The organism is Sphingobium sp. L-44 (genome assembly GCF_056859495.1).
Window position 1 is genome coordinate 1 of the sequence record NZ_JBSXOQ010000056.1, and the last position, 53,874, is coordinate 53,874.

The window sequence follows — 53,874 nt, forward strand, 5'->3', positions numbered from 1 at the left end:
AGATCGAAAACATGTTCTGCAAGCTCAAGGACTGGCGGCGCATCCACACCCGATACGACCGTTGCGCCCACACCTTCATGTCCGCCATCTGTATCGCCGCCGCCGTCATCTTCTGGCTCAATCAATGAGTCCTGAGCCTAGTTATCGCAAATGCAGACTGGCAGCAATTCAGACGCCAATAGCGAGGGTGGGCTTGCGGTCGTGGGGCGATGGGCTGCATTGCCCTTTGTGATTGTTGGCGGCATAGCTGCGATTATCACCGGCCAATTCAGTTCACTTTCTGTCGCCGAAGGCGTTGGCCTGACTGTTGTGATGACGCTCTACAGTGCTACGCTTTGGTGGCCATTGCGTCGATTTCCTATTGCTTGGATCGTTACAATATCAGTGTTGATCGTCCACCTGATCTTCGTTTTCACGATCCCTTGGCCACACCAAGAGCGGGCAAGCAAGGTCATCATTCCCATTTTCGTGATCGATATTTTTGCCCTCATCATCGTGTCTGATTGGCTAGAAAAGCGCACCCGAGCGAGCCGCATAACTGACTTTTGACTGGCAGCAACGGCTTGCATTACGACGACAGCCGTCATTCCGCTCCCCACCCATCCTATACCACCGGCGTCAGCAGCGCCTTGCCGGCAAACCAGGCGTCCAGATTGGCGACCACCAGGTCCGCCATCGCCTTGCGGGTATGGACGGTGGCGCTGCCCTGATGCGGTTGCAGCACGACATGGTCCATCGCGATCAGCGCTTCGGGCACATGCGGTTCGTGCGCGAACACATCCAGCCCCGCGCCGGCGATGCGCCGGTCGGCCAGCCGCTCGACCATCGCAACCTCGTCGATCACGCCGCCCCGGCTGATATTGACGATGACGCCGTCCGGCCCGAGCGCGTCGAGCATCGCGCCGTCGACCAGCTTGGCCGCTTCCGGCCCGCCCGACGTGGCAACGATGATGACGTCGCTCTGGCGCGCAAAGTCGATCGCGTCGGCGACATAGCGATAGGCCGTATCAGCCGCCGGCTTGCGGTTATGATAGAGAATCTCGCCCGCCACCGGCTCCATCCGCTTTGCGATCGCCCGGCCGATCCGGCCCAGCCCCAATATGCCGATGGTCGCGCCGGTCACCCGGCCGGACAGCGCCGGCTTCTCGCCCCGCGCCCAGCCGCCCGACCGCACCAGCCGGTCATTCGCCGCGATGTTGCGCACCGTCGCATAGAGAAGGCCGACGGCCAGGTCCGCGACATCGTCGGTCAGCACATCGGGCGTGTTGGTGACGCGGATGCCCTTGGCGCAGGCATGGTCGATATCGACCTTGTCATAGCCGACCGAGAATAGCCCGATCATCTCCAGCTTCGGCAGCGCGTCCATGATGGCGGCGGGCGCCCCGACCGATCCGAAGCTGACCAGCGCGCGCGCCTCCAGCACCTCGGCCGGCAGCGCGGACAGATCCGCGTCCGCCGCCACATTATGGACGGTGAAGCGCTGCTCCAGCTGGTCGGTCAGATAGGGGTAGAGCGGGCCATAGGCGACGATGGTCGGGCGGGTCTGATCGGTCATGCCCTCCATCTAGGCATGGCGCAGGCCGATCGCCACCCCGCCCGCCAATTGACAGCCTCTTTCCCTCGTCTTAGCCCGATGTCATGGCCAGCGTTTCCCCTGACACACGTTTCGGCCTGCGCCGCCAGGCCCGCCTTCCTGGTCCGCTGCCGCTGTCGAGCGGCGCCAGCCTGTCCCCGGTCGACATCGCCTATGAGACCTATGGGCAGATGAACACGGACAAATCCAACGTCATCCTGATCTGCCACGCGCTGACCGGCGACCAATATGTCGCATCGGACCATCCCGTCACCGGCAAGCCCGGCTGGTGGTGGCGCATGGTGGGCGAGGGCAGGCCGGTCGATCCGGCACGCCATTTCATCATCTGCTCCAACGTCATCGGCAGCTGCATGGGATCGTCCGGCCCCGCCAGCATCGACCCCGCGCTGGGCGATCCTTACGCCATGCGCTTCCCGGTGCTGACCATCGCCGACATGGTGCGGGCGCAGGCGATGCTGCTCGACCATCTGGGCGTCGATCGGCTGGCGGCGGTGATCGGCGGGTCGATGGGCGGCATGCAGGCGCTGACCTGGCCCACCCTCTTCCCCGACCGGGTCGAACGCTGCGTCGTCATCGCCTCGACCGCGCGGCACAGCGCGCAGAATATCGCCTTTCACGAAGTCGGGCGCCAGGCGATCATGGCCGATCCGCTCTGGCGCGGCGGCGACTATTATGCCGATGGCAAGGTGCCGAGCGCAGGCCTCGCCGTCGCCCGCATGGCGGCACATATCACCTATCTTTCCGAAGCGGGCCTGACCGAGAAATTCGGGCGGCGGCTGCAGGGCCGTGACGCCAAGACCTTCGGCTTCGATGCGGACTTCCAGGTGGAGAGTTATCTGCGCCATCAGGGCTTGAGTTTCGTCGAGCGGTTCGACGCCAACTCCTATCTCTACATCACCCGCGCCATGGACTATTATGACATAGCCGAGGATCATGGCGGATCGCTGGCGCGCGCCTTCACCGCGACGCGGGCGCGCTTCTGCCTGGTCAGCTTCGACACCGACTGGCTCTATCCCACCGCCGAATCCCGCGCGATCGTCCATGCGCTCAACGCCTCGGGCGCGCAGGCGAGCTTCGTCGAACTGTCCAGTCCCTTCGGCCATGACGCCTTCCTGCTCGAAAGCCCGGAATTGAACCGCGTGGTCGACGGCTTCCTGCGCGGTGGCCGGGCATGAGCGATCTCCTCCGCCCCGATCTCGCGCTGATCGCCCGCACCGTTCGGCCGGGCACGCGGGTGCTGGATGTCGGCTGCGGCGACGGCGCGCTGATGGCGGCGCTGCGCGACACCAGCCAGGTCGATGCGCGCGGGCTGGAGATTAACGGCTCCAATGTCGCCGCCGCGGTCGGCCGTGGCCTGTCTGTGGTGCAGGGCGACGCCGACACCGACCTTGCCTATTATCCCGACGCCAGTTTCGACTATGCGATCCTCAGCCAGACGCTGCAAACGACCAGGCGCCCCGACCTGGTGGTGGAGGAATTGCTGCGCATCGGTCGCCAGGCCTTCGTCTCCTTCCCCAATTTCGCCCATTGGCGCGGCCGCCTGTCGCTGCTGTGGGGCGGTCGCATGCCGGTGACGCGGCTATTGCCCGACACCTGGTATGACACGCTCAACATCCATCATGTGACGGTGGATGATTTCCGCGCGCTGGTGAAGGATCGCGGCTGGACCATCGATGGCCAGTGGTTCCTCAAAGGCGACCGGGAAACCACCCATGCGAACGCCAATCTGTTCGCCGAACATGCGGTGTTCCTGCTGCGCAGATAGCAGATAGCAGATCGTCAGGCCGGCACCGCTTCCACGAATGGCGCGATCACCGCCCGTGCCCGCGCGACATAGTCCGCCTTCTCGCCCACCGGCGCGACATAATGGAGCGCCGCTTCTGCATCCGCCATAGATCCGCCCCGCGCGATCATCCAGGCGGCGAGATAGGGCGCCGACAGGCATCCGCCGGCCGTCGCGACATTGCCATGGGCGATGAAGGGCGCATCGATCACCCGCACCCCCGCCTCCACCACCCAGGGCTTGGTGGTCAGGTCGGTGCAGGCCGGCAGGTCGCCGACCAGGCCCAGCTTCGCCAGCAGCAGCGTCCCCGAACATTGCGCCCCGATCAGCTGGCGCGCCGGGTCGAGCGCGATCCGCCCCAGCATCGCGGCATCGGCCGCAATTTCGCGCGTGCGGATGCCGCTGCCGATCAGCACCGCGTCCGCTTGCGCCGCAAAGTCCAGCGGCCGCTGCCGCTGCACCGTCACCCCGTTCATCGACGTCACCGTCTCGTCGGGCGCGGTGATATAGGCGGCCCAGCCCTGCGGTTTCATCCGGTTGAGGATGGCGGCGGCGATGAAACTGTCCAGTTCGTTGAACCCCTCGAACGTCAGTATCGCAATCTGCATGGCCATCCTCCTGCGCCGTCACTCGCCTGCCATAACCCCTTGCCCGCCCGCGCCCATGGCCAGTTTGCAGGCCATGGCCCGGCCAGATATCGCCACCGCGCCCGCCCCGCCCCTTTACGCCGCCGTCCCCGCCGGGCCATGCTTCGCGCACAAGAGGAGAGGCGATGGACCGGGATTTTGGCCGCTGGGATTATATCATCCTGGGCGCGGGCAGCGCGGGATGCGTGCTGGCCAACCGGCTGAGTGCCGATCCGCGCAACCGCGTGCTGCTGCTGGAGGCGGGCGGCAAGGATGACTGGCTGTGGATAAAGATCCCGGTCGGCTATCTTTATTGCATGGGCAATCCGCGCACCGACTGGTGCCTGAAGACCGAGGCGGCGGCCGGCCTTGGCGCCCGCGCCATCGCCTATCCGCGCGGCCGGGTGATCGGCGGCAGCAGCTCGATCAACGGCATGATCTACATGCGCGGCCAGGCCGCCGATTATGATGGCTGGCGGCAGGCCGGCAATGTCGGCTGGGGCTGGGACGATGTCCTGCCCTATTTCGTGCGGGCGGAGGATCATCAGGATGGGGCGAGCGCCACCCATGGCGCAGGCGGCGAGATACGGGTCGAGCGGCAAAGGCTGCGCTGGGATCTGCTCGACCGTTTCCGCCTGGCCGCCAGCCAATATGGCGTGCCCGAAACCGCCGACTTCAACGGCGGCGACAATCTGGGGTCGGGCTATTTTCAGGTGACGCAGCGGCGCGGCCGGCGCTGGAGCGCGGCCGACGCCTTCCTGCGCCCGGCGATGAACCGCCCCAATCTGCGCATCGTCACCGGCGCCACGATCGACCGGGTGACGATCGCGCAGGGCCGCGCCACCGGCGTGCGCTTCCTGCTGGACGGCGACGCCTGCACCGCCCAGGCCGATGGCGAAGTCATCCTGTCGGCCGGGTCGATCGGCAGCCCCGCCATCCTCCAGCGATCGGGCATCGGCGACGGCGCCCGGCTGGCCGCACTCGGCATCGACGTGCTGGCCGACCGGCCGGGCGTCGGCGAAAATCTGCAGGATCATCTCCAGATACGCTGCGCCTATCGGGTGACCGGAATCGCCACCCTCAACGGCCGGGCCGGATCATGGCTGGGCAAGGCGTGGATGGGCCTGCACTATCTCGCCAGCCGCTCCGGGCCGCTGTCGATGGCGCCCAGCCAGCTTGGCATGTTCGTCAAATCCGATCCGCGCCATGCTACCGCCAATCTCGAATATCATGTCCAGCCCTTGAGCCTGGCCGCGTTCGGTGGCGCGCTCGACGCCTTTCCCGCTTTCACCGCCAGCGTCTGCAACCTGCGCCCGCACAGCCGCGGCGATGTGTGGATCCATTCCGCCGATCCGCTCGCCCCGCCCGCCATCCGCCCCAATTATCTCTCCGCCGCCGAGGACCGTCAGGTCGCGATCGAGGCGGTGCGCGTCACCCGCGCGATCGTCGGCCAGCCGGCCCTCGCCCCCTATGCGCCGCAGGAGTTCCGGCCCGGCCCGGAGCGACAGGATGACGCCGCCCTGCTCGAAGGAATCGGCGCGATCGCCAGCAGCATCTTCCATCCGGTCGGCACCGCCGCCATGGGCAGCGGCCCGCGCGCGGTGGTCGACCCGCAATTGCGCGTCCATGGCCTTGCCGGGCTGCGCGTCATCGACGCATCGGTGATGCCGACGATCACGTCCGGCAACACCAATGCGCCGACCATGATGATCGCGGAAAAGGGGGCGGAGATGATCCTCGCCGCCGCCCGATCTTGAGTCAGCGCCCGGTTGCCGACGCTCCCGTGCGATAGCCCGGCTGGGCCGGTTCGCCGAACGCCGCCAGGATCGTATCGAACCGGCGGGCCAGGTCGTCGCGATATTCGGGATGGGTGATGATATAGGGCTGGTCCTGCTCGACCGCGCGCACCACCGCCCGGCCCAGCCAGATCGGCTCCATCATGTTGGCGCGAATCTGCGCCAGCCGCGCCGGGTCCATCGCGCCCGGCCCGACCGTGTCGGATTCCGACATGCGGCTGCGGGTCAGGCCGGGAAACAAAGTAGACACGCCGACGCCATGGGGCGCGAGTTCCTGCCGCAGCGAATCCGACAGGCCCAGCACGCCGAACTTGCTTGCCGAATAGGCGGCGAACAGGCCGAAGGGGTTGAGCCCGTTCATCGACGATGTGTTGACGATATGCCCCGCGCCCCGGTCGACCATCGCCCGCGCGAAGCAGGCGATGCCATTATAGACGCCGGTCAGGTTGACCGCGACCAGCCGGTCGAAATCGGCCGGGTCCATGTCGATCAGCGGCACAAAGCCCGACGCGATCCCGGCATTGTTGCAGAGAATATCCACAGGCCCGAAGCGCGCTTCCGCCGCTGCCCTGGCCTGCGCCCAGCTATCGCGCCGGGTGACGTCGATCGGCAGCGCCATCGCGTCCGTCCCCGCCGGCAGCTTCGCCGCCTCCGCCTCGGCAAAACCCGCGTCGATATCGGCCAGGATGATGCGCCCGCCCTGCTCGGCAAAGGCCTGCGCCATCCCCCCGCCGATACCGCCGCCGCCCCCGGTGATGAATATCGTCCTGCCCGCGATCTGCATCCTGCTCTCCTTTTATATTTACGACAGTATTGTCGCAAATTAAGGCGAGCAGGGAAAGGGGCTATTGGCCCCGGCTGTAACTGCGCGTTTCCCCTTCCGCCGCCAGCTTCTTGTCCAGCATCCCGGCGGCGCGTTCGGCATAGCGGCGGCAGGCGGTCGGATCGATGAAGGCATTGGGCATGCGCTTCGCCCGCAGGCGCGCCAGCTTGGCCGGATCGGCCGGATCGGGATGGGCGGTGATCAACAGGTCGCAATCCATTGCCCCCACCTTGGCAAAGGTCGCGCGAAAGGCATCGACCACCGGCCGGTGCGCGGGATCGGAAAACGCATAGCCATCGGCCGCGATCGGATTTAGGCTGGAGCCGAAGACCATGGTCGCGCATTGCCGCCCCTCGCAGCTTTTCCAGCGCCAGCTCATGCTGCCCATCGTATGACCCGACGTCGCGACGGCGGTGATGACCGTGTCGCCCAGCCGGATCTCCTCGCCATCCTTGACCGTGCGCAGCCGGCGGACGGCGGGGAAACGCTCCAGCCAGGCCGCCTGCGGATCGGCCGGATCGATGCCGCCGGTGCGCAGCACGGCCGCCGCCGGCGCGCTCGCCACCACCGTCGCGCCACTGTCGCGGGCCAGCGCGGCCAGCCCGCCGGCATGATCGAAATGCGGCTCCGTGCTCAGGATCAGCTTCACGTCGCGGATCGAAAAGCCCAGCGCCCTGATGTTCGCCTCCACGTCGCGCACCGCCTGCGGCACCGCGCCGTCGATCAGGATCAGCCCGGCACTCGTCTTGATGAGCGCGACATTGAGGCCACCGAACCCGACCAGATAGGTCTGGCCATGCAGCCGGATCGGCGCCTGCGGCGCCAGCCAGCGTTTGGACGAGGCGAGCGCGATCGGCCGCAGCAACGGATCGTCCGCCGCCTTCGTCCAGGCCGGGCCACCCAGAAACATCGCAGCCATGCTGATACCTACGCCCATCCAGTTGCGCATCGCCCTACCCCTATATACTTGGTGATGGGCAGAGATTGCGGGAGATACGGGCTTGCGACAAAGCATCAATTCTCGACACAGCCATTAGTTGATCTTATGCCTGGACCATGGATCGCGCCCAACTGCCGCTCAATGCCCTGCGCGCCTTCGAGGCGGCGGCCCGGCATCTCAGCTTCACCCGCGCCGGCCTCGAACTCTGCGTCAGCCAGGGTGCGGTCAGCCAGCAGGTCGCGCAGCTTGAGGCGCGGATCGGCGCGCCACTGTTCCGCCGCCTGCCGCGCGGCCTCGCTCTGACCGACGAGGGGCTGGCGCTACTCCCGGTGCTGGCCGATGCGTTCGACCGGGTCGGCGGTACGCTGGAGCGGATCGAGGGCGGGCGGCTGCATGAAGTGCTGACGCTGGGCGTGGTCGGCACCTTTGCCGGCGGCTGGCTATTGCCGCGTCTTGCCGATTTCGCCCGCGCCTGTCCCCATGTCGACCTGCGGCTGATGACCAACAATAACCGGGTCGACCTGGCCGGCGAGGGGCTGGACCTGGCGATCCGCTTTGGCGAGGGCGCCTGGCACGGCACCCATGCCCAGCCGATCCTGCGCGCGCCGCTCGCCCCGCTCTGCACGCCCGCCCTCGCCGCCCGCCTGGCCGATCCCGCCGCGCTCGCGCGCGAGCCGCTGCTGCGCTCCTACCGCGCCGACGAATGGCCGCGCTGGTTCGCCGCCGCCGGTGCGCCCTGCCCGCCGCTGCGCGGGCCGATGTTCGACACCTCACTGCTGATGGTGGAGGCGGCGCGGGCCGGCCTTGGCGTCGCGCTCGCCCCGGTCGCGATGTTCGCCACCGATCTGCAGGCCGGGCGGCTGGTCCAGCCTTTTCATGAGAGCGTCGATGTCGGCGGCTATTGGCTCACCCGCCTGCTGTCCCGCCCCGACAGCCCCGCCATGGCCGCCTTTCGCGCCTGGCTGGCGGAAGCTGTCCTACAGGGCTGATCGCCCCTATAATGGGGGTGGCCCGCGCAAGGATATTATGGGGGTTGGAAATTCTATATCGAAATGTGCGGGAAATATGGGAAGTTAAGCGATCGAAATCCTATTGCGGATAGCTGATCGCCATCACCTCATATTCCTTTTCCCCGGCGGGCAGATGCACCCGGCGCAGGTCACCGATGGCCGCCCCGCGCAGCGCACGGGCGATCGGTGATCCCCAGCCGATCCGGCCGGCGTCCACATCGGTCTCGTCATTGCCGACGATCGTCACGGTGCGATGATGATCATCCTCGTCGGCGATGGTGACGGTCGCGCCGAAATAGACCCGGCCCTTGTCGGGCTGCTGGCGCGGGTCGACGACCTTGGCGTCCTTCATCTTCTTCGACAGGCGCTTCAATTGCCCGTCGATCTCGCGCATCCGCTTGCGGCCATAAAGATAGTCGCCATTTTCGCTGCGGTCGCCATTACCCGCGGCCCAGCTCACCACCTCGACGATGCGCGGCCGCTCGACACCGAGCAGATGGTCATATTCCGCGCGCAGCTTCGCAAAGCCCTCGGGGCTGATATAATTGGGATAGGGACCGCTCATGCCGCCCCTTATCCACAGCCTTGGCCAACGCGCAAACCGGAAAGATCAGCCCGGCGTCTGCTTGCCCAGATAGCGGCTGAGCACCGCATTGCTGCCCTTGAACTTGGCCCGCTCCGGGTTCATCGCCTCATAGACGACGGCATTTTCCAGCACCCGCTGCACATAGTTGCGCGTCTCGAAGATCGGGATCTGCTCGATCCAGCGCAGCATGTCGGCGCCCGGCAGGCGCGGGTCGCCATTGGCCTTGACCCAGCGATTCACATTGCCCGGCCCGGCATTATAGGCGGCCACGGCCAACGGATAGCTGCCGCCATAATAGTCCAGCATGCGCTGGAAATAGCCCGACCCCAGCATGATGTTGTAACTGGGATCATTGAGCGAACCGGCGTCATAGCTCAGGCCCAGCTTGCCCGCCTGCTCCCGCGCCGTGCCCGGCATCAGCTGCATCAGGCCGCGCGCGCCGGCATGGCTGACGATCTGCTTGTCGAACTGGCTTTCCTGCCGCGCGATCGCATGGACCATGGTCCAGTTATATTGCGCCGTCGGCGGCACCGGCACGCGCGGAAAGGCGCTGGCGCCATAGCCGGTTAGGCCGTTGGATACGGCGCGACGTCCGACCATCACGCCCATGTCGGGGCGGCCCAGATTCTGCGCCAGCTCGGCGGCCAGGAAATGATCGCCATCGCTGTCGGCACCATTGGCGATGGCGCGGACAAATTTGCTCTGGTCTTCCCAATAGCCCATCTGGCCCAGCGCCCTGGCGGCACGCACCACCGACCGGTTGTTGAACTCGCTGCGTTCTGCGGCCGAAATCGACACCGCCCGTTCGGGCGGCGGCGGCACCGGCCGGCCCAGCCGCTCCAGCGCCAACTGGCCATAATATTGATCGGGGAATTGCGCCGACTGGTTGAAATAGCTGTTGGCGCTGGCGGCATCGCCCGCCTGCAGCGCCGCGCGCCCGGCCCAATAATAGCCCTTGGCCTGGACCTGGGGAGACTTGCCGCCGGTCGCATAGCGGCGGAACATCGCCACCGCATCGGTCGGCCGGTTGAGATTGTAGAAGGCGGTCGTGCCCGCCAGCCATGCAAGGCTGGTATAATCGTCGCGCTCGCCGATCGGCCGGGTCGATACGTCCGTGCCCGGCGCATAGGCGTCGTCCAGCTGGCTGGCGATGCCATAGGCAAAGCTCCACTGGCTGTCGTTCGCCGACGACCGCGCCTGGGCCAGCAGCGTCTCATACCATTTTTCGGCATTGCCGGGGCGGAAGGTCAGCGGTTGGCGATTGGCCAGATATTGGCGCCCGGCGATCCAGTTGCCGCTGTTGAGCAGCCAGGTCGCCTTGTCGGCGATGAAGCCCGCATCGCTCGCCCCGCCGGCCGGCTCGGCCGTCTGCATCTTGATCGCGGCGTCCGGCGACTTCTGGCGAAAGGCGATGCGCGCATCATAGATCGCCCGCCGCGCCGGGCTGACATAGGCCAGCATCCGCATCGCGCCGATCGTGTCATTGCTCCACAGCAGCACGTCGGCGCGCTGGTCATGGTCGGCCACGGTAAAGCCCGATCCGAACAGCGACAGCAGCCGCGCCTCGTCGGTCGGGCTCAGCGTGCCGGTGATCCAGGCGGTGCGCGCGGCCACCCGCGCCTCGTCCATCCGGCCGGTCTGCATCAGCGCCACGGCATTGCGGGCATGGCCGGTCGCGGTGCGCGCCGGGAAGCGGGCGAAGAAGGCGATCACCTGGCGCGGATCAAAGCTGTCGGGATTGATCCCGGTCTCGGCCAGCCGCCGCATCCGGTCCTCGCCCGGCCAGCCGGGATTGGCCATGATGAAGCTGGCATAGGTGGAAAAGCCCAGCCCATCGCTCTGCTGCAAGGCGCGCCACTGGCTGATCGTGCCGGCGATCGAGGGATCGGACGGCATGCCGACGCGGCTGGCCGCCTGGTTCCAGGCGCTGGGCTGAGTCGAGCCCGGCTGGCCCGGCAAAGGCTGCACCATCGCCTGGGCATAGACGGTGGGGGTTTCGGTCTGGGCGCCGGCACCGGCGGTTGCGAGCAATAAAGCAATGACAGGCATGCGGATCAGGTAACTTTCGACAGTTCCGGGCTTCGGCATGCTGGACATAATCGCTATTGCATCCTTATCAGGCCCTGAATGACGCGCTATAGCGCGCCGCTTGCCCGATCATGCCCCGGTCGCCCGGAGAATTGAAGGAGTTTAATGATGTTTTCCGGGTCGATTCCAGCCCTGGTGACCACTTTCCGCGATGGAGCGGTGGATGAGGCCGCCTTCCGCGCCCTGGTCGACTGGCAGATCGAGGAAGGGTCGAGCGCGCTGGTCCCCTGCGGCACCACCGGCGAAAGCGCGACCATGACGGTCGAGGAGCATAATCGCGTCATCGCCATCTGCGTCGACCAGGCGGCCGGCCGCGTGCCGGTGATCGCCGGTTGCGGATCGAACGACACCCGCATCGCGCTGGAACATATGTATGCGGCGCAGGCCGCCGGTGCCGACGCGGCGCTGGTCGTCGCGCCCTATTACAACAAGCCGAATCAGGACGGCGTCTACCAGCATTTCGCCTATCTGGCGCAGCGCTGCGACCTTCCGATCGTCCTCTACAACGTCCCCACCCGCACCATCACCGACATCGGCGTGCCGGTGATGCACCGGCTGAGCCAGGAATATCAGTCGATCGTCGGGGTGAAGGACGCCACCGGGAATCTGGGGCGGGTCACCGCGCAGCGCCTCGCCTGTGGCCCGGACTTCTGCCAGCTTTCGGGGAATGACGAAACCGCACTCGGCTTCAACGCGATGGGCGGCCGGGGCTGTATTTCGGTCACCGCCAATGTCGCCCCGCGCCTGGTCGCCGATTTCCAGGCAGCCTGCGCCGCGCAGGATTGGGATGGTGCCCTGGCGCTGCAGGATCGTCTCTATCCCCTGCATGATGCCCTGTTCAGCGATTCTTCACCCGGCCCTGTCAAATATGCGCTTACCCGCGTGCGGCCCGACATGCCCGGCGAGCTTCGGCTGCCGATTACCTGGCCGTCGGAATCGAGCCGCGCCGCGGTCGATCGCGCGCTGGAGATCGCCGGTCTGGTTTGACGCGCCGGCGTCCCTATATGATGAATTGAGTTAAGTAGCAGACTATGGCCCGCCCCCGCCCCGCAACCTTCGACAAGAAGAAGATCGTCGCCGAGAACCGGCGCGCCCGTTTCGATTATTTCATCGAGGACGTGTTCGAGGCCGGCATCGCGCTGCAGGGCACCGAGGTGAAGGCCCTGCGCGGCGGCGAGGGCAATATCGCCGAAAGCTATGCCGAGGTGAAGGGCAACCAGGTGTTCCTGGTGAACAGCAACATCCCCGAATATAGCCATGGCAACCGCGAAAATCACGAGCCCAAGCGGGTGCGCAAGCTGCTGCTGCACGAGCGTGAGATCGAGAAGATGCACAGCGCGGTGTCGCGCAAGGGCATGACGCTGGTGCCGCTGATGGTCTATTTCAACAGCCAGGGCCGGGCCAAGGTCGAACTGGCGCTGGCCAAGGGCAAGCAGAATCACGACAAGCGCGACACGATCAAGGAGCGCGACTGGAAGCGCGATCAGCAGCGCATCATGAAGGCGCATAGCTGATCCATGGACAATCGCTTCTCCCGCTGGTGGCACGCCAACGCGCCAACCCGTGAATCGCTGGAGAAGAGCCGCGTCCTTGCCCCCGTCGCCCATCGCGTGCTGGAACCATCGCTGTGGCGCTTCACCCGCCGGTCGGTGCCGCGCGGCGTCGCGCTCGGCCTGTTCGTCGGCATCTTCCTGCTGATCCCCGGCGTCCAGATCGCCGGCGCCGCGATCTTCGCCCTGCCCTTCCGCGCCAATATTCCGGTCGCGGCGGCAATGACCTTCCTGTCCAACCCGGCCACCACGCCGCTGATCCTGATGGCATCGGTATGGCTCGGCAACTGGATGCTCGGCCGCAGCGCCGACGCCTCGGGCTTCATGGCGCTGGTCGATGACCATGCCTCGATCGGCCAATGGTGCGCCTGGCTCTTTTCCGAAGCCGCCCCGGCCATGCTGCTCGGCCTGTTCCTCATCTCGCTCGCCAGCGCAGTGCTCGGCTATGTCGGCGCCGACTGGTTCTGGCGCCGCCGCATGGGGCGCAAGTGGCAGGCGCGCAAATTGAGGATTGGCAAGCGCACCGAAAGCAGCGCATTGGAAGAGATCGCTCGGGTCTGATCCGTGGCGTCATGGTTCCATTGTAAGGGCTTAAGGGGACGGCGCCGATGGTCGCGCGGGTAAACAGGGATGATGAGGCGTGGATGGGGCAGGCCCCGTCGCGCAGCTTCGTGCCCCTGCTCGCGCTCGCCGCAGCCGCCTCCGCCGCGATCGTCCTCTATGCCATTGGCGACTGGGCGCTGGCCGCCGGATTTGCCGCCACGGTCATCACCATCGCCGCGCTGCTCGCCTGGTATCGCCGCCTCTATCCCCCGCCGCTGTCCGCCAGTGATGCCGTGCCCGACTGGACCGTGGCGCGCGCCGCCGCCGACGCCTCCAGCATGGCGATCGCCGTCACCGACCGCGCCGGCCGGCTGGTCTGCGCCAGCGACCTGTTCGGCGAATGGTTCCCCGGCTACCCGTCGCCCCCGGCCGTCAATGCCGATGCCTCGCTGATCGAGAGCCTGACCGCCGCCGCCCGCGCCGCTTGGCGCGATGGCGAGGCCAAGGTGGAGGCGATCGCCCATGCGACCCTGCGCCTCGACGTGGACATCACCCGCACCGGTCGCTCGGAAGATTATCTGCTCTGGCGCTTCACCCCGATGCGCCAGCCCAGCGCGCTCGACGATGTCCACCGCGTCCTGACGGGCGAGGCCGGACGGCAACTGGGCGAAGCCGGCATCATGGCCGTGATGATCGGCGGCGAAGGCCGCATCCGTGCCGCCAACGGTGCCTTCCTGCTGCGCGCCGCCGGACGGATCGACGCCAACATCACCGGCCGCGATTTCGCCGCCCATATGCGGGTCGATGACAAGGGCCGGCTGTTCCTGGCGCGGGAGGAAAGCGGCGGCCTGCCGCTGCGCCTGCTGCAGGTGCCGCTGCGCCGTGCGTCGCAGCCGGGCGGCGTCCAGAATGGGGCGCAGGACGGCCCGATGCTGCTGCTGCTGATCGACGAGCCGGCCGGCGGCGGCGGCACATCGGCCCTTTCCTATATCGAAACCCTGCTCTCGCTGCTGCCCTTCGGCCTCGCCATGGCCGATCGCGACGGCCGGGTGCTGTTCGTCAACAAGGCGTTCGCCCGCGCCGCCGGCATCAAGGATGCCGAAACGCCCAGCTATCCCGGCGACCTTGTCGTGCGCGAGGATCAGGCGGCGGTGGCCGACGCGGTGCGCCGCTTTGCCGTCGGCCCGCAAATGTCGGGCGACATCGCCGTGCGCATGCGCGAACAGCCCGAAGAACCGATCGCGCTCAGCCTTGCCGGCGTGCGCGGCCTGGGCGAGGCCGCTGTGCTGCTCAGCCTCAAGGACAATAGCGAAGAATCAAAGCTCAAGCGCCAGGTCGCACAGGCGACCAAGATGCAGGCGATCGGCCAGCTGGCCGGCGGCGTCGCCCATGACTTCAACAATATCCTGACCGCCATCATCGGCCATTGCGACCTGATGCTGATGCGCCATACGCCGGGCGACAGCGATTATGACGACATCACCCAGATCAAGTCGAACAGCAATCGCGCGGCCGGCCTTACCCGCCAGCTGCTCGCCTTTTCGCGCCAGCAGACGTTGCGCCCGCAGATATTGCAGCTGCCCGACATCGTCGCCGACGTCTCCAACCTGCTGAAGCGGCTGCTCGGCGAGAATGTGAAACTCGACGTCAGCCATGGCCGCAACCTCGGCGCGGTGCGCGCCGACCCCGGCCAGCTGGAACAGGTCATCATCAACCTGGCGGTCAATGCCCGCGACGCCATGCCCGAAGGCGGCACGCTCAATATCCAGACCTATGGCGTACCCGCGAACCGCGTGCGCGAGATGCGGCAGCAAATTCTGCCGATCAGCGACTATACCGCGCTGCGCGTATCCGACACGGGCCTGGGCATCCCGCCGGACATCTTGTCCAAGATCTTCGAACCCTTCTTCACCACCAAGGAACTGGGCAAGGGCACGGGCCTTGGCCTTTCCACCGTCTATGGCATCGTCAAGCAGTCGGGCGGCTATATCTTCGCCGAATCCGAACTGGGCCGGGGCGCCAGCTTCGTCATCTATCTGCCGGTCTATGCCGGCGGCGACATCGAGCAGGCCAAGCCCAAGACGCCGATCAAGCGCAGCGAGACCTGGGGCACCGGCACGGTGCTGCTGGTCGAGGATGAGGATATGGTCCGCGCCGTGGCCGAACGCGCCCTCACCCGTCAGGGCTATAAGGTGCTGACCGCCAGCGACGGCGAACAGGGGCTGGAAGTGCTGGGCGGCAGCGAGAAGATCGACCTGCTGATCTCTGACGTGGTGATGCCCAATATGGACGGCCCGGCGATGGTAGCGCAGGCGCGGCGCAACTTCCCGGACCTCCCCGTACTGTTCATGTCCGGCTATGCCGAGGAGCAGCTGCGCAAGTCGATCGACATCGCCAATGTCGCCTTCCTGCCCAAGCCCTTTTCCGTCAACCAGTTGGCTGAAGCGGCGCGCGACGCGCTGGCGATGCGACCGGCGGCGGAATGAACTTGCCCGCCGGCAAACGATTATGCTGGGCATCGCCTGCCCCTTTGGCTAGCGATGGGAAGCAAGAACAAGGGACAAGGGCGCATGGCTGACGGCAAGTCCATCCTCATCGTCGAGGATGAAGCGATGATCGGCATGATGCTGGAAGATTATCTCGACGCGCTCGGCTATCGCCTTCACGCGACCGCCGCGTCGGTGGACGAGGCGTGCGCCCTGGCGCGCGAGGGCGGGTTCGACGCCGCCCTGCTCGACTGCAATCTCCAGGGTGAAAAAAGCTGGCCGGTCGCCGACATATTGGCGCAGCAGTCGATCCCCTTCCTGTTCGCCACCGGCGGCATGGCGGATGATCTGCCGCAGGGCCATGCCGATCGGCCGACGCTCGCCAAGCCCTTCACCATCGGCGCCGTGGAGCGCGCGCTGGAGAAGATTCTCGCCGACTGAATAGGCAGGATAGGAAATTTCCGTTCCCCTCTTGTTCCACAGGAACAAACAGGATACATCATTGGCAGGCGCCGAGTGACTCGACGCGATCCGCTTGACAGGGGATAGGCCGATGACCGCTATGCTCTCACTCATCGATTCCAAGAAGACAGGCACAATGGACAGACAGAAAGCATTGGAGGCGGCGCTCGCCCAGATTGATCGCGCCTTCGGCAAGGGCAGCGCGATGAAGCTCGGCAGCCGTGAGAAGATCGAGATTGAATCGATCTCGACCGGCTCGCTCGGCCTCGACATCGCGCTCGGCATCGGCGGCCTGCCCAAGGGCCGCATCATCGAGATTTACGGCCCCGAAAGCTCGGGCAAGACCACGCTGACGCTGCATGCGATCGCCGAAGCCCAGAAGGCGGGCGGCACCGCCGCCTTCGTCGACGCGGAACATGCGCTCGACCCCATCTATGCCAAGAAGTTGGGCGTCGACATCGACGAACTGATCGTGTCGCAGCCCGACACCGGCGAACAGGCGCTGGAAATCGTCGACACGCTGGTCCGCTCCAACGCCATCGACATCCTCGTCGTCGACTCGGTCGCCGCGCTGGTGCCACGCGCCGAGATCGAGGGCGAGATGGGCGACAGCCATGTCGGCCTGCAGGCGCGCCTCATGTCCCAGGCCCTGCGCAAGCTGACCGGGTCGATCGCCCGCTCCAAGTGCATGGTGATCTTCATCAACCAGGTGCGCATGAAGATCGGCGTGATGTACGGCAATCCGGAAACCACCACCGGCGGCAATGCGCTCAAATTCTACGCCTCGGTCCGTCTCGACATTCGTCGCACCGGCCAGATCAAGGATCGCGACGATATCGTCGGCAACGCGACCCGCGTGAAGGTGGTGAAGAACAAGGTCGCCCCGCCCTTCAAGCAGGTCGAATTCGACATCATGTATGGCGAGGGCATTTCCAAGATCGGCGAGATGCTCGACATCGGCGTCAAGGCCGGGCTGGTGGAGAAGTCGGGCTCCTGGTTCTCCTATGACTCGGTCCGCATCGGCCAGGGTCGCGAAAACGCCAAGACCTTCCTCAAGGAAAATCCCGAAATGGCAGACCGCCTGGAAAAGGCGATCCGCGGCAAGACCGAGGAAGTCGCCGAAGGGATGATGGCCGGACCCGAAGCGGAGGATGACGACTAAGCAGGACGACCGCGCCCGACCGGATCAGCCGGGCGCCTGATCCTGCCTTTCGTCCACCTCTGGCTTCACGCTCTGAAAAGGCCCGTTGCGCGATGGCGCGGCGGGCCTTTTACCTGCCGGGCGCGCGACAGGGCTGTCGCCATGCAGGCGCAACGGAGGGGAAGAGGGAAAAGACCGCTATTCGTGCGGCCGCAGGGCGCGGTTGAGCGAATCCAGCACCTCGGCGATCGGTTCGGTCACGGTGACGCTGCGGCCTTCGCCAAAGCGGATGCGGGTGCCGTCGGTCACGGATGAGACGAAGGTCACCTGGGTAGGGTTGACCGCGGTTTCGGTGCGATCGACGCCGACGAACATGACGAGCATGATCTTCTCTCCCATTTTCGGCCCGTGCCGGACCCATTGGGTGCAAGACTAGCTGCTTTTTGCGCCGTTACCAGAGGCTTTGTGCGGTTCAGCCTGCCTGGATCGCCTGCAGGAACCGGCTCGCCCGATCATCCAGCCGGTGCGCGACCGTCGCCAGTTGCCCCGCCGCAACGCCGATATCATGGGCGCCTGCCGCCGCTGCGCTCGCATTGTCGCTGATCTGGCGCGCGCTCTGACGGATATGGTCGCTCGACGATCCGGCTTCCGACAGGCTGGCGGCGATCGACCGGCTGAAGGCGCCATGGCGCGCCACCGCCGAAAAGACCGATGCCGACACCTCGTTCGCGGTCGCCATCGCCGCGTCCATGTGCAGATGCCCCTGCGCCACCGTCTCCACCGCCAGCCGGACATGGCCGATGCGCTGGCCGATCTCGGCCGCCGCCTCACGCGTCTGGCTCGCCAGCAGCTTGACCTCGCGCGCCACCACGGCAAAGCCCTGCCCCGCCTCGCCGGCCCGTGCCGCCTCGATGCTGGCATTGAGCGCCAGCATGCTGGTCGCCCGCGCAATATCGTCGATCAGGGTGATGACCGCGCCGATCCCGTCCGCCTCGACCCGCAGCGCCGCCGTCTGTTCGGCACCGACCTGCGTCTGTGCCACCGCCGCGCGGATCGCCTCGCCCGCCGCGCGCACCTGGCTTTCCATCGCCTGGAACAGCCCGCCCAGTTCCTGCCCGCCGCTGGCAATGCCGTGCAGGCTGTCGGCCGTCTGCTCCGCTGCGACCGCCATGCCGGCCGCCGCCTCGCCATTGCCCGACGCCCGCTCCACCGCCTGTTCAGCGCGCGCCGACAGCATGTCGGCCATGCCGACCAGATCCGCGATCAGCGCCTCGACATCCGCGCGAAATGCGCCGCTCTCGCGCGTCACATGTTCCAGCCGCCGGGTGCGGGCCAGCGCATCGCGCGTATCCCGCTCCGCCGCCAGCCGCAGCAGCAGCGGGCCGCCGACCACGCCGGCATAATGGCCGCCCTGCGTCACGATCAGCCCCTCGCAATCACTCCCCTGCGCCGCATAAAGATCGATCAGCCGCTCGACGCTGGCACTCTGCTCCACCATCGCACACGGCCGCACATGCTCATCCAGCCGCCCGCCGAAACTGGGATTGCGCAGCAGCGCATGACCGAAGGGGTTGAAAAGGATGCGCCGCATGTCGCGTTCATAAATGGCCCCCACCGGCCGATCGGCGGCGTCCACCACCGGCAGCAGCCGCAGCGCCGCATCGTCCTGGAAGCGGTCGACCGCCTGGCTGAGCGGCTGGCCCAGCCGGACCGCAGCGCAGCCCTGCGCAAAGGGCAAGGCTGTGCCGGCGGCAACATGCGGCTCCGGGTCGGGCCGATCGAGCATCTGGGGCGCGTACATGGCGCCCGGCCTAGAAGAAAAGGGTAAATGACCGCTTAGTATTTGATGACGCTTTTGTTACAGATCGTTGTTTTTACGGAATTATTTGGCCGGTTTATAGCCAAATGCCTCGCGCGCCAGCTTGATCACCTCGGGATCGGGCGCCGGGAAATCCATCGGCACCAGTTTCTCCAGCCGCTCCGCCACATAGGTTAGCGCCGCGATTCGTCCGGCCTTGCGATTATTATTGTCGATCACCTTCCAGGGCGCCTGCTTGGTGTCGGTCTTCTCGAACATGTCGTGCATCGCATCCCAATATTCGGCCCGCCTGGCCCGGTTGCGATAATCGTCGGTGCCGGTCTTCCACCGCTTCCACGGCGTATCCAGCCGCTGCGCCAGTTGCTCGTCCTGCGTCTCCTGGGTGATGTGGACGAACAGCTTGATGATGTTGGTGCCGGTCTCGACCTGCTGCGCCTCGAACGCGTTGATATCCTTGTATCCGCGCTTCCATTCCGCCTTGGTGGCATATTTCTCCACCCGCTCGACCAACACCCGGCCATACCAGCTGCGGTCGAACAGGCCGATATTCTGGCTGGCGGGCAGCCGGGTCCAGAAGCGCCAGAGGAAATGATGGTCCAATTCCTCGCGCGTCGGCGCGGCGATCGGATGGACCTGATAGTAACGCGGATCCCAGTCCGCCGTCATCCGCTTAATGATGCCGCCCTTGCCCGCGCCATCCCAGCCTTCCAGCATGATGACGGTCCGGCGGCGATGCAGGATATGGGCGACCTGGATCTTCGACAGGCGATGCTGCAGCGCCAGCAGCGCCGCATCATAATCGCCTTTATACTTCGCCCCGGTCTCATAGTCCGACAGATTGATCGTCATGCGCCGCTCTCCTGCAAGGGGACGCCCGATTAGATCGAACCCTGCCGCCAAGAGCAAGCGCGGCCTCAGTGCAGTATGGCGTCGGTATCGACCAGCCGCACATCGTGCATCATGTCGAGATAGGCCTGGAGATAGAATTTGTGCGAGGCGCCGACGATCACCAGCATCCGCTGGCCCGGCGCGGCGGCGAAGACGTCGCGAATATTGGCCGCCATGCGCAGGTTGCGCACCTCCCAATAGCCGGCATAGCCGCGCCCATAGCGCTCAGGCGAAGGCTCCTTGAGCGCCGCGCCGAAATCGCTGTCATAGATGGTCTGCGCCTGTTCCGGTGCATTATAGGCGCGATAGAGCGCCAGCACGCCCGCGCCCGTTTTGATGCCGGATTGCAACGCGGCGTCGGCCGCCTTGCGGCGCGCCGTCGCCGCGTTGTCCCACGCCTTCATGATTGCGGCGCCCGCCGCCTTTTCCTCCTCGGCATTGCGGTAGGGCCGGTCGGCGCTGTGGTCGTCCATCGGTTCCAGCCGCTCCAGCCCCAGCCGGGCAGCGAGCGGCGCGGCGATCAGAAATTCCTCATTGCGGCGCTGGCGCAGCGTTTCGAGGCGCGCCACCAGCACAGTATCCAGCTCGTCCCCGACATGCCGGTCGGCCGCGTCCAGTCGCAGCCATTGCACCAGCGCCGATCCCTGATCCGCCGCCGCCAGGAACAAGGCCGCCATATGGCGCCGGTCCGATGCCGTCGGCCGCTCCGGCCAGGCGGCCAGACGCCGCTCGACCTCGGCCGTGGCGGCCGGCACGTCCAACCCGGTCGCCTGGCGCGCCGGCGTCGCGTCCCAGCAATAGGTTTCCACCGTCTCCGCATAGCGGAACGGCGCGCGGCGCAACGCATCGCATTGCAGACCAGACAGGGACTCGACCGCGATCGATTGCGGCTTCCACGCCGCCAGCCGGTCGATCAGCGGCCCCAGCGCCTTTGCATCGAAATCCTTTGGCCAGCCCGACAGATGGGGCGTGCCCAGCACCATCACTTCATTGGGCGCCCCGGCAATCGCCTTCAAAGCGCGCGGATCGAAACCGGGACCAGTCGCCTGCACCGACACCGCCGCAAGCCCCGCTGCCACTATCGCCATGATCGTCCGCATCATCCGCCCTGCTCCCTTGCCGCCACGTGTGTCATCATAACAATACAGCAAGGCAAGACGGCAAAGAAAAAGGCCCCCGCCAGATGGCGGAAGCCCTGTTCTTCCCAGCCGATGGAAAGGCTTATGCCTTCGCCTGCGGCTCCACCACGCGGACATGCAGTTCGCGCAGCTGCTTGAACTCGGCGGCGCTGGGCGCCCCCATCAGCAGGTCTTCGGCGCGCTGGTTCATCGGGAACAGCGTGATCTCGCGCAAATTCTGCGCGCCGCACAGCAGCATCACGATGCGGTCGACACCGGCGGCCATGCCACCATGGGGCGGCGCGCCGTACTGGAACGCGCGATAGAGACCACCGAACCGCTCTTCCACATCCGCCTGGCTCAGGCCCACCAGTTCGAACGCCTTCACCATCGCCTCGGGCGACTGGTTACGGATCGAGCCCGACGCGATCTCATAGCCGTTACAGACCATGTCATACTGATAGGCCTTCAGGCTCAGCGGATCCTGGCTGTTGAGCGCATCGAGCCCGCCCTGCGGCATCGAGAAGGGGTTGTGGGCGAAGTCGACCTTCTTCTCGTCTTCATCATATTCATAGAAGGGGAAGTCGACGATCCAGCACAGGTCGAACCGGTCCTTGTCAATGAGGTCGAGCGTGTCGCCGACGCGGATGCGCGCCAGGCCCGCCAGCTTCGCTGCCTGCGACTCCTTGCCCGCGGCGAAGAACACGCCGTCATTCGGGCCAAGGCCCAGCGCTGCGATCAGCTTGGCGGTCGCTTCCTCGCCATGATTCTTGGCGATCGGGCCGCCGGGCACGCCATCCTTGATGTTGATATAGCCAAGGCCCGAATAGCCTTCGCCGCGCGCCCAATTGTTCATGTCGTCAAAGAATTTGCGGCTGCCCGCGCCCGCGCCCGGCGCCGGGATCGCGCGGATGACATTGCCGCTGTCGACCAGGCTGGCGAAGATGCCGAAGCCCGAGCCGTGGAAATGCTCGGTCACGTCCTGGATGATGATCGGGTTGCGCAGGTCCGGCTTGTCGCTGCCATATTTCAGCATGGCTTCGGCATGCGGGATGCGCGGGAAGCTGCCGGCCGGGGTGACCGGCTTGCCCTGGGCAAATTCCTCGAACACCGATGCGATGACCGGCTCCATCGTGTTCCAGACATCTTCCTGGGTGACGAAGCTCATTTCCAGGTCGAGCTGGTAGAATTCGCCCGGCAGACGGTCGGCGCGCGGATCTTCGTCGCGGAAGCAGGGCGCGATCTGGAAATAGCGGTCGAAACCGGCGACCATCAGCAGCTGCTTATATTGCTGCGGCGCCTGCGGCAGGGCGTAGAACTTGCCCGCATGGATGCGGCTGGGCACCAGGAAGTCGCGCGCGCCTTCCGGGCTGGACGCGGTCAGGATCGGCGTCGAATATTCGGTGAAGCCGGCATCTTCCATGCGGCGACGCATGTCGCGGATGATCTTGGTGCGGGTGACGATATTGGCGTGCAGCGTTTCGCGGCGCAGGTCCAGGAAGCGATAGCGCAGGCGGATATCCTCGGGATATTCCTGCTCGCCCGCCACCGGCAGCGGCAGTTCGGCCGCGGTCGACAGCACGGTCACCTTGTCGGCCACGACCTCGATCGTGCCGGTCGCCATCTTCGGGTTGGTCGCTTCCGGGCCGCGCGCGACGACGGTGCCGTCGATCGTCACGACCGATTCCGCACGCAGGCCGTCCAGGATGCGCAGTGGCTCGCTGTCCGCCTTGGCGACGATCTGGGTCAGGCCATAATGGTCGCGCAGATCGATGAAGAGAACGCCGCCATGATCGCGCTTGCGATGCACCCAGCCGGACAGGCGCACATTCGCGCCGACATCGGCTTCACGAAGGGCGCCGCAATTGTGGGTGCGATAGGCGTGCATGGCGTTTCGATCTTTCAAATTCGTTTTACGGAAATGACAAATTGTTGCGGCCCGGCTATGGGCTTGCCTTGTCGACTATCGACCAGCCCGCAGGACGCGGGCCAGCCCATAATAAGATCGAAGACCATATGCAAATTCATCCGCTGATTACCGACAGCAAGACGCTTTCCGATTTCTGCGCCCGCATGGCCAAATCCCCCTATGTCGCGGTGGATACCGAGTTCATGCGCGAGAATAGCTACTGGCCCGAACTCTGCCTGGTCCAGGTTGCCGACTCCAGCGAAGCCGCAGCGATCGATCCCAAGGCGCCGGGCATCGACCTTACGCCCCTGCTCGACCTGCTGGTCAATAATGAGGACGTGCTCAAGGTCTTCCATGCCGGCGGCCAGGACATCGAGATCGTCCATAATCTGACCGGCAAGACGCCGCATCCGATGTTCGACACCCAGATCGCCGCCATGGCGCTCGGCCTTGGCGAACAGATCGGCTATGGCAATCTCGTCGACGCCTGGCTCGGCGTCCAGCTCGACAAGGGCGCGCGTTTCACCGACTGGGCGCGCCGCCCGCTCGACAAGCGCCAGATCGACTATGCCATTGGCGACGTCACCTATCTGATCGAAATCTTCCCCAAGATGCTGGAGGAACTGCGCAAGACCGGGCGCGGCGACTGGCTCGACCAGGAAATGGAGCGGATCAGCGATCCGTCCAATTACGAGAATGATCCGTCCGAAGCCTGGAAGCGCGTCCGCATCGCCAGCCGCAAGGCCGATGTCCTGGGTCGCCTCAAGGCGCTGGCCGCCTGGCGCGAAAAGGAAGCGCAAGACAAGAATTTGCCGCGCGGCCGCATCGTCAAGGACGAGACGCTGGCCGACATCGCCAGCCACCCGCCGCGCGCGCAGGAGGATCTGGGCAAGGTGCGCGGCCTGTCCGCCACCTGGAAGAGCAACGACATTGGCGGCCGGCTGATGGCCGCGCTCGGCGCGCACAAGCCGCTCGGCAAGGACGAGATGCCCGAACGCGATCCCAAGCGTCCGGGCCTGGGCAAGGATGGAGCACTAGTCGCCGACCTGTTGAAGCTGCTGCTCAAGATCCGTTCGCGCGACATCAATGTCGCCCCGCGCCTGCTCGCCCGCACCGATGATATCGAGGCGCTGGCCGCCGGCGTGCGCGACGATCTCGCGATCCTGGAAGGCTGGCGCTATGACCAGTTCGGCCGGGACGCGGTGGACCTGGTCGAAGGGCGCCTGGCCTTCGCAGTCAAGAATGGCCGGCTCAAGATGACGCGTACCGAGTGAATGGCGGAATAAGGAGACGGACGATGCGGATGCCGATGCCTATGCCTATGCCGATGGTGGCGATCATGCTTCTGCCTCTGGCCGCCTGTGCCGGGACCGGCAGCGAAGGCCCCGACTCCGCATCGCCGCCTGCCATGGCGCAGGGGCCGTGCAGCCATGACGGGCTCGACCGCTTCACCGGCCAGAAGGCGTCAGCCGATCTGGGCGTGGAACTGCTCAAGGCATCGGGCGCCAAGATGCTGCGCTGGGGCGGCCCCAATATGGCCATGACCATGGACTTCCGCCCCGACCGGCTGACCGTCAGCTATGACGATCAGATGGTCGTCACCAGCGCCCGCTGCGGCTGACCCGCGCCAGCCTCATTCGGCGGCGCGCGGCAGTTCCACCACCGTGCTACCATCGAGTGCGGTGATCAGCACCACCGCCCCCTCGGCGCCATAGGCGCCGTGCAGGGCGACGATAGAGGCCTTCACCGCCACCGCCTCGCCGCGATTGCTCAGCAGCATGGTCTGCACGCATAGCGCGCCCTGCCCCTGCATCGCCCGCTCCAGCGCCTGGCGGAACGCCGCGCGGCCATGGGTGAGGACCAGATCGGTCAGTTGCACGCCCATCACCCGCTCGCGCGGCAGGCTCAGCATGTCGGTGAAGGGCACATCGACCGCGTCGATCGTGCCGCGCACCGACAGGCGGACATAGCCGACATCGCCATGGGCGGTCATCGCCTCGATGATCGCGGCCTTGGCATCGGCCAGCCGATGGCGGCGCACATCCTCGGTAATGTCGCGGAACATGATGACGGTTGACCTTCCAAGGGGAAAACTCTGCAGCCGCAGCCAGGCGCCGTCGGCAAAGGGAGAGGGAATATCGGCTGCGCTCGGCTCGCCGCCGCTCACGGTGCGGCGCACATGCACCTCCATCAGACTGCCGCTGATGGACGGCAGGACGACGTCCAGCTTGGGGCCGACCATCTGTCCCACCGGCTTGCGACAGATGGCGCTGGCGACCCGGTTGACGAAGTCGACCTGCATGTCCTGGTCGCAGATGATCACCGCCTGATCGACCCAGTCGGCCAGCGCGAACAATTTCTCCTCGGCGCTTTCCTGACCGGCGTTGCCCGACTGGGCTTTGAGCGCACGGAACTCGTTGACGCCCAGCAGCACATGGGTCGCCCGGCCATGATGGGTGATGTAAAGCGGCGTGCGTGTCGCCATGTCGCGACATTCGGAAAAACCGCGGACCAGGTCGGCCGCGGTAACGACCGGACTTTCGGCCGGATAACCACCCTCTCCCTCCATTCCATCACTCCCTACTGGGTTCAGATGGCGCGTTACGCGCTGGGTCATGTCCCTTGATGCCATAATTATCGGCCCTCCATCAATCGGACAAAAACAGAAGCAACATGCCTTCCTCGGGACGGGACGGCTTCAAGAGGGAATGACGGGCATTTCCGCATCCTGTTTCCTTTGCTCAGGCCGGAAACGCGTGTTTCCGGTCCATCTGCGTGCCCATGGCCATCACGACCAGCACCGGCACCGCCCAGATTGTCGACATGGCGTAGAAGAATTTGGTGAGGTAGGCGGGTGACACGATCACCGCGACCTGAACCGCCGCCACATTCAGCTGGAAGGCGGCGACGATGATCGGCCAGCGCCGGCTGCTCAGCATCGAAATGATGATCTTGAACAGCAGCGAGGCGCATTCGATCGCCAGGATCGTGCGGATCAGCACCGCCTCCGGCCGGATGGTCAGGACCGCCGTCTGGGCCAGGATGAACCCTGCCCAGACGCCGACGATGCTCCAGCGCCCGGTCGCGCCGCCATAGCGCACCACGAAGATCGAGGTCGCGATCAGCGCGATCGTATAGGCGAGGAAGATCTGCACGATCCTGCCTTCCGGTCCGGTCGCGTCAGGCGACCAGGCGCAGGGCGTCGGCCTGCTTTTCTTCCAGCGCGCTCCACGGGCTGTAGCAGCCGTCGGCGCGTTCGGCCTGGTTGGTCTTCATGCGGATCTTGGTCGCCTCCAGATGGGCGCCCAGCAGTTGCTCGCGGCTCTGCATCATCGTGTCGATGCAGCCATGGAAGCGCTTGAACAGCTTCTGTCCCTGTTCGGGGGCCAGGCCGATGGTCCGGGCGGTATCGATCATGTCGGCGCTCATCCGCAGCGTATGGGCCAGGACATCGTCCAGCTTCACATAGGCATCGCGGACCTGGCCGCTCAGGTTGAAGAAGGTGTCGTCCGACATGTGCATTTCGCTCTTGGCGGCGCGCTCGGCGCGGCGGGCATTGGACATGGCAAGGCTCCCTTTTCAGGCCAGCGCTCGCTGGCCCATCAGATGGTTGGATTGTTGGAGACCGTCAGCCGAACAGATGATTGAGCCAATATCCCATCGTGATCAGCGCGGCCAGGGACCCCCCTGCCCATAACGCGACCCGGAAGATGGTCGTCAGGATCTGCCATCGATTCAGCCCATGCGGCTCCCCTCCCATGGTTGCCAGAATCCGGTTACCCAATTGGCGCAAACGACCCTTTTCCTGCCGCTCTGCACCAGCCGGGATTTCGCCGGTCCGGGTCGGCCTGCTTGGTGCCGACGCCTCCTTCTCACCCGCCATCGCCGGTTCAACAAGCGGCTCCGGCTTTAATTCAAATTGCTTGAATTGCGCGTTTTTCTCGGCCTCTACCAATATCCGGGCGGCTTCGCGTCGATCCTTGGCGCCCAGCGCCACGGTCGCGCGATAGACATATTGGTCGACCGTGCCAGGGGTCAGCGATGTGCGCTGCGCGATCTGCTTGGAGGTATAGCCCTGTGCCACCAGCCGCAGGCATGCCCGCTGATTATCGTCCAGACTGGCAACCGCATTCGACATTCCAACCCCTCTGATCGCCCACAGGGAATCATGCCCCGGAACGGATGTAAACTTCTTCTATGATCAATTTTTTATGATGACGGCCAAGCCGTTGATTTATATCAGATACACTTCATCCATATCGGTGAGACGAAAAAGGCGACGCCTGCGGGCATCGCCTGTTTCCGTTACGGAATCCAGTCATGACATGACTCGATCCGCAATAGCTGCAATCGGGAACCCGGATAGCGCCCCGAAAGGCGCCGTCTACAGTTCCAGGCCGATCAGCGTGCCGCTGCCGATCCGGTCGACATAGCGCTTGCCATCGACCTCCAGCCAGTCCGGCGTCACTTCCAGCCGGCGCCCGTTGATCGTGGTCCGCAGATGCTCGACCGCAAGCCGGTTGCGCGCAACGATACGCAAAACGCACAATCCGTCGCCCCGCGCCGCCATCATCGAATAGCGGTCGCCACGCAACAGGAAATGCCAGCTGCCGTCATGCGGCTTCCATTCATTGCCATCGATCACCTGCATCGGCGTGCCGTCGGCCGCGCCCAGTCTGACGCTGATCCGCGTCGCCCCCATGGATCGGCGCGGCGGCGCGAAGATCAGGATCGGCTCGCCATCCAGGGTGATGGGAATCGGCGTATCGCGCAGCATCCGCGATCCACCGACGATCAATTGCGGCAATTCGTTGGAGAAGGGCAGGCGATCGCGCGCGAAGTGGCGCTGGCGTACCACCGGATTGGCATGGAAGCTGTGGACCTGATTCGCGGTCAGCCGCCCTTCCTCCACCAGCCCGTGACAGGTCGGGCAGAGCAGCGTCGCCCCCGGCCCGTCTGGCAGCCCCAGATAACGATAGATGGTGACCCCGCAGCGCACGCAGGCAAAGCCGCAGGACTGCCGAATCTCGGCCCGCTGATCGGCCGTCAGTTCCGGCAACAGCGGCATTACGCGCAAACCCACCATCAAGGCGCCCCCTTTTTCCCGCCGTCCGCCTGATGCAGATCGACGTTGCTTGTTCCTGGCGTCCTCGTGCGGGTGGAAAGCTCTGCCGGCCCCTGGGCTCCTATTGGTTAAAATAAATGCGCCCAAGTCAAGGGCCTAGACATTATGTTCGACAAGAAAATGGCGGATTTCGTGCGCTTTCCGTGCGCGCCGCCCCTGCCCGACCGCTCAGCGCTGGGGCAGAAGGTCCAGGTTGCGGGCCGCCGCAATCGCCCGAATCCGGCCCGGTCGTGGCATGTTGCGGATCGCGATTTCCGCTACGTCACCGGCGCTGAACAGCTCGACATTGCCGACGTCGAACAGCCGTTGGCCGAAGGTCTGCGTGATCCGCACGCTACGGATACTGGACAGCGCGATCTCGGTCCGCTGCTTGGCCAGCAAGCCACGCTCCAGCAGCACTTCGCGCTCGCTCAGCGCCAGCCGCTCGCCCTTGTGCATCACCCACCACACGCCGATCGCCAATATGCCGACCACCGAAACCAGCAGCAGCAGGAACAGGAAGGGATGCGCCCGGACCATCGCCGGATGCTCGTCATATAGCCATGCTTCGCTCACGCCGTCTCCCTCGTCTGGCTCCAGCGGTTTTTCACCATGGCCCCGGCGCGGCGTCAAGGCGCCGTCCGCCGCCCCCTGTGCGAGCGTCATGGTTAACCAAAAATTTCCCAATATTTACTAGCGATGGCCTCCGATTGGGGATGAATCATGGCCTATAGCCTGCATGATATTGGTGACGAAGACCGGGACCGTTCCGGCCATTGGCTGAATGACAAGCAGGATCAGCGCCGCGCCATCGTGCCGCTGCGCCTCATCCTCATCGCCCTGTTGATGGGTGCGCTGCTGCTGGTCCTGATGCGCCATGTGCTGCCCGCGTCGACGACGGCTTCAGCACCATCCATCGACGCCCCCGCCACCATATCCACCCGTTTTGCCGCCTGTGACGATCTGGACGGCCAGGCCTGTGTCCTCGCCACCGACGCCTATGCCTATCAGGGCCGTCGCTACCATCTCGCCGACATCAGCGCGCCGCGACTCGAAGGCGCTGCCTGCCCGCAGGAAGCCGCCCTTGCCCGCGCCGGCCGCACCGCATTGCAGGGCATGCTGAACGGCGGCAGCTTCGAAGCCCATGCCGATCCCGCCGACAGTGATCCGACCGCCCGCATCCTGCTGCGCGACGGTGTCTCGCTGGGCCAACTCCTCATTCTCAAACATTATGCCCGCCCCTGGTCGTCCAAGCCAATCAACTGGTGCGCGGCCGGCTAAGACCGCGATCCCGCGGCGGGACGCTCCAGATCGGGACCGACAGCGCCCGTATCCGCCATTTGCGCATTGCACGTTAACCAAGAAAATATCCCATTCGTTGCTCCATCATTGCTATGAAGCATCATGGTCGAAACGAAGCCGAAGCGAACAAGGCTGACGGAGCTGGACGCGTTGCGCGGCATCGGCGCCCTGTGCGTGCTGATCTTCCATTATTCGACCCGCTTCCATGAGCTGTTCCCGCAGGACAGCCATGTGCCCTTCAGCTTTCCCGGCGGCAATTACCGCGTGCTGCTGTTCTTCACCATTTCCGGCTTTGCGATCTTCTTCACGCTGGATCGGATCGGCACGGTCGCCGACTTCATCGTCAACCGCTTCGCCCGCCTCTACCCCGCCTATCTGGTGGCGATGCTGGTGACGCTGTCGATCGAATATCTGGCGCAGGCGACCCAGTTGCTGGTCGGCCCCTTTGCGATTCTCGCCAATCTGACGATGCTCCAGGGCTTTGCCTTCATTCCCGAAGTGGACGGCGCCTATTGGACGCTGACGGTGGAGATCGCTTTCTATTTCTGCATGGTCTCGATCTGGAAATGGATTGGCCTGCGGCATCTGGAACCGACGCTGGTGGTCTGCCTGATCCTGCGCTGGATCATGCAGCTCTGGCCCGACATCGTGCCCGAACGGGTCGTGATGCTGCTGGTGCTGCGCTATACGCCCTTCTTCATCATCGGCATGCTGGCCTATCGCATCTGGGCTGGGCAACGCAGCTGGCAGCAGCAGGCCCCCTATGCCGCGCTCGCCCTGCTATCGATCGCGACCATGGAAACATGGGACGTGACCATTGTCGGTCTTGTGCTGATGGCGACCTTCGCAGCGTTGATCCGCAATCATCTGCGCTTCCTGGCGATCCGGCCGCTCGTCTGGATGGGCGGGATCAGCTATAGCTTCTACCTGATCCACCAGCATGTCGGTTTCGTCGTCATGCTGGAAATCGCCAGGGCCGGTTACAGCCCCTGGATCGGCTTTGCCGCTGCCTTCCTCGTCGCGCTGACGCTCGGCACGCTCATCAACCGCCTGGTCGAGCGACCGGCGGGAGAGATCATCCTGCGCTGGTGGAAGAAGCGGCGACGGGCGCCCGGCCCGCTTGCGGAAATCGCGCCGAGCGGATGAGGGCGCTGCCGCAGCGGCAGCGCCCCCTCGCCATCAGGGCTGCGCGACCGGCGCGGCTGCGGCCGCATTTTCGGGCAGGCCGCCCAACTGCGTCACCAGTTTCGTATAGGCGTCGAGATAGGCGAGCACTATCACCTGGCCGATCTCGGTATTCTGGTAGCCGCCGCCGCCTGCGCCGGCAAAACCGCCCCACCAGCTCGACCCGCCGCTCGCGTTGAAGCTCAGGTCCGACTTGCGGGCATAGCCTTCGGTCAGCGCTTCTTCCTCGGTGGTGCGGGCATTGACGACCGAGAGGGTGACATTGGCCTCGCTCTTCTTGACGTTGATACCGCCAGCGATCCGCCCCCAGGTGCTGCCACCCATGAAGCCGCCGAGCACGCCGCCCAGCGAATTGCCGCCGCTATTGCGGTTGGAGGAGACGATGTCCGGCTCCAGGAAATAATCCGCCGCCTTCACCTGGCCACGGCCCAGATTGCTGTTCGCCTGCAATTCGCCATTGTCGGCCATGGCGCGTTCCATGTTGCGGCTCGCCATCGACCGGCCGCGATTGACGAGGCCGAAGCAGCCCGACTGCTGCACGAAGATCTTCAGGATCGCCTCGGGGCTGCCCAGATTGAGTTCGCGCCACCACTGATTGTCGGGCTCGACGATTGCGACGGTGCCAAGGCGGCGAGTGCAGCGCGGGATCTCCGCCTGCTTTCGCGACTGTTCCTGACGGGCCGACGAACCCTTTTCGGCGGCCATCGCCATCGGCGCGGCCGAACCAAGGCAGACCGCAGCCACAGTCAGCATCTTCAATACACGCATTTTCAAAAACCCCGTTTCCTGTCTGGTCGAGAGAAATTGGTGCGCCCCGGATATTTTTCTGGAGCGTAACACAGCCGCAAGGGGCTTCCAAGCAAAGGGGGTTAATGACGATGCTTGTCATCGCACCGCAATTTCGCGTGCCATGCACTACGTGATCCTGCTGACAGCGCCCGCAACTGCTGCTATCGGGCGCCGATGACCGACCTGTCCCATATCCGAAACTTTTCGATCATTGCGCATATCGACCATGGCAAGTCGACGCTGGCCGATCGCCTGATCCAGCGCACCGGCGGCCTGACCGACCGTGAGATGAGCGCGCAAGTCCTTGATAACATGGACATCGAAAAGGAGCGCGGGATCACCATCAAGGCGCAGACCGTGCGCCTCGACTATACCGCCAAGAATGGCGAGACCTATGAGCTCAATCTCATGGACACGCCGGGCCATGTCGACTTCGCCTATGAAGTGTCGCGGTCGCTGGCCGCGTGCGAGGGCGCGCTGCTGGTCGTCGACGCCGCGCAGGGCGTGGAAGCGCAGACGCTAGCCAACGTCTATCAGTCGATCGAGCATGATCATGAGATCGTGCCGGTGCTGAACAAGATCGACCTGCCCGCCGCCGAGCCGGAAAAGGTGCGCGCGGAAATCGAGGAAGTGATCGGCCTCGACGCGTCGGAAGCGGTGCTGGCCAGCGCCAAGTCCGGCATCGGCATCGACGACATCCTGGAAGCGATCGTCACCAAGATCCCGGCGCCCAAGGGCGATCGCAACGCACCGCTGGAAGCGATGCTGGTCGACAGCTGGTACGACCCCTATCTGGGCGTCGTCATCCTGGTGCGCGTGATCAACGGCGTGATCAAGAAGGGCCAGGCGATCAAGTTCATGATCGGCGGCACCGAGCATCTGATCGACCGCGTCGGCTGCATGCGCCCCAAGATCGAGGCGCTGCCAGAACTCGCCGCCGGCGAGATCGGCTTCATCACCGCCCAGATCAAGGAAATCGCCCAGACCCGCGTCGGCGATACCATCACGACCGTGAAGAATGGCGCCGCCAAGCCACTGCCGGGCTTCAAGGAAGTGCAGCCGGTGGTGTTCTGTGGCCTGTTCCCGGTCGATGCCAATGATTTCGAGAAGCTGCGCGAGTCGATCTCGAAGCTGCGTCTCAACGACGCCAGTTTCTCGTTCGAGATGGAAACCTCGGCTGCGTTGGGCTTCGGCTTCCGCTGTGGCTTCCTCGGCCTGCTGCACCTGGAAATCATCCAGGAGCGGCTGAGCCGCGAATATGATCTGGACCTGATCACCACGGCGCCGTCGGTCGTCTATGACATGCACATGAAGGATGGTCGCACCCTTCACCTGCACAACCCGGCCGACATGCCCGATCCCAATCATATCGAGATGATCGAGGAGCCCTGGATCGAGGCGGTGATCTACTGCCCCGACGAATATCTCGGCTCGATCCTGAAGCTTTGCCAGGACCGTCGCGGTATCCAGAAGAACCTCACCTATGTCGGCGGCCGCGCCCAGGTGACCTATGAACTGCCGCTCAACGAAGTGGTGTTCGACTTCTATGACCGCCTGAAGAGCATCAGCCGTGGCTATGCCAGCTTCGACTATCACCAGATCGGCACGCGCGAGGGCGACCTCGTCAAGATGAGCATCCTCGTCAACAACGAGCCGGTCGATGCGCTGTCGATGATCGTCCACCGCTCCGCCGCCGAAGCGCGCGGCCGCCACATGTGCGAGCGCCTGAAGGATCTGATCCCCCGCCACCTGTTCAAGATCCCGATTCAGGCGGCGATCGGCGGCAAGGTGATCGCGCGCGAGACGATCGCGGCGATGCGCAAGGACGTCACGGCGAAATGCTATGGCGGCGACATCACCCGCAAGAAGAAGCTGCTGGAAAAGCAGAAGGAAGGCAAGAAGCGGATGCGCGAATATGGCAGCGTCCAGATTCCGCAGGAAGCCTTCATCGCCGCCCTGCGCATGGGCGACGAGAATTAAGCATCATCCATCGGGGTGGAGGCCATCGGGCTTCCACCCCGATTTGCTATTGTCTGCCGGCGCAGTCGCGCTTCAACCCTTGCTGTCGGCCGCCCGCTTATAGCCGTCGAGCTGCTCCACCAGCACCTTGTCGACGACCGGCGCGATCGGCGCCAAGCCACCGCGCATATAACCGCCAACGGAATAGGTCAGCGTCACACGGCTACCGCCCGGCGCGGGCGCGATGGTGAAGTCCAGCACGCCGGTCACCGCTTCGCTCTGCAGCGGCCCCAGAGCCCCGCTCAGCCGCAATCGCTGGCCCGGCGCGGCATAGATGACCCGCGCATGTTCGATGCTGCCGGAGCTCCCCTTTCCGCCCTTGTCGGGAATGGTCTCGCAGAAGCAGCCTCCGGCCTTCGCCTCCAGCACCATGTTGCGCGCATCGCCGCTATAGCTGTGGGCGCTGCTCCACCAGCGCCCCGGCTCCGCCAGCAGCGCATAGGCCGCGTCGGGCGCCAGCGCCACGTCCACGCTCGCCTGCACGACAAAGCCGGCATCGCTGCTGGCAACCACCCCACCCTGTCCGGGCGCGGCCGCCAGCGCCATGCCGGCGCCTGTCAGTATCGATTTGATTGGATAGGCCATGTCCCCTCCCCGCCTTGTCGCCGGGGAGGGAGAATAGCTCAGGCCGGAACGCCGTCCAAGATGGCGACGATCGCGCCGCTAACGTCGTTCATGTCGGCCATGCCGTCGACGCGGCTGACGATGCCGCGCGCTTCGTAGATCGGCAGGATCGGTGCGGTCTTGGCGCGATACTCGGCCATGCGGGTACGCACCGTTTCCTCATTGTCGTCGGGACGACGCTTGAATTCGTGCCCGCCGCACTTGTCGCACGTGCCTTCGACCTTGGGCTGCTTGAAGACATCATGATAGCCTTCGCCGCAGGTCGCGCAGGTGAAGCGACCGGTGATGCGCTCGACCAGCGCATCCTCGTCCACTTCCAGCTCGATCACATGATCGAGCGTGCGGCCGCGATCGGCCAGGATGGTGTCGAGCGAATGGGCCTGGGCCTCGGTCCGCGGATAGCCGTCGAAGATCACGCCGGTATCGGCCGCCAGCGCATCAAGCGCTTCGCCGATGATGCCCGAGACGACCTCGTCCGGCACCAGCGAACCCGATTCCATCAGCGCCTTGGCCTGAAGGCCGACCGGAGTCCCCGCCTTGACCGCAGCCCGCAGCATGTCGCCGGTCGACAGCTGAACCATGCCACGGCTGTCGACGAGCCGCGTGGCCTGGGTGCCCTTGCCGGCACCCGGAGGACCAAGCAGAATGATATTCATTGCGCGCATTCTCCCCTTGTACTTGCGCTTGCCTGTCTGCGCCCCCTTAGCGCAGACGGCCCTTCAGCTTCGCCTTCTTGATCAGATCCCCATATTGATGGGCAAGCAGATGGCTCTGGATCTGGGTCACGGTATCGACCGTAACATTGACGACGATCAGCAGGCTAGTCCCACCAAGGTAGAAGGGAATTCCCGCCCGGGCGATGGCAAATTCCGGCACCAGACAGATGAAGGCCAGGTAGGCGGCACCGATCACGGTGATCCGGGTCAGGACATAATCGAGATAATTCTCGGTATTCTTGCCCGGACGGATGCCCGGAATGAAGCCGCCATTGCGCTTCAGATTGTCGGCCGTCTCTTCCGGGTTGAACACCACGGCGGTGTAGAAGAAGCAGAAGAAGACGATGCCCAGGCCATAGAGGCCCATGTAGAAGGGGCTGCCGTGCGACAGATACTGGTTGATCGTCAGCACGATGCTGCTCCAGCGGCTGTCATCGTCCGCCTTCACGCCCATGAACTGCGAGATGGTCAGCGGCAGCAGCAGCAGCGAGCTGGCGAAGATCGGCGGGATCACGCCCGCGGTGTTGACCTTCAGCGGCAGATGGCTGCGATCGGCCTGCATCAGGCCCTGGCGCGTCTGGCGCTTGGGATACTGAATCAGCACCCGGCGCTGCGCCCGTTCCATGAAGCAGATGAAGGCAATCAGACCAAAGCCCAGCACGACGACCAGGAAGATGACCAGGCCCGAGATCGAGCCTTCGCTGCCCGACTTGAACAGGTTGCTCAGCGTCACCGGCAGCTGTGCGACGATACCGGCCATGATGATCAGGCTGGTGCCGTTGCCGATGCCGCGCGAGGTGATCTGCTCACCCAGCCACAGCAGGAACATGGTGCCGCCGATCAGCGAGATGATCGCCGAGACGACGAACAGCATGCCGGGGTCCACGACCACGCCCTGCGCCTGCCAGTTGGCGGCGGCGGCATAGCCCTGCACGGCGGTCAGGCCGACGGTGCCATAGCGGGTATATTGGTTCAGCTTCTTGCGGCCGCTCTCGCCTTCCTTCTTGATCGCCGCGAGCTGCGGCGAGAGGGAGGCGGCCAGCTGCACCACGATCGACGCGGTGATATAGGGCATGATGCCGAGCGTGATGAGGCTCGCGCGCGACAATGCACCACCCGAAAAGGTGTTGAAGATGTCGAGGATGCCACCGGCCGACTTCTGCGACCAGGCCGCGAGCGCGGTGGGATCGATACCCGGCAGCGGCACGAAGCTGAGGAAGCGGAAGACGATCAGCGCGCCGAGGGTGAACCACAGGCGCTTCTTGAGGTCGGTCGCCTGGCTGAACTTCGCGAGGCTGAGATTGGATGCGAGCTGGTCGGCTCTCGATGCCATTGTGGCTGCCCTTCAAATCATTCTTGCCGGAGCCATCGGGCTCCGTGGCGGAATCGCTACCCCCTTAGCGGGGCGGGAAGACCATGTCGAACGGGAGTTGCCGCCGTTGCGACGAACATATGCTCCCCCCGATACACATAGCCCCGCCAACCCATATCGGGCAGCGGGGCCGTGCTTGCAAGTCTCGGGCGAGACTTAGGCCTTGGCGGCCTTCTTGGCGGCAAGGGCGGTGCCCTTCTTCGCCTTGGCCTTCTCGGCTGCCGGGACGACTTCGATCACGTCCAGCTTGCCACCGGCCTTCGCGACCGCTTCGACGGCGCTCTTCGAGGCACCGGCGACCAGGAAGCTGACCTTGGCGGTCAGTTCGCCCTTGGCGAGAACGCGGACGCCATCCTTGCCACCACGGGCCAGGTTGGCTGCCTTCAGCGCGGCATGGTCGATGACGGCAGCGGCGTCCAGCTTGCCGGCGTCGATCGCGGCCTGCACTTCACCCAGGTTCACGATCGCATAATCGTTGGCGAAGATGTTGTTGAAGCCGCGCTTCGGGATGCGCATGTGGAGCGGCATCTGGCCACCCTCGAAGCCGTTGATGCTGACGCCCGAGCGTGCCTTGGCACCCTTCTGGCCGCGACCGGCGGTCTTGCCCTTGCCCGAGCCGATACCGCGGCCGACGCGCATACGACCCTTGCGGGCACCGGCATTGTCGTTGATTTCGTTCAGTTTCATGTTCGCACTCGCTTTCGCTTTTGTCGCGCTGATCCCTTGAGGGATCATCTAAAGGAAGCGCCCGTTAGCGCTTCCGCTGAAAAAACGAAAGAGGGGTTTCCCCCTCTTTCGCTTCATTTCGTCGGATCGAAAGGGCTTAGAGCCTGATCGTTTGAGGTGGAAGCGCTTCGCGCTTCCGCCGATAACGTGAATCAGGCTCTATTCCTATATTCTAAACCTTGATTCACGTTTCAGACAATATTGTCTGAAACGATCAAGGTTTAGCCCTCGACCACTTCCACCATGTGGGGGAGCTTCTTGATGGCACCGCGGACTTCCGCCGTGTCTTCCAGCTCGACCACGCGATGCATCTTGCCAAGGCCCAGGCCGATCAGAATCTTCTTCTGGCTTTCGGGGCGACGGATCGGCGAACCGATCTGCTTGATCTTGATCTTCGCCATGTCAGTTACTCCGCAATCGCTTCGGCGTCAGCCTGCGCGACTTCGGCCGAGGCACCACCGCGACGCAGAAGGTCAGCGACCTTCTTGCCACGACGCTGCGCCACCGACTTGGGGCTGGTCTGCTCGCCCAGCGCCGCGAAGGTCGCACGGATCATGTTGTAGGGGTTCGAGGTGCCGTTCGACTTGGTCACGACGTCAGCGACGCCGAGGCTTTCGAACACGGCGCGCATCGGACCGCCGGCGATGATGCCGGTACCGGCCGGAGCCGAACGGACAGTCACCTTGCCAGCACCGAAGTGGCCGAGGCCGTCATGGTGCAGGGTGCGGCCTTCCTTCAGCGGAACGCGAACCATGGCCTTCTTGGCCGAAGCGGTCGCCTTGCTGATGGCTTCAGGCACTTCGCGCGCCTTGCCATGACCGAAACCGGCGCGGCCCTTGCCGTCGCCGACGACGACCAGAGCAGCGAAACCGAAGCGCTTACCGCCCTTGACGGTCTTCGAGACGCGGTTGATGTGAACCAGCTTCTCGATCAGCTCTTCGCCCTGTTCCTCGTCACGGTTGCCGCCACGGCGGTCGTCACGACGGCCACGGCCGCCACGCTCGCCACGGTTGCGGTCACCGCCACGGCCACGGCCACGGCCGGGACCACGACCTTCGGTCTGAGCCTCGGCACCCTCGACGGGCGCGACGACTTCGTTGGTGTTTTCGTCAGCCATGATCAGAACTCCAGCCCGCCTTCACGGGCGGCATCGGCCAGCGCCTTGACGCGGCCATGGAACAGGAAGCCACCGCGGTCGAACACGACCTTGGTGACGCCGGCCGCCGTAGCAGCGGCAGCGACGCGCTTGCCGACATCGGCAGCGGCTTCGGAAGAGGCGCCGGTCTTGCCCAGAGCCTTCGAGCCAACATCCTTGTCCAGGGTCGAAGCGGCGGCGACGGTGGTACCGGCGACGTCGTCGATGATCTGGGCGTAGATGTGACGGCCCGAACGATGGACGCTGAGGCGCGGGCGGGTGCCCGAAACAGCCTTGAGCGCGGTGCGAACGCGGCGACGACGCCGCGCGAAGAGGGAAAGCTTAGCCATCTTACTTCTTCTTCCCTTCCTTGCGGAAGATGAATTCGCCGGCGTACTTGATACCCTTGCCCTTATAGGGTTCGGGCTTGCGCCAGCGGCGGATCTCGGCGGCGACCTGGCCTACCTGCTGCTTGTCGATGCCGCTGATCTCGACCGTGGTGTTATCCGGGGTCTTGATCTCGATGCCTTCCGGAATCTCGAAATCGACGTCGTGGCTGTAGCCGAGCTGCAACTTCAGGGTCTTGCCCTGCGAGTTCGCACGGTAGCCGACACCGGTGATCAGCAGCTTCTTCGAGAAGCCCTGGGTCACGCCGGTGATCAGGTTCTGGATCAGGGTACGCTGCATTCCCCAGAAAGCGCGCGCGCGCTTGCCGTTGTTGGCGGGCTTTACAGCGATGCTGCCTTCTTCGACGGTGTAGGTCACTTCGTCGGCCAGCGGCATGGCGAGGGTGCCCTTGGGGCCCTTCACCGACAGCTGACCGTCAGCGATCGACGCGGTCACGCCCGCAGGCACGGTGACCGGCTTCTTGCCAGTGCGGCTCATCAGAACACCTCCGCCAGCACTTCGCCGCCGACATTCTGTTCACGCGCTTCGGCGTCGGACAGAACGCCCTTGGGCGTCGAGACAATGGTGATGCCCAGGCCATTGCGGATCACCGGCAGTTCCTTGGAACCGGAATAGACGCGGCGACCAGGCTTGGACACGCGGGCAACATGCTTGATCGCAGGCTGGCCCTCGAAATACTTCAGCTCGATGCGCAGGCCGGGGTGATTGCCGAGGGTTTCCTCGGAATAACCACGGATATAGCCTTCGCGCTGCAGCACGTCGAGCACGCGGGCACGGAGCTTGCTGGCGGGGGACACAACGCTGTCCTTCTTCGCCTGCTGCCCGTTACGGATGCGGGTGAGCATATCACCCAGGGGATCGGTCAATGCCATCTCAAATGATCCTTACCAGCTCGACTTGGTGACGCCGGGGATCAGGCCCTTGTTGGCCAGATCACGCAGCTGCACGCGGCAGAGACGGAATTTGCGGTAGTAAGCGCGCGGGCGGCCCGTCAGTTCGCAGCGGTTGCGAATGCGGGTCGGGTTGCCGTTGCGGGGGACTTCCGCCATCTTCAGACGCGCAATCAGACGCTCGGTGTCGTCGAGAGCGGTATCGGCTGCGATCGCCTTGAGCTTCGCATAGCGGCCGGCATACTTCTTCACCAGCTTCTTGCGGCGCTCGTTCTTGTTGATCGAACTCAGTTTCGCCATGACTTAAGTTCTCTTCCTTAGCTTAAGCGTTGGGAGAGAAGCGGGGCCTGTTAGGCCGCCTGCTTCTCTTCAATCGGGAAGGGGAAGCCGAAGAGGCGCAGCAGTTCGCGCGCTTCGTCGTCAGTCTTCGCCGTGGTGGTCACGATGATGTCCATGCCACGCACCTTGTCGATGCGGTCATAGTTGATCTCGGGGAAGATGATCTGCTCCTTGATGCCGAAGGCATAGTTGCCACGGCCGTCGAAACTCTTCGGGTTGAGACCACGGAAGTCGCGCACGCGCGGCAGGGCAATGTTGATCAGGCGATCAAGGAATTCATACATGCGCTCACGGCGCAGCGTGACCTTGGCACCGATCGGCATGCCTTCACGCAGCTTGAACTGCGCGATCGACTTCTTCGCCTTGGTGATGACCGGCTTCTGGCCGGCGATCAGTTCCATTTCCTCGGCGGCCGAAGTGACCTTCTTCTTGTCCTGCGTGGCTTCACCGACGCCCATGTTGAGCGTGATCTTCTCGATCTTCGGGATTTCCATCACATTCTTGTAGCCGAACTTCTCGACCATCGCCTTCACGATGGCGTCGTCGTAGATCGACTTCGAGCGCGGAATATACTTGTCGGCCATTACAGCACCTCACCGGACTTGACGGCGACGCGGACCTTCTTGCCGTCGCGGTCCTCGAAACGGACGCGGGTCGGCTTGCCATCCTTGTCGGCGACAGCGACGTTCGAAATGTGCATCGGGGCCGGCTTGCGGTCGATGCCACCCTGCGGGTTCGACTGGTCGGGCTTGCGATGCTTCGCATGCACGTTGATGCCTTCGACCAGGACCTTGTCGTCCTTGGGCATCACCTGGAGGACGGCGCCGGTACGGCCCTTGTCCTTGCCAGCCAGGACGACAACCTTGTCGTCCTTCTTGATCTTAGCAGCGCTCATTACAGCACCTCGGGAGCGAGCGAGATGATCTTCATGTGCTTCTTGGCGCGCAGCTCGCGAACGACCGGGCCAAAGATACGGGTGCCGATCGGCTCCTCGTTCTTGTTGATAAGCACAGCGGCATTGCCGTCGAAGCGAATCACGCTGCCATCAGCGCGACGCACGTCCTTGGCGGTGCGCACGATGACGGCGCGATGCACGTCACCCTTCTTCACCTTACCGCGCGGAGCAGCTTCCTTGACGGAGACGACAATGATGTCGCCCACGCCGGCGAAACGCCGCTTCGAGCCGCCCAGCACCTTGATGCACTGGACGCGCTTGGCGCCGCTGTTGTCCGCGACGTCAAGATTGGATTGCATCTGGATCATGGATCCGGTTCCTTCTTATTTGGCCTACCGGGACTATCCCGGCGGTTCCGAATTTCGTGAGTCGACCCGGTGAATCGAAATGCACGAAGCGCGGGCCTGTACCTCCTCCCGAAGGAAAAGGCCAGCCCCGCGTCCGAACTTTTTCGACTCTAGAGTCGGTGACTGCCCTTAGGCCGCCGATTCCGGCGACTTGTGGGTGTCCACACGCTCGATGACCTTCCAGGTCTTGAGCTTGGAAATCGGAGCGGTCTCTTCGATACGGACCGTTTCGCCTTCCTTGTAGACATTGCCCTCGTCATGGGCATGGTACTTCTTCGACCGGCGGATGATCTTGCCGTAGAGCGCATGCTTAACCTTGCGCTCCACGCGAACCACCACCGTCTTGTCGGTCTTGTCGGAAACCACCGTTCCCGTCAGCACGCGCTTGGGCATCGTGTGTTTCCTTTACTTCGCGGCCGAGCGCGAACGCTCGGTCTGCAGGGTCTTGATCTGCGCGATCGAACGACGGACTTCACGAACGCGGCTGGGCTTTTCCAGCTGGTTGGTGGCCGCCTGGAAACGCAGATTGAACTGCTCGCGCTTCAGGTTGTTCAGCTCGGTCGACAGCTCGTCGTCCGACTTGGTCTTGAGGTCTGCAACGTTGGCCACAGCTTAACCCTCCAGGTGCGAGGTGTCGCCGAGGCGGGCAACGACCTTCGTCTTGATGGGCAGCTTCATCGCGGCGCGCGAGAAGGCCTCTGCTGCGAGCGGACCGGGAACGCCGTCCAGTTCGAACAGGATACGGCCGGGAGCGACGCGAGCCGCCCAATATTCGACCGAACCCTTGCCCTTGCCCTGGCGGACTTCAGCCGGCTTCTTGGTGACCGGAACGTCGGGGAACACGCGGATCCACAGACGACCCTGACGGCGCAGGTGGCGCTGGATCGCGCGGCGAGCCGCTTCGATCTGGCGCGCGGTGATCCGCTCGGGCTCCAGAGCCTTGAGACCATAGGCGCCGAAGTTCAGCGCAGTGCCGCCCTTCGCATCGCCCTTGATCCGACCCTTGAAGGTCTTGCGGAACTTCATCTTCTTCGGTTGCAGCATGACGCTATTACCTTCTTATTCTCAGCGCGCCGGGCGCACGCCGGAGGTCTGAGCCTCCAGCATCAGCCGGTCGGTAGCCATCGGATCATGGCCGAGGATCTCGCCCTTGAAGATCCAGACCTTGATGCCGCAAACGCCATAGGCGGTGTGCGCCGTGGCTTCGGCATAGTCGACGTTCGCACGCAGGGTGTGCAGCGGAACGCGGCCTTCACGATACCATTCGACACGCGCGATCTCCGCGCCGCCCAGACGGCCGCCGCAGGTGATCTTGATGCCTTCGGCGCCCAGACGGAGAGCCGACTGCACCGCACGCTTCATGGCGCGACGGAAGGCAACGCGGCGTTCCAGCTGGTCGGCGATGCCCTGTGCGACGAGCTTCGAATCGATTTCCGGCTTGCGGATTTCGACGATGTTCAGCGACACGTCCGACGAGGTGAAGGCACCCAGCTTCTTGCGAAGCTTTTCGATGTCTGCACCCTTCTTGCCGATGATGACACCGGGACGGGCTGCGTAGATCGACACGCGGCACAGCTTGGCCGGACGCTCGATCACGACCTTCGAGATCGCGGCCTGCGGCAGGTTCTTCATGATGTACTGGCGGATCTTGAGATCTTCCAGCAGCAGGCGACCATAGTCGGCGCCTTCGGCGAACCAGCGGCTGTCCCAGGTACGGTTGATCTGCAGACGCAGACCGATCGGGTTGCTCTTGTGACCCATGTGCTTACGCCTCCGCTTCTTCGCCAGCTTCACGCACGACGATGCGCACGCGGCTGAAGGGCTTGAGGATCCGGGTCGACTTGCCGCGGCCGCGAGCGTGGAAGCGCTTCAGGGTGAAGCTCTTGCCCACCGATGCTTCCGCGACGACCAGGGCGTCGACGTCCAGATTGTGGTTGTTTTCCGCATTGGCGATGGCCGAAGCCAGCACCTTGCGCACGTCGACAGCCATCGCCTTCTTCGAGAAGGCGAGGATGTTGAGCGCGTCCTCGACCTTGCGGCCGCGGATCAGCGTGGCGACCAGGTTCAGCTTCTGGGCCGAACCACGGATCTGCGTGCCGACGGCGAGCGCTTCATTGTCGGCGACGCGACGGGGAGCCTTTTCCTTGCTCATTAGCGCTTGCCCTTCTTGTCGGCAGCGTGACCGGGGAAGAAGCGGGTCGGAGCGAATTCGCCCAGCTTGTGACCCACCATATCCTCGTTCACGAGAACCGGAACATGCTTGCGGCCGTTATAGACGTTGAACGTCAGGCCAACGAACTGCGGCAGGATGGTCGAACGGCGCGACCAGGTCTTGATCGGACCCGAGCGGCCATTGCTTTCCTGCGCGACTTCCGCCTTCTTCAGAAGGCTGAGGTCCACGAACGGACCTTTCCAGACGGAACGAGCCATCTCGCTTACCTCTTCTTCTTCGCGTGGCGGCTACGGATGATGAACTTGTCCGTTGCCTTGTTGTGACGGGTGCGCGCACCCTTGGTCGGCTTGCCCCACGGGGTGACCGGGTGACGGCCGCCCGAGGTCCGGCCTTCACCACCACCATGCGGGTGATCGACCGGGTTCTTCGCAACACCGCGCGTCAGAGGACGGATGCCGTTCCAACGGTTGCGGCCGGCCTTGGCAAGGTTGGTGTTGCCATTGTCGGGGTTCGACACGGCGCCAACGGTGCCCATGCAGTCCGAACGGATGTAGCGCTGCTCACCCGACGACAGACGCACCATGACCATGCCACGGTCGCGACCGACCAGCTGGGCATAGGTGCCTGCCGAACGGCAGAGCTGCGCGCCCTTGCCCGGCTTCATCTCGATGTTGTGGATGATCGTGCCGACCGGCATCTGACCCAGTTCCATCGCATTGCCCGGCTTCACGTCGGTCTTCTTGCCCGCGATGACCTTGTCACCGGGGGCCAGACGCTGCGGCGCAATGATGTACGCCTGCGTGCCGTCGGGATAGTTGACCAGCGCGATGAAGGCGGTGCGGTTGGGGTCATATTCCAGACGCTCGACCGTACCTTCAACGTCCCACAGGCGACGCTTGAAGTCGATGATACGATAGCGCTGCTTGTGACCGCCACCGATACCACGCGAAGTGACATGGCCCTTGTTGTTACGACCACCGGTCTTGCGCTTGCCTTCGGTCAGCGCCTTGACGGGCTTGCCCTTGTGCAGGCTCGACTTGTCGACGAGGATCAGGCCGCGCTGGGCCGGGCTCGTCGGATTATAGTGCTTGAGTGCCATCTATCTCGCCTCAAATACCGGTGGTGACGTCGATGGACTGACCTTCGGCCAGCGTGACGATCGCCTTCTTCACGTCGTTGCGCTTGTAGGGCTTGCCCTTCCAGCGCTTGACCTTGCCCTTCTGCACCAGCGTGTTGACCGCCTTGACGGTCACGCCGAACAGCGCCTCGACGGCAGCCTTGATCTCAGGCTTGGATGCGTCGTTGGCGACCTGGAAAACAACGGCGTTGTTTTCCGAGAGAAGGGTCGACTTCTCGGTGATGACCGGCGCGACAACGACGTCGAAGTGACGGTTGTCCACGGTCGCGGCTTCTTTCTTAGCCATTGAAACGGGCCTCCAGCTTTTCGACCGCGGCGCGGGTGAGCACCAGCGAGTCGGCCTTCAGGATGTCGTAGACGTTGGCACCAACGGCCGGCAGCAGATTGACGCCGACGATGTTGGCCGAAGCCTTGGCGAAGCTGACGTTCACGGCGTCGCCGTCGATGAACAGAACCTTGTTCAGGTTCAGCTTGGCCAGGTTGGCGACCAGCGCCTTGGTCTTGCCTTCGGCAACGTCGAGATTGTCGAGAATGATCAGCGAACCATCCTTGACCTTCGACGACAGCGCCATCTTCAGACCCAGCGCGCGAACCTTCTTGTTCAGCGAGGGGTTGAAGTCGCGAACGCGGGCACCGTGAGCCTTACCACCGCCGATGAAGACGGGAGCGCGGCGATCGCCGTGACGAGCGGTACCGCCGCCCTTCTGGCGACCGAACTTCTTGCCGGTGCGGGCGACATCCGAACGCTCGCGCGTGCCGCGGGCAGTGCCACGACGCTTTTCGAGCTGCCAGGTGACGACGCGGTGCAGAATGTCGGCGCGGGGCTCGAGGCCGAAAACGGCATCGTTGAGCTCCAGCTCACCGGCAGCTGCGGCGTCGAGGGTCTGTACATTGACCTTCATGGTTTAGCCCTCCTGGCCTTCGGTCGCTTCGGGAGCGGCCGCTTCCGCGGGCGTCTCGGCCGGCGCGGCATTGCTGTTTGCAGCCTGCTTCAGGCTGGCGGGATAGGGCGCGTCGGCGTGACGGGGAACCTTCACGGCGTCGCTGACGGTCAGCCAGGTGCCCTTGGCGCCCGGAACCGAACCCTTGACGAACAGCAGACCACGCTCGACGTCCGTGCGGACGATCTCGAGATTCTGCTGGGTCCGCTCACGATCACCCATGTGACCGGCCATCTTCTTGTTCTTGAAGACGCGGCCCGGATCCTGACGGTTACCGGTCGAACCATGCGCACGGTGGCTGATCGACACGCCGTGGGTGGCGCGCATACCGCCGAAGCCCCAGCGCTTCATAGCACCGGCAAAGCCCTTACCCTGGGTGTGACCGGCAACGTCGACCAGCTGGCCAGCGACGAAGTGGTCAGCGGCGATTTCGGCGCCGACGTCGAGGAGCGCATCCTCGGCGACGCGGAATTCGACCAGACGCGCCTTGGGTTCAACTTCCGCCTTGGCGAAGTGACCGCGCTGCGGCTTGGCGACATTCTTGGCCTTGGCAACGCCAGCGCCCAGCTGAAGGGCGACATAACCGTCGCGCTCGACTTCCTTACGTGCGACGACCTGCGTACCCTCAAGGCTGAGGACCGTGACGGGGACGTGACGTCCGTCGTCCTGGAACAGGCGGGTCATCCCGACTTTCTTAGCGATCACGCCAGTGCGCATCACTGATTACTCCCATAGAGGCCCGCCATAGCAGCGGGCGTATCCAACGAAAAAACCGCTCAGCATCTCTGCTTCGCGGCCCAACCCAATGTATAGATCACCCCGTCCGGGTTGGATGCCGATCCCTCTCGGGAAAGGCGACGGGGGACCAGGACCACGCGCCTTGACCGGTTCACCGGCGGGCCGTGCGGTATCCCTTGTGTCGTTTGAGCTTCCGCCCTCTCCAGAGAAGAGGAACAGAATACCCGATACCCCGCCTACCTTGCGGAAGGCGGGGACTTGCCGACCTTAGGCCAGCTTGATTTCGACGTTCACGCCGGCAGCCAGGTCCAGCTTCATCAGCGCGTCGACCGTCTGCGGCGTCGGCTGCACAATGTCAAGCATACGCTTGTAGGTGCGGACTTCGAACTGCTCGCGCGACTTCTTGTCGATGTGCGGACCACGGTTGACCGTGAACTTTTCGATGCGCGTCGGAAGAGGAATCGGACCGCGAATGAGGGCGCCGGTGCGGCGGGCGGTTTCGGCGATGTCGCCGGTCGCCTGATCGAGCACGCGATGATCGAACGCCTTGAGGCGAATGCGGATGTTGCTGTCCATTGTTCCTGTACCGATGCGAAAGAGCCAATAACCAGCGCATTTTCATGAATCAGCCGGAGCAGCCGTTGATTTACAAAAACACGCCAACAAAAAAATATCCGCCCCGTTTTGCCCTTCTAGCTCATTCGAGCCGGAGAAAGGCGATCCGGGGCGGGTAAAAAACTTCAGCGGCGCGAATCGGGCGATTCGCGCCGCTGCGGTCCTATATTACTTCGAGATCGTGCCGACAACCCCTGCGCCGACGGTACGACCGCCTTCACGGATGGCGAAGCGCAGACCCGAGTCCATGGCGATCGGAGCGATCAGCTTGACGCCGAGCTTCACGTTGTCGCCAGGCATGACCATCTCGGTGCCCTCGGGGAGGATCACTTCGCCGGTCACGTCGGTGGTGCGGAAGTAGAACTGCGGACGATAGTTCGCGAAGAACGGGGTGTGACGACCGCCTTCTTCCTTCGACAGCACGTAGACTTCGGCGTCGAATTCGGTGTGCGGGGTGACCGAGCCGGGCTTGGCCAGAACCTGACCACGCTCAACTTCTTCACGGCCCACGCCACGGATCAGCGCACCGATGTTGTCGCCGGCCTGACCCTGGTCGAGCAGCTTGCGGAACATTTCGACGCCGGTGACGGTGGTCTTCTTGGTGGGCTTGATGCCGACGATTTCGACTTCTTCACCAACCTTGACGATGCCGGTTTCGACGCGGCCGGTCACGACGGTACCACGACCCGAGATCGAGAACACGTCTTCGATCGGCATCAGGAAGGGCTTGTCGACCGGACGGTCGGGCTGCGGGATCCAGCTGTCGACGGCAGCCATCAGCTTCAGAACGGCGTCGTGGCCGATTTCCGGGGTCTTGTCCTGCAGGGCAGCGACAGCCGAACCGGCGATGACGGGGATGTTGTCGCCGTCGAAGTCGTACGAGCTCAGCAGCTCGCGGATTTCCAGCTCGACCAGCTCGAGGATTTCGGCGTCGTCGACCAGGTCAACCTTGTTCATGAACACGACGAGCTGCGGCACACCGACCTGCTTGGCGAGCAGGATGTGCTCACGGGTCTGCGGCATCGGGCCGTCGGTGGCCGAAACGACCAGGATCGCGCCGTCCATCTGGGCGGCACCGGTGATCATGTTCTTGACGTAGTCAGCGTGACCCGGGCAGTCGACGTGCGCGTAGTGACGGGCTTCGGTCTCATACTCGACGTGGGCGGTCGAGATGGTGATGCCGCGCTCGCGCTCTTCGGGAGCCTTGTCGATGTTGTCGTACGAGGTGAAGGTCGCACCGCCGGTTTCGGCGAGAACCTTGGTGATCGCCGCGGTCAGCGAGGTCTTACCATGGTCAACGTGACCGATGGTGCCGATGTTGCAGTGCGGCTTATTCCGCTCAAACTTAGCCTTAGCCATTTTATCCTACCTTCTAATCAAAATCAGCTTGGGTCTGACCGCTCGGCCGCGCCTCGCGAAGGCGCGTCCATAGCAGCATATTCACAGATTACCAGCCCCTATCCGAGCCGATTGCACGGCCCGGACAGGGAAACTCGTTAGGCCATCTTCGCCTTGACTTCGTCCGCAACATTCTGCGGCACTTCGTCATAGTGCGAGAAGATCATCGAGTAGTTCGCGCGGCCCTGGGTGAAGGAACGCAGCGAGTTCACATAGCCGAACATGTTGGCCAGCGGGACCATCGCCTCGACCACCTGCGCGTTGCCGCGCGTATCGGTGCCCTGGATCTGGCCACGACGGCTGTTCATGTCGCCGATGACGTCGCCCAGATATTCTTCCGGGGTCACGACTTCGACCTTCATGACCGGCTCGAGCAGGGTGATGCCCGACTTCTGCGCCGCTTCGCGCATCGCGGCGCGGCCGGTGATTTCGAACGCCAGCGCCGACGAGTCGACGTCATGGTACGCACCGTCATAGAGCAGCACTTCGAAGTCGATGATCGGGAAGCCGATCAGCGAACCGGTGGCAGCGGTTTCGCGCATGCCCTTTTCGATCGCGGGGATATATTCCTTGGGAATGTTACCGCCCTTGATCTCGTCCTTGAAGACGAAGCCCGAACCACGCTCGCCGGGGGTCAGCTTGACCTTGATACGGCCGAACTGACCGGTACCGCCCGACTGCTTCTTGTGGGTGTAGTCGACGTCGACGGCCTTCTTGAGATATTCGCGATAGGCCACCTGCGGCGCACCGACATTCGCCTCGACCTTGAACTCGCGCTTCATGCGGTCGACCAGGATTTCGAGGTGAAGTTCGCCCATGCCCTTGATGATGGTCTGGCCCGATTCGTGATCGGTCGAGACGCGGAACGAGGGATCTTCGGCGGCCAGGCGGTTGAGGGCAACGCCCATCTTTTCCTGGTCGGCCTTGGTCTTGGGCTCCACCGACAGTTCGATGACCGGCTCGGGGAATTCCATCCGCTCCAGGATGATCGGCTGGCGCTCGGCGCACAGCGTATCACCGGTGGTGGTTTCCTTCATGCCGGCCAGCGCGACGATGTCGCCGGCATAGGCGGTGTCGATGTCTTCACGGCTGTTCGCATGCATGAGGAGCATACGGCCGATCTTTTCCTTCTTGTCCTTCACCGAGTTCAGGTAGGTGCCCTTGGTCAGGGTGCCCGAATAGATGCGCAGGAAGGTCAGCGAGCCGACGAACGGGTCGTTCATGATCTTGAACGCCAGGCCCGAGAAGGGCGCGTCGTCCGAGGTCGGACGGCTGTCGGGGGTTTCGCCGTCCATCTTGACGCCCTGGACGTCTTCGATGTCGAGCGGGCTCGGCAGATAGTCGACGACGGCGTCGAGCAGCGGCTGAACGCCCTTGTTCTTGAACGCCGAACCGCACAGCACCGGCACGAAGGCGTGACCCAGCGTACCCTTGCGGATCAGCTTCTTGAGGGTCGCGGTGTCGGGCAGATTGCCTTCCAGATAGGCTTCCATCGCGGCATCGTCCTGCTCGACGGCAAGCTCGATCAGCTTTTCGCGATATTCGGCAGCCTTGTCGGCGAGGTCGGCCGGAATTTCTTCATAGTAGAATTCGGCGCCCAGGCTCTCATCCTTCCAGATGATCGCGCGGTTCTCGACCAGGTCGACCAGGCCCTTGAAGTCCGACTCTGCGCCGATGGGCAGATACAGGACGGCCGGGGTCGCGCCCAGACGGTCGATGATCGTCTGCACGCAATAATAGAAGTCGGCACCGGTGCGGTCGAGCTTGTTGATGAAGCACATCCGCGGAACCTTGTACTTGTCCGCCTGGCGCCACACGGTTTCCGACTGCGGCTCAACGCCGGCAACGCCGTCGAACGCGGCAACCGCACCGTCGAGGACGCGCAGCGAGCGTTCGACTTCGATGGTGAAGTCGACGTGGCCGGGGGTGTCGATGATGTTCAGGCGGTGGTCGTTCCAGATGCAGGTCGTTGCAGCCGAGGTGATGGTGATACCACGCTCCTGCTCCTGCTCCATCCAGTCCATGGTCGCGGCGCCGTCATGGACTTCGCCGATCTTGTAGGACTTGCCGGTGTAGTAAAGGATACGCTCGGTCGTGGTGGTCTTGCCGGCGTCGATATGCGCCATGATACCGAAATTGCGATAGCGTTCGAGCGGATGGCTGCGGGCCATGATGCTTCTCCGTTGCCGGCGCGCCGGCGGTTGGGGATTCGTTAATTCTGCGCGTGGCCCCTAAACCAATCCGTTCGCCATGGGTAGCCACCCACGGCGAACGGACCGATTTTGGAAACCAAATAACAAGGCGGGCACATAAGCGCCCGCCCTGCTGTTACCAGCGGTAGTGCGAGAAGGCGCGGTTCGCTTCCGCCATGCGGTGCGTATCTTCGCGCTTCTTGACGGCATTGCCGCGGTTGTTGGCAGCGTCCAGCAGCTCACCCGACAGACGGGCAGCCATGGTGGTTTCGCTGCGGTTGCGCGAAGCCGTGATCAGCCAGCGGATCGCCAGCGCCTGGGCGCGCTCGGGGCGCACTTCGACGGGGACCTGGTAAGTCGCACCGCCGACGCGGCGGCTGCGGACTTCGATGCCGGGCTTCACATTGTTCAGCGCGTCATGGAACATGCCGATCGGGTCCTTCTTGGACTTCGCTTCGACAGTGTCGAGCGCACCGTAAACGATGGACTCGGCGACGGCCTTCTTGCCGTCCTGCATGATGCTGTTCATGAACTTCGACAGCACGATATCACCGAACTTGGGATCCGGCAGGATAACGCGCTTTTCGGGGCGACGACGACGTGACATATTACTGTTCTCCCCTTACTTCGGACGCTTGGCGCCGTACTTCGAACGGCTCTGCTTGCGATCCTTGACGCCCTGGGTATCCAGAACGCCGCGAAGAACGTGATAGCGCACGCCCGGAAGATCTCGCACACGGCCGCCACGGATCAGCACGACGCTGTGTTCCTGGAGGTTGTGGCCTTCACCCGGGATGTAGGTGATGACTTCGCGCTGGTTGACCAGACGCACCTTCGCCACCTTACGGAGAGCCGAGTTCGGCTTCTTCGGGGTCGTCGTGTAGACACGGGTGCAAACGCCACGCTTCTGCGGGTTCGCATCCATCGCAGGGACCTTGGACTTGGTCTTCTGCAGTTCGCGGCCCTTGCGGACCAGCTGGTTGATTGTTGGCATGAAGCCCTTCACCTTTTCAGTTACTTTACCGGACGCCACCTGCGTTCCTGACCGGCCGGAATCACGAAAATTCCGAACGGCAAAGGCCCCCGACGGACAAGATCCGCCCGGAGCCGCAGGGACAGCCGATAATGTTCAGCTCTAGTGCTTGCCCCGGAAAGCGACGGGAAAACGAGTCTTCCAGACGCATAGCGCGGGGCAGCGGCCCTATAGCGACGGGGGACGGAAGGGTCAAGCACGGCGCCCGAAGGCGCGCGGAGATGCGCGCGCCACATAGTGAATGACTTTTTAGCATTTTGCTAACATGCTGCAGATTATGGGATCTTTCCCCGCAGCCCCCATATCCAGATGGACCAGTCGTGATTGCACTTTCCCGCATTAGCGGCGAATTCCACAGCCCGGAACGGGAGGCCGCCTTCCAGGCCGATCGACTGCCCGAATCGCGGCGCCATGCCCATCTGCTCTTCGCCTTGTCGGCGCTGCTCAATACCCTCTTCCTGCTGAGCGACTGGCGCTTTGCCGGCACGGCCCATTTCTGGGTCGCGGTGCCCGCCCGCCTGGTCGTGGTCTTCTGGTCGCTCGTCAGCCTGGGCCTGTGCCGCTACATGCACAGTTTCAAGGCGGTCGAACGCATCTGTTTCGTCTGGCAATGCATCACCGCCATCGGCGTCGCCTTCCTCGTCTCCTCACGCAGCGACATCGCCATCTTCGTCCTGGTGATGCTGCCGCTCGTCTTCTATCTGGTGGTGCCGACCAGCTTCCGGGGAAATGTCGGCGGCGGCCTGGGCTGCGGCGTCGCGCTGCTGATCGGCTATCTGGCCCCCGCCCCTCTATCGCCGACCATGCCCGGCATGATCATGGCGGTGCTGATGCTTCATTGCGGCATGTGGATCGCGATCGCCCGCACCAACCGGCTGCAGCGGTTGGAATGGACCGCCAGCCAGGACGCGCAGGCCGCCCGCGTCGCGCTCGCTGCCAATGGCGAAGCGCTCGAACGGCTGTTCATGACGGTGCCGCTGCCGCTGATCGTCATCCGCGACGACGGCACCGTCCTGCGCATGAACGATTCCGCCGCACGCAATCTGGGCACCGCGGACGATGTCGCCCGACTGGCGCTGATCGTCGACCATGCCCCGCCGCTGCGCCTGCTCGACCGGCTGACGCGGGGCGACAGCATCGACAATGACGAATGCTGCCTCGCCAATGACGAAGGCATTATCCGCGATGTCCTGCTGGGCGCCCGCCCGATCCTGCTCGCCGGCGAACAGTGTATCCTTGCCAGCATCGTCGACATCACCGACCGCAAGCAGGCCGAACGCCATCTTGCCCATCTGGCGATGACCGACGCCCTTACCGGCCTCGCCAACCGATCCCATTTCATGGCCAGCCTGATGCAGGCGGCGCAGTCGACCGAACGATCCGGCGGCCAGATTGTGGTCGTGCTGATCGACGTCGACGAATTCAAGCGGATCAACGACAGCGCCGGCCATGATGCCGGCGACGCCCTGCTGTGCGCCGTGGCGGAACGGCTGCGCGACTCGGTACGCCCCGCCGACATGATCGCGCGCATGGGCGGCGACGAGTTCGCCGTCATCCTCACCCGCCTGCGCGGCCTGGCCGACCTCGACACCATCCTCAGCCGCATGATCGCGCGCCTGCACATGCCGCTGCGCCATGGCGGGCGGGACATTGATTGCCGCGTCAGCATGGGCGTCGCCCTCTATCCCGACCATGCCGGCGACATGATCGACCTGATGAAGCATGCCGACATCGCGCTGTATGAGGCGAAGAATAGCGGACGCGGACGTGCCTGCCTGTTCGAGCCCGGCCTGCTGGAAAGCTGGCAGACCGAGGCGCGGATGCTGGAACGGGCCCGCGACGCGCTCGCCCATGCCCAGCCCGTGCCCTGGTATCAGCCAAAGGTCGACCTGCAGGATGGCCGCGTCATCGGCTTCGAGGCGCTGCTGCGCTGCGTCCGCCCGGACGGCACGCTGATGATGCCCGACCAGATATTGGCCGCCTTCGAACATCCCGAATTGGGCCGCAAGATCACCGAGCGGATGATCGATCAGGTGCTGGCCGATTGCCGGGCCTGGACCAGCGCTGGCATCGATTTCGGCCATGTCGCGGTCAATGTCCCCGGCGTCGAACTGCATGACCGCGCCTTCCCCGACCGGCTGCTCGCCCGCCTCGCCCATGCCGATGTCGAACCGCGCCGGATCGAGCTGGAAGTCACCGAATCCGTCTTCCTCGGCCGCAATGTCGATGTGGTGGAACGCAATCTTCAGCGCCTCAGCCAGGCGGGCATGGCCATCGCCCTCGACGATTTCGGCACCGGCTACGCCTCGCTGTCCCACCTCAAGCAATTCCCGATCGACGTCATCAAGATCGACAAGGGCTTCGTGCGCGACCTGGAAACCGACCCGGATGATGCCGCCATCGTGCGCACCGTGCTCAACCTCGCCTACAGCCTGGGCGTGAAGACCGTCGCCGAAGGTGTCGAAACGATTGAACAACTGGAATATTTGCGATCAGGTGGTTGCCATTATGGCCAGGGCTATTATTGGAGCGCTGCCGTTCCGGCATCGCAATTACCCAGCTTTCTTGAGCCC

The 53,874-nt window shown here is 64.2% G+C and carries 63 protein-coding genes and 1 pseudogene (1 of these 64 only partly in view); 18 read left to right on the plus strand and 46 right to left on the minus strand.

Going from position 1 to position 53,874, the window contains the following annotated elements; genetic code table 11:
- Positions 1–128 (plus strand): annotated as a pseudogene (locus AC13EK_RS05430) (IS5/IS1182 family transposase); the annotation flags it as partial.
- A gap of 22 nt (positions 129–150) precedes the next feature.
- Entirely contained in the window at positions 151–549 is a 399-nt protein-coding gene (locus AC13EK_RS05435) for a hypothetical protein (RefSeq protein WP_139150055.1), read from the plus strand.
- Positions 550–604: 55 nt separating this feature from the next.
- On the opposite strand, the gene AC13EK_RS05440 is transcribed toward AC13EK_RS05435, so the two are convergent.
- Entirely contained in the window at positions 605–1,564 is a 960-nt protein-coding gene (locus tag AC13EK_RS05440) for a 2-hydroxyacid dehydrogenase (protein ID WP_069337941.1), read from the minus strand.
- 74 nt (positions 1,565–1,638) lie between these two features.
- On the opposite strand from AC13EK_RS05440, the gene metX reads away from it, so the two are divergent.
- Both metX and metW read left to right on the plus strand, forming a co-directional pair.
- The gene (metX, locus tag AC13EK_RS05445; protein WP_069337940.1) at positions 1,639–2,769 is read left to right on the plus strand and encodes a homoserine O-acetyltransferase MetX; all 1,131 of its coding nucleotides are present in this window, start codon (positions 1,639–1,641) and stop codon (positions 2,767–2,769) included.
- Entirely contained in the window at positions 2,766–3,359 is a 594-nt protein-coding gene (gene metW, locus AC13EK_RS05450) for a methionine biosynthesis protein MetW (protein ID WP_069337939.1), read from the plus strand. Before metX ends, metW begins: the two co-directional genes overlap by 4 nt.
- Positions 3,360–3,373: 14 nt before the next feature.
- On the opposite strand, the gene AC13EK_RS05455 is transcribed toward metW, so the two are convergent.
- A complete protein-coding gene (locus AC13EK_RS05455) occupies positions 3,374–3,985 on the minus strand; it encodes a DJ-1/PfpI family protein (RefSeq protein ID WP_069337938.1) in 612 nt (203 codons plus the stop codon).
- A 164-nt stretch (positions 3,986–4,149) separates the two neighbouring features.
- Between AC13EK_RS05455 and AC13EK_RS05460 the strand changes: the two genes are divergently transcribed.
- Positions 4,150–5,760, plus strand: coding sequence for a GMC family oxidoreductase (locus AC13EK_RS05460; protein WP_069337528.1), 1,611 nt, complete (start codon positions 4,150–4,152; stop codon positions 5,758–5,760).
- Between the two features lies 1 nt (position 5,761).
- On the opposite strand, the gene AC13EK_RS05465 is transcribed toward AC13EK_RS05460, so the two are convergent.
- Together AC13EK_RS05465 and bla are read right to left on the minus strand one after the other, a co-directional pair.
- Positions 5,762–6,583 (minus strand): SDR family oxidoreductase, encoded by an 822-nt coding sequence (locus tag AC13EK_RS05465; protein ID WP_277788326.1) that lies wholly within the window; start codon positions 6,581–6,583, stop codon positions 5,762–5,764.
- 61 nt (positions 6,584–6,644) lie between these two features.
- Positions 6,645–7,571 carry a subclass B3 metallo-beta-lactamase gene (bla, locus tag AC13EK_RS05470; RefSeq protein ID WP_069335550.1) on the minus strand — a complete coding sequence of 309 codons (927 nt, stop codon included), beginning with the start codon at positions 7,569–7,571 and terminating at the stop codon, positions 6,645–6,647.
- A gap of 107 nt (positions 7,572–7,678) precedes the next feature.
- Here bla and AC13EK_RS05475 point away from each other — a divergent pair, with 107 nt between their 5' ends.
- Positions 7,679–8,551, plus strand: a complete 873-nt coding sequence (locus AC13EK_RS05475; protein ID WP_069335551.1) for a LysR family transcriptional regulator — start codon at positions 7,679–7,681, stop codon at positions 8,549–8,551.
- A 100-nt stretch (positions 8,552–8,651) separates the two neighbouring features.
- On the opposite strand, the gene greB is transcribed toward AC13EK_RS05475, so the two are convergent.
- Both greB and AC13EK_RS05485 read right to left on the minus strand, forming a co-directional pair.
- Positions 8,652–9,137 carry a transcription elongation factor GreB gene (greB, locus tag AC13EK_RS05480; protein ID WP_004208672.1) on the minus strand — a complete coding sequence of 162 codons (486 nt, stop codon included), beginning with the start codon at positions 9,135–9,137 and terminating at the stop codon, positions 8,652–8,654.
- A gap of 45 nt (positions 9,138–9,182) precedes the next feature.
- A complete protein-coding gene (locus AC13EK_RS05485; RefSeq protein ID WP_069335552.1) occupies positions 9,183–11,255 on the minus strand; it encodes a lytic transglycosylase domain-containing protein in 2,073 nt (690 codons plus the stop codon).
- 99 nt (positions 11,256–11,354) lie between these two features.
- On the opposite strand from AC13EK_RS05485, the gene dapA reads away from it, so the two are divergent.
- The 6 genes from dapA (at position 11,355) to recA (ending at position 17,449) form a co-directional block, all read left to right on the plus strand.
- A complete protein-coding gene (gene dapA / locus AC13EK_RS05490) occupies positions 11,355–12,233 on the plus strand; it encodes a 4-hydroxy-tetrahydrodipicolinate synthase (RefSeq protein WP_004208674.1) in 879 nt (292 codons plus the stop codon).
- A 44-nt stretch (positions 12,234–12,277) separates the two neighbouring features.
- On the plus strand, positions 12,278–12,760 hold the full coding sequence (gene smpB / locus AC13EK_RS05495; RefSeq protein ID WP_010337314.1) for an SsrA-binding protein SmpB: 483 nt from the start codon (positions 12,278–12,280) through the stop codon (positions 12,758–12,760).
- Positions 12,761–12,763: 3 nt separating this feature from the next.
- A complete protein-coding gene (locus tag AC13EK_RS05500; protein ID WP_069335553.1) occupies positions 12,764–13,357 on the plus strand; it encodes a DUF2062 domain-containing protein in 594 nt (197 codons plus the stop codon).
- A gap of 47 nt (positions 13,358–13,404) precedes the next feature.
- The gene (locus AC13EK_RS05505) at positions 13,405–15,825 is read left to right on the plus strand and encodes a hybrid sensor histidine kinase/response regulator (RefSeq protein ID WP_419183503.1); all 2,421 of its coding nucleotides are present in this window, start codon (positions 13,405–13,407) and stop codon (positions 15,823–15,825) included.
- Between the two features lie 84 nt (positions 15,826–15,909).
- A complete protein-coding gene (locus AC13EK_RS05510) occupies positions 15,910–16,266 on the plus strand; it encodes a response regulator (protein ID WP_004208678.1) in 357 nt (118 codons plus the stop codon).
- 112 nt (positions 16,267–16,378) lie between these two features.
- A complete protein-coding gene (gene recA / locus AC13EK_RS05515) occupies positions 16,379–17,449 on the plus strand; it encodes a recombinase RecA (protein ID WP_069335555.1) in 1,071 nt (356 codons plus the stop codon).
- 177 nt (positions 17,450–17,626) lie between these two features.
- Here the strand turns inward: recA and AC13EK_RS05520 are convergent, their stop codons facing one another.
- The 5 genes from AC13EK_RS05520 to aspS form a co-directional block, all read right to left on the minus strand.
- Positions 17,627–17,812, minus strand: a complete 186-nt coding sequence (locus AC13EK_RS05520; protein ID WP_004208680.1) for a hypothetical protein — start codon at positions 17,810–17,812, stop codon at positions 17,627–17,629.
- Positions 17,813–17,900: 88 nt separating this feature from the next.
- Positions 17,901–19,229, minus strand: coding sequence for a methyl-accepting chemotaxis protein (locus AC13EK_RS05525; protein ID WP_069335556.1), 1,329 nt, complete (start codon positions 19,227–19,229; stop codon positions 17,901–17,903).
- A gap of 81 nt (positions 19,230–19,310) precedes the next feature.
- A complete protein-coding gene (locus AC13EK_RS05530) occupies positions 19,311–20,096 on the minus strand; it encodes a polyphosphate kinase 2 family protein (RefSeq protein ID WP_069335557.1) in 786 nt (261 codons plus the stop codon).
- 65 nt (positions 20,097–20,161) lie between these two features.
- Positions 20,162–21,238, minus strand: coding sequence for a DUF5694 domain-containing protein (locus AC13EK_RS05535; protein WP_069335558.1), 1,077 nt, complete (start codon positions 21,236–21,238; stop codon positions 20,162–20,164).
- Between the two features lie 118 nt (positions 21,239–21,356).
- Positions 21,357–23,141, minus strand: coding sequence for an aspartate--tRNA ligase (gene aspS / locus AC13EK_RS05540; protein ID WP_069335559.1), 1,785 nt, complete (start codon positions 23,139–23,141; stop codon positions 21,357–21,359).
- 128 nt (positions 23,142–23,269) lie between these two features.
- Between aspS and rnd the strand changes: the two genes are divergently transcribed.
- Both rnd and AC13EK_RS05550 read left to right on the plus strand, forming a co-directional pair.
- Entirely contained in the window at positions 23,270–24,436 is a 1,167-nt protein-coding gene (rnd, locus tag AC13EK_RS05545; RefSeq protein WP_010337305.1) for a ribonuclease D, read from the plus strand.
- 29 nt (positions 24,437–24,465) lie between these two features.
- Positions 24,466–24,783 (plus strand): I78 family peptidase inhibitor, encoded by a 318-nt coding sequence (locus AC13EK_RS05550; RefSeq protein WP_170828613.1) that lies wholly within the window; start codon positions 24,466–24,468, stop codon positions 24,781–24,783.
- Positions 24,784–24,795: 12 nt separating this feature from the next.
- Here the strand turns inward: AC13EK_RS05550 and AC13EK_RS05555 are convergent, their stop codons facing one another.
- The 6 genes from AC13EK_RS05555 to AC13EK_RS05580 all read right to left on the minus strand — a co-directional run bounded on the left by AC13EK_RS05555 (position 24,796) and on the right by AC13EK_RS05580 (position 28,842).
- Positions 24,796–25,779 (minus strand): PAS domain-containing protein, encoded by a 984-nt coding sequence (locus AC13EK_RS05555; protein WP_483022081.1) that lies wholly within the window; start codon positions 25,777–25,779, stop codon positions 24,796–24,798.
- Positions 25,780–25,903: 124 nt separating this feature from the next.
- A complete protein-coding gene (locus AC13EK_RS05560; protein WP_004208689.1) occupies positions 25,904–26,317 on the minus strand; it encodes a hypothetical protein in 414 nt (137 codons plus the stop codon).
- A 25-nt stretch (positions 26,318–26,342) separates the two neighbouring features.
- Positions 26,343–26,726 carry a hypothetical protein gene (locus AC13EK_RS05565; protein ID WP_004208690.1) on the minus strand — a complete coding sequence of 128 codons (384 nt, stop codon included), beginning with the start codon at positions 26,724–26,726 and terminating at the stop codon, positions 26,343–26,345.
- A 64-nt stretch (positions 26,727–26,790) separates the two neighbouring features.
- Entirely contained in the window at positions 26,791–27,300 is a 510-nt protein-coding gene (locus tag AC13EK_RS05570; protein ID WP_069335561.1) for a helix-turn-helix domain-containing protein, read from the minus strand.
- A gap of 246 nt (positions 27,301–27,546) precedes the next feature.
- Positions 27,547–28,230 carry a hypothetical protein gene (locus AC13EK_RS05575; RefSeq protein WP_010337301.1) on the minus strand — a complete coding sequence of 228 codons (684 nt, stop codon included), beginning with the start codon at positions 28,228–28,230 and terminating at the stop codon, positions 27,547–27,549.
- A gap of 225 nt (positions 28,231–28,455) precedes the next feature.
- Positions 28,456–28,842: a PH domain-containing protein gene (locus AC13EK_RS05580; protein ID WP_037510835.1), complete on the minus strand. Its 387-nt coding sequence runs from the start codon at positions 28,840–28,842 to the stop codon at positions 28,456–28,458.
- A gap of 147 nt (positions 28,843–28,989) precedes the next feature.
- On the opposite strand from AC13EK_RS05580, the gene AC13EK_RS05585 reads away from it, so the two are divergent.
- Together AC13EK_RS05585 and AC13EK_RS05590 are read left to right on the plus strand one after the other, a co-directional pair.
- Entirely contained in the window at positions 28,990–29,547 is a 558-nt protein-coding gene (locus AC13EK_RS05585; protein ID WP_069335562.1) for a nuclease, read from the plus strand.
- A 123-nt stretch (positions 29,548–29,670) separates the two neighbouring features.
- Positions 29,671–30,714 carry an acyltransferase family protein gene (locus AC13EK_RS05590; protein WP_069335563.1) on the plus strand — a complete coding sequence of 348 codons (1,044 nt, stop codon included), beginning with the start codon at positions 29,671–29,673 and terminating at the stop codon, positions 30,712–30,714.
- 33 nt (positions 30,715–30,747) lie between these two features.
- On the opposite strand, the gene AC13EK_RS05595 is transcribed toward AC13EK_RS05590, so the two are convergent.
- Positions 30,748–31,521: a CsgG/HfaB family protein gene (locus AC13EK_RS05595; RefSeq protein ID WP_069335564.1), complete on the minus strand. Its 774-nt coding sequence runs from the start codon at positions 31,519–31,521 to the stop codon at positions 30,748–30,750.
- Between the two features lie 195 nt (positions 31,522–31,716).
- Here AC13EK_RS05595 and lepA point away from each other — a divergent pair, with 195 nt between their 5' ends.
- Complete coding sequence (lepA, locus tag AC13EK_RS05600) at positions 31,717–33,522, plus strand: translation elongation factor 4 (protein WP_069335565.1); 1,806 nt, start codon at positions 31,717–31,719, stop codon at positions 33,520–33,522.
- A gap of 72 nt (positions 33,523–33,594) precedes the next feature.
- On the opposite strand, the gene AC13EK_RS05605 is transcribed toward lepA, so the two are convergent.
- From AC13EK_RS05605 to rpsL, 28 genes are all read right to left on the minus strand, one after another.
- Positions 33,595–34,146, minus strand: a complete 552-nt coding sequence (locus AC13EK_RS05605) for an SRPBCC family protein (RefSeq protein WP_069335566.1) — start codon at positions 34,144–34,146, stop codon at positions 33,595–33,597.
- Between the two features lie 38 nt (positions 34,147–34,184).
- On the minus strand, positions 34,185–34,841 hold the full coding sequence (locus AC13EK_RS05610) for an adenylate kinase (RefSeq protein ID WP_004208699.1): 657 nt from the start codon (positions 34,839–34,841) through the stop codon (positions 34,185–34,187).
- A 46-nt stretch (positions 34,842–34,887) separates the two neighbouring features.
- The gene (secY, locus tag AC13EK_RS05615) at positions 34,888–36,234 is read right to left on the minus strand and encodes a preprotein translocase subunit SecY (RefSeq protein ID WP_004208701.1); all 1,347 of its coding nucleotides are present in this window, start codon (positions 36,232–36,234) and stop codon (positions 34,888–34,890) included.
- Between the two features lie 195 nt (positions 36,235–36,429).
- Entirely contained in the window at positions 36,430–36,960 is a 531-nt protein-coding gene (rplO, locus tag AC13EK_RS05620; RefSeq protein WP_004208702.1) for a 50S ribosomal protein L15, read from the minus strand.
- Between the two features lie 260 nt (positions 36,961–37,220).
- Positions 37,221–37,400, minus strand: a complete 180-nt coding sequence (rpmD, locus tag AC13EK_RS05625; protein ID WP_010337294.1) for a 50S ribosomal protein L30 — start codon at positions 37,398–37,400, stop codon at positions 37,221–37,223.
- A 5-nt stretch (positions 37,401–37,405) separates the two neighbouring features.
- A complete protein-coding gene (rpsE, locus tag AC13EK_RS05630) occupies positions 37,406–38,116 on the minus strand; it encodes a 30S ribosomal protein S5 (RefSeq protein ID WP_004208704.1) in 711 nt (236 codons plus the stop codon).
- A gap of 2 nt (positions 38,117–38,118) precedes the next feature.
- Entirely contained in the window at positions 38,119–38,484 is a 366-nt protein-coding gene (gene rplR / locus AC13EK_RS05635; protein ID WP_004208705.1) for a 50S ribosomal protein L18, read from the minus strand.
- Position 38,485: 1 nt separating this feature from the next.
- Positions 38,486–39,019, minus strand: coding sequence for a 50S ribosomal protein L6 (gene rplF, locus AC13EK_RS05640; RefSeq protein WP_004208706.1), 534 nt, complete (start codon positions 39,017–39,019; stop codon positions 38,486–38,488).
- Positions 39,019–39,414 carry a 30S ribosomal protein S8 gene (rpsH, locus tag AC13EK_RS05645; RefSeq protein ID WP_004208707.1) on the minus strand — a complete coding sequence of 132 codons (396 nt, stop codon included), beginning with the start codon at positions 39,412–39,414 and terminating at the stop codon, positions 39,019–39,021. The genes rplF and rpsH overlap by 1 nt, the downstream gene beginning before the upstream one ends.
- A gap of 12 nt (positions 39,415–39,426) precedes the next feature.
- Complete coding sequence (rpsN, locus tag AC13EK_RS05650) at positions 39,427–39,732, minus strand: 30S ribosomal protein S14 (protein WP_004208708.1); 306 nt, start codon at positions 39,730–39,732, stop codon at positions 39,427–39,429.
- Between the two features lie 50 nt (positions 39,733–39,782).
- Entirely contained in the window at positions 39,783–40,355 is a 573-nt protein-coding gene (gene rplE / locus AC13EK_RS05655; RefSeq protein WP_004208709.1) for a 50S ribosomal protein L5, read from the minus strand.
- Positions 40,355–40,666: a 50S ribosomal protein L24 gene (gene rplX / locus AC13EK_RS05660; protein ID WP_483022082.1), complete on the minus strand. Its 312-nt coding sequence runs from the start codon at positions 40,664–40,666 to the stop codon at positions 40,355–40,357. Before rplX ends, rplE begins: the two co-directional genes overlap by 1 nt.
- Complete coding sequence (gene rplN / locus AC13EK_RS05665) at positions 40,666–41,034, minus strand: 50S ribosomal protein L14 (protein ID WP_004208712.1); 369 nt, start codon at positions 41,032–41,034, stop codon at positions 40,666–40,668. Before rplN ends, rplX begins: the two co-directional genes overlap by 1 nt.
- A 168-nt stretch (positions 41,035–41,202) precedes the next feature.
- Entirely contained in the window at positions 41,203–41,466 is a 264-nt protein-coding gene (gene rpsQ, locus AC13EK_RS05670) for a 30S ribosomal protein S17 (RefSeq protein WP_004208713.1), read from the minus strand.
- Between the two features lie 12 nt (positions 41,467–41,478).
- A complete protein-coding gene (gene rpmC, locus AC13EK_RS05675) occupies positions 41,479–41,682 on the minus strand; it encodes a 50S ribosomal protein L29 (RefSeq protein WP_004208714.1) in 204 nt (67 codons plus the stop codon).
- Positions 41,683–41,685: 3 nt separating this feature from the next.
- On the minus strand, positions 41,686–42,117 hold the full coding sequence (gene rplP / locus AC13EK_RS05680) for a 50S ribosomal protein L16 (RefSeq protein ID WP_004208715.1): 432 nt from the start codon (positions 42,115–42,117) through the stop codon (positions 41,686–41,688).
- Positions 42,118–42,138: 21 nt separating this feature from the next.
- Positions 42,139–42,834 (minus strand): 30S ribosomal protein S3, encoded by a 696-nt coding sequence (gene rpsC, locus AC13EK_RS05685; RefSeq protein ID WP_004208716.1) that lies wholly within the window; start codon positions 42,832–42,834, stop codon positions 42,139–42,141.
- A gap of 4 nt (positions 42,835–42,838) precedes the next feature.
- On the minus strand, positions 42,839–43,225 hold the full coding sequence (gene rplV / locus AC13EK_RS05690) for a 50S ribosomal protein L22 (RefSeq protein WP_004208717.1): 387 nt from the start codon (positions 43,223–43,225) through the stop codon (positions 42,839–42,841).
- Entirely contained in the window at positions 43,225–43,503 is a 279-nt protein-coding gene (gene rpsS / locus AC13EK_RS05695; RefSeq protein ID WP_004208718.1) for a 30S ribosomal protein S19, read from the minus strand. The genes rplV and rpsS overlap by 1 nt, the downstream gene beginning before the upstream one ends.
- Before the next feature lie 5 nt (positions 43,504–43,508).
- Positions 43,509–44,345, minus strand: a complete 837-nt coding sequence (gene rplB, locus AC13EK_RS05700; protein ID WP_004208720.1) for a 50S ribosomal protein L2 — start codon at positions 44,343–44,345, stop codon at positions 43,509–43,511.
- Between the two features lie 10 nt (positions 44,346–44,355).
- Positions 44,356–44,670, minus strand: coding sequence for a 50S ribosomal protein L23 (locus AC13EK_RS05705; RefSeq protein WP_004208721.1), 315 nt, complete (start codon positions 44,668–44,670; stop codon positions 44,356–44,358).
- On the minus strand, positions 44,663–45,286 hold the full coding sequence (gene rplD / locus AC13EK_RS05710; protein ID WP_004208722.1) for a 50S ribosomal protein L4: 624 nt from the start codon (positions 45,284–45,286) through the stop codon (positions 44,663–44,665). Before rplD ends, AC13EK_RS05705 begins: the two co-directional genes overlap by 8 nt.
- Positions 45,287–45,289: 3 nt before the next feature.
- Entirely contained in the window at positions 45,290–46,042 is a 753-nt protein-coding gene (gene rplC, locus AC13EK_RS05715; protein WP_004208723.1) for a 50S ribosomal protein L3, read from the minus strand.
- Positions 46,043–46,330: 288 nt separating this feature from the next.
- Complete coding sequence (gene rpsJ, locus AC13EK_RS05720) at positions 46,331–46,639, minus strand: 30S ribosomal protein S10 (RefSeq protein WP_004208724.1); 309 nt, start codon at positions 46,637–46,639, stop codon at positions 46,331–46,333.
- Positions 46,640–46,846: 207 nt separating this feature from the next.
- On the minus strand, positions 46,847–48,037 hold the full coding sequence (tuf, locus tag AC13EK_RS05725) for an elongation factor Tu (protein WP_004208725.1): 1,191 nt from the start codon (positions 48,035–48,037) through the stop codon (positions 46,847–46,849).
- A 137-nt stretch (positions 48,038–48,174) separates the two neighbouring features.
- Positions 48,175–50,247, minus strand: a complete 2,073-nt coding sequence (gene fusA, locus AC13EK_RS05730) for an elongation factor G (protein WP_004208726.1) — start codon at positions 50,245–50,247, stop codon at positions 48,175–48,177.
- A gap of 157 nt (positions 50,248–50,404) precedes the next feature.
- Positions 50,405–50,875 (minus strand): 30S ribosomal protein S7, encoded by a 471-nt coding sequence (gene rpsG / locus AC13EK_RS05735; RefSeq protein ID WP_004208727.1) that lies wholly within the window; start codon positions 50,873–50,875, stop codon positions 50,405–50,407.
- 15 nt (positions 50,876–50,890) lie between these two features.
- Entirely contained in the window at positions 50,891–51,262 is a 372-nt protein-coding gene (rpsL, locus tag AC13EK_RS05740; RefSeq protein ID WP_004208728.1) for a 30S ribosomal protein S12, read from the minus strand.
- A gap of 359 nt (positions 51,263–51,621) precedes the next feature.
- On the opposite strand from rpsL, the gene AC13EK_RS05745 reads away from it, so the two are divergent.
- On the plus strand, positions 51,622–53,874 hold the 5' portion of the coding sequence (locus AC13EK_RS05745; protein WP_069335567.1) for a putative bifunctional diguanylate cyclase/phosphodiesterase. The gene runs 24 nt beyond the window's last position; 2,253 of the gene's 2,277 nt are visible here — the first part of the coding sequence; its start codon is at positions 51,622–51,624; the stop codon falls past the right edge of the window.

What these genes read in the sequence shown, in the direction of transcription:
- AC13EK_RS05435 (WP_139150055.1), top strand. Translation starts at nt 151, where the DNA reads ATGCAGACTGGCAGCAATTCAGACGCCAATAGCGAGGGTGGGCTTGCG.
- AC13EK_RS05440 (WP_069337941.1), bottom strand. Translation starts at nt 1,564, where the DNA reads ATGGAGGGCATGACCGATCAGACCCGCCCGACCATCGTCGCCTATGGC.
- metX (WP_069337940.1), top strand. Translation starts at nt 1,639, where the DNA reads ATGGCCAGCGTTTCCCCTGACACACGTTTCGGCCTGCGCCGCCAGGCC.
- metW (WP_069337939.1), top strand. Translation starts at nt 2,766, where the DNA reads ATGAGCGATCTCCTCCGCCCCGATCTCGCGCTGATCGCCCGCACCGTT.
- AC13EK_RS05455 (WP_069337938.1), bottom strand. Translation starts at nt 3,985, where the DNA reads ATGCAGATTGCGATACTGACGTTCGAGGGGTTCAACGAACTGGACAGT.
- AC13EK_RS05460 (WP_069337528.1), top strand. Translation starts at nt 4,150, where the DNA reads ATGGACCGGGATTTTGGCCGCTGGGATTATATCATCCTGGGCGCGGGC.
- AC13EK_RS05465 (WP_277788326.1), bottom strand. Translation starts at nt 6,583, where the DNA reads ATGCAGATCGCGGGCAGGACGATATTCATCACCGGGGGCGGCGGCGGT.
- bla (WP_069335550.1), bottom strand. Translation starts at nt 7,571, where the DNA reads ATGCGCAACTGGATGGGCGTAGGTATCAGCATGGCTGCGATGTTTCTG.
- AC13EK_RS05475 (WP_069335551.1), top strand. Translation starts at nt 7,679, where the DNA reads ATGGATCGCGCCCAACTGCCGCTCAATGCCCTGCGCGCCTTCGAGGCG.
- greB (WP_004208672.1), bottom strand. Translation starts at nt 9,137, where the DNA reads ATGAGCGGTCCCTATCCCAATTATATCAGCCCCGAGGGCTTTGCGAAG.
- AC13EK_RS05485 (WP_069335552.1), bottom strand. Translation starts at nt 11,255, where the DNA reads ATGTCCAGCATGCCGAAGCCCGGAACTGTCGAAAGTTACCTGATCCGC.
- dapA (WP_004208674.1), top strand. Translation starts at nt 11,355, where the DNA reads ATGTTTTCCGGGTCGATTCCAGCCCTGGTGACCACTTTCCGCGATGGA.
- smpB (WP_010337314.1), top strand. Translation starts at nt 12,278, where the DNA reads ATGGCCCGCCCCCGCCCCGCAACCTTCGACAAGAAGAAGATCGTCGCC.
- AC13EK_RS05500 (WP_069335553.1), top strand. Translation starts at nt 12,764, where the DNA reads ATGGACAATCGCTTCTCCCGCTGGTGGCACGCCAACGCGCCAACCCGT.
- AC13EK_RS05505 (WP_419183503.1), top strand. Translation starts at nt 13,405, where the DNA reads ATGGTCGCGCGGGTAAACAGGGATGATGAGGCGTGGATGGGGCAGGCC.
- AC13EK_RS05510 (WP_004208678.1), top strand. Translation starts at nt 15,910, where the DNA reads ATGGCTGACGGCAAGTCCATCCTCATCGTCGAGGATGAAGCGATGATC.
- recA (WP_069335555.1), top strand. Translation starts at nt 16,379, where the DNA reads ATGACCGCTATGCTCTCACTCATCGATTCCAAGAAGACAGGCACAATG.
- AC13EK_RS05520 (WP_004208680.1), bottom strand. Translation starts at nt 17,812, where the DNA reads ATGCTCGTCATGTTCGTCGGCGTCGATCGCACCGAAACCGCGGTCAAC.
- AC13EK_RS05525 (WP_069335556.1), bottom strand. Translation starts at nt 19,229, where the DNA reads ATGTACGCGCCCCAGATGCTCGATCGGCCCGACCCGGAGCCGCATGTT.
- AC13EK_RS05530 (WP_069335557.1), bottom strand. Translation starts at nt 20,096, where the DNA reads ATGACGATCAATCTGTCGGACTATGAGACCGGGGCGAAGTATAAAGGC.
- AC13EK_RS05535 (WP_069335558.1), bottom strand. Translation starts at nt 21,238, where the DNA reads ATGATGCGGACGATCATGGCGATAGTGGCAGCGGGGCTTGCGGCGGTG.
- aspS (WP_069335559.1), bottom strand. Translation starts at nt 23,141, where the DNA reads ATGCACGCCTATCGCACCCACAATTGCGGCGCCCTTCGTGAAGCCGAT.
- rnd (WP_010337305.1), top strand. Translation starts at nt 23,270, where the DNA reads ATGCAAATTCATCCGCTGATTACCGACAGCAAGACGCTTTCCGATTTC.
- AC13EK_RS05550 (WP_170828613.1), top strand. Translation starts at nt 24,466, where the DNA reads ATGCCGATGCCTATGCCTATGCCGATGGTGGCGATCATGCTTCTGCCT.
- AC13EK_RS05555 (WP_483022081.1), bottom strand. Translation starts at nt 25,779, where the DNA reads ATGACCCAGCGCGTAACGCGCCATCTGAACCCAGTAGGGAGTGATGGA.
- AC13EK_RS05565 (WP_004208690.1), bottom strand. Translation starts at nt 26,726, where the DNA reads ATGTCCAATGCCCGCCGCGCCGAGCGCGCCGCCAAGAGCGAAATGCAC.
- AC13EK_RS05570 (WP_069335561.1), bottom strand. Translation starts at nt 27,300, where the DNA reads ATGTCGAATGCGGTTGCCAGTCTGGACGATAATCAGCGGGCATGCCTG.
- AC13EK_RS05575 (WP_010337301.1), bottom strand. Translation starts at nt 28,230, where the DNA reads ATGCCGCTGTTGCCGGAACTGACGGCCGATCAGCGGGCCGAGATTCGG.
- AC13EK_RS05585 (WP_069335562.1), top strand. Translation starts at nt 28,990, where the DNA reads ATGGCCTATAGCCTGCATGATATTGGTGACGAAGACCGGGACCGTTCC.
- AC13EK_RS05590 (WP_069335563.1), top strand. Translation starts at nt 29,671, where the DNA reads ATGGTCGAAACGAAGCCGAAGCGAACAAGGCTGACGGAGCTGGACGCG.
- AC13EK_RS05595 (WP_069335564.1), bottom strand. Translation starts at nt 31,521, where the DNA reads ATGCGTGTATTGAAGATGCTGACTGTGGCTGCGGTCTGCCTTGGTTCG.
- lepA (WP_069335565.1), top strand. Translation starts at nt 31,717, where the DNA reads ATGACCGACCTGTCCCATATCCGAAACTTTTCGATCATTGCGCATATC.
- AC13EK_RS05605 (WP_069335566.1), bottom strand. Translation starts at nt 34,146, where the DNA reads ATGGCCTATCCAATCAAATCGATACTGACAGGCGCCGGCATGGCGCTG.
- AC13EK_RS05610 (WP_004208699.1), bottom strand. Translation starts at nt 34,841, where the DNA reads ATGAATATCATTCTGCTTGGTCCTCCGGGTGCCGGCAAGGGCACCCAG.
- secY (WP_004208701.1), bottom strand. Translation starts at nt 36,234, where the DNA reads ATGGCATCGAGAGCCGACCAGCTCGCATCCAATCTCAGCCTCGCGAAG.
- rplO (WP_004208702.1), bottom strand. Translation starts at nt 36,960, where the DNA reads ATGAAACTGAACGAAATCAACGACAATGCCGGTGCCCGCAAGGGTCGT.
- rpmD (WP_010337294.1), bottom strand. Translation starts at nt 37,400, where the DNA reads ATGGCGAAGATCAAGATCAAGCAGATCGGTTCGCCGATCCGTCGCCCC.
- rpsE (WP_004208704.1), bottom strand. Translation starts at nt 38,116, where the DNA reads ATGGCTGACGAAAACACCAACGAAGTCGTCGCGCCCGTCGAGGGTGCC.
- rplR (WP_004208705.1), bottom strand. Translation starts at nt 38,484, where the DNA reads ATGGCTAAGCTTTCCCTCTTCGCGCGGCGTCGTCGCCGCGTTCGCACC.
- rplF (WP_004208706.1), bottom strand. Translation starts at nt 39,019, where the DNA reads ATGAGCCGCACTGGCAAGAAGCCGGTCACCGTGCCTGCGGGCGTGACC.
- rpsH (WP_004208707.1), bottom strand. Translation starts at nt 39,414, where the DNA reads ATGGCATTGACCGATCCCCTGGGTGATATGCTCACCCGCATCCGTAAC.
- rpsN (WP_004208708.1), bottom strand. Translation starts at nt 39,732, where the DNA reads ATGGCGAAACTGAGTTCGATCAACAAGAACGAGCGCCGCAAGAAGCTG.
- rplE (WP_004208709.1), bottom strand. Translation starts at nt 40,355, where the DNA reads ATGGCCGACAAGTATATTCCGCGCTCGAAGTCGATCTACGACGACGCC.
- rplX (WP_483022082.1), bottom strand. Translation starts at nt 40,666, where the DNA reads ATGAGCGCTGCTAAGATCAAGAAGGACGACAAGGTTGTCGTCCTGGCT.
- rplN (WP_004208712.1), bottom strand. Translation starts at nt 41,034, where the DNA reads ATGATCCAGATGCAATCCAATCTTGACGTCGCGGACAACAGCGGCGCC.
- rpsQ (WP_004208713.1), bottom strand. Translation starts at nt 41,466, where the DNA reads ATGCCCAAGCGCGTGCTGACGGGAACGGTGGTTTCCGACAAGACCGAC.
- rplP (WP_004208715.1), bottom strand. Translation starts at nt 42,117, where the DNA reads ATGCTGCAACCGAAGAAGATGAAGTTCCGCAAGACCTTCAAGGGTCGG.
- rpsC (WP_004208716.1), bottom strand. Translation starts at nt 42,834, where the DNA reads ATGGGTCACAAGAGCAACCCGATCGGTCTGCGTCTGCAGATCAACCGT.
- rplV (WP_004208717.1), bottom strand. Translation starts at nt 43,225, where the DNA reads ATGAGCAAGGAAAAGGCTCCCCGTCGCGTCGCCGACAATGAAGCGCTC.
- rpsS (WP_004208718.1), bottom strand. Translation starts at nt 43,503, where the DNA reads ATGGCTCGTTCCGTCTGGAAAGGTCCGTTCGTGGACCTCAGCCTTCTG.
- rplB (WP_004208720.1), bottom strand. Translation starts at nt 44,345, where the DNA reads ATGGCACTCAAGCACTATAATCCGACGAGCCCGGCCCAGCGCGGCCTG.
- AC13EK_RS05705 (WP_004208721.1), bottom strand. Translation starts at nt 44,670, where the DNA reads ATGGCTAAGAAAGAAGCCGCGACCGTGGACAACCGTCACTTCGACGTC.
- rplD (WP_004208722.1), bottom strand. Translation starts at nt 45,286, where the DNA reads ATGAAGGTCAATGTACAGACCCTCGACGCCGCAGCTGCCGGTGAGCTG.
- rplC (WP_004208723.1), bottom strand. Translation starts at nt 46,042, where the DNA reads ATGCGCACTGGCGTGATCGCTAAGAAAGTCGGGATGACCCGCCTGTTC.
- rpsJ (WP_004208724.1), bottom strand. Translation starts at nt 46,639, where the DNA reads ATGGACAGCAACATCCGCATTCGCCTCAAGGCGTTCGATCATCGCGTG.
- tuf (WP_004208725.1), bottom strand. Translation starts at nt 48,037, where the DNA reads ATGGCTAAGGCTAAGTTTGAGCGGAATAAGCCGCACTGCAACATCGGC.
- fusA (WP_004208726.1), bottom strand. Translation starts at nt 50,247, where the DNA reads ATGGCCCGCAGCCATCCGCTCGAACGCTATCGCAATTTCGGTATCATG.
- rpsG (WP_004208727.1), bottom strand. Translation starts at nt 50,875, where the DNA reads ATGTCACGTCGTCGTCGCCCCGAAAAGCGCGTTATCCTGCCGGATCCC.
- rpsL (WP_004208728.1), bottom strand. Translation starts at nt 51,262, where the DNA reads ATGCCAACAATCAACCAGCTGGTCCGCAAGGGCCGCGAACTGCAGAAG.